This is a genomic window from Streptomyces sp. H27-H1 (assembly GCF_026627445.1).
In the GTDB taxonomy this organism is placed as follows: domain Bacteria; phylum Actinomycetota; class Actinomycetes; order Streptomycetales; family Streptomycetaceae; genus Streptomyces.
The window spans coordinates 1-47550 of sequence record NZ_JAPNLJ010000051.1 but is presented as its reverse complement, the minus strand read 5'-3'; the positions used below and the strand labels follow the sequence as shown (position 1 = coordinate 47550).

General features: G+C 72.5%; 34 protein-coding genes, 1 tRNA gene and 1 other RNA gene. 11 read left to right on the top strand and 25 right to left on the bottom strand.

Annotated elements, in window-relative coordinates; all coding sequences use genetic code 11:
* The first annotated feature begins 126 nt into the window (after positions 1-126).
* A tRNA-Cys gene (locus tag OTB20_RS35080) sits at positions 127-198 on the top strand.
* Positions 199-310: 112 nt separating this feature from the next.
* Here the strand turns inward: OTB20_RS35080 and mycP are convergent.
* From mycP to OTB20_RS35035, 9 genes are all read right to left on the bottom strand, one after another.
* Positions 311-1504 (bottom strand): type VII secretion-associated serine protease mycosin, encoded by a 1194-nt coding sequence (mycP, locus tag OTB20_RS35075; RefSeq protein ID WP_267823832.1) that lies wholly within the window; start codon positions 1502-1504, stop codon positions 311-313.
* Positions 1505-1525: 21 nt separating this feature from the next.
* Complete coding sequence (locus OTB20_RS35070; protein WP_267823831.1) at positions 1526-3010, bottom strand: hypothetical protein; 1485 nt, start codon at positions 3008-3010, stop codon at positions 1526-1528.
* Positions 3010-3510: a hypothetical protein gene (locus OTB20_RS35065; RefSeq protein WP_267823830.1), complete on the bottom strand. Its 501-nt coding sequence runs from the start codon at positions 3508-3510 to the stop codon at positions 3010-3012. The genes OTB20_RS35070 and OTB20_RS35065 overlap by 1 nt, the downstream gene beginning before the upstream one ends.
* Positions 3511-3655: 145 nt before the next feature.
* Positions 3656-5989 (bottom strand): xanthine dehydrogenase family protein molybdopterin-binding subunit, encoded by a 2334-nt coding sequence (locus tag OTB20_RS35060; protein ID WP_420716547.1) that lies wholly within the window; start codon positions 5987-5989, stop codon positions 3656-3658.
* Positions 5986-8010, bottom strand: a complete 2025-nt coding sequence (locus tag OTB20_RS35055; protein ID WP_267823828.1) for a 2Fe-2S iron-sulfur cluster-binding protein — start codon at positions 8008-8010, stop codon at positions 5986-5988. Before OTB20_RS35055 ends, OTB20_RS35060 begins: the two co-directional genes overlap by 4 nt.
* Positions 8007-8939 (bottom strand): FAD binding domain-containing protein, encoded by a 933-nt coding sequence (locus OTB20_RS35050; RefSeq protein ID WP_420716546.1) that lies wholly within the window; start codon positions 8937-8939, stop codon positions 8007-8009. The genes OTB20_RS35055 and OTB20_RS35050 overlap by 4 nt, the downstream gene beginning before the upstream one ends.
* 237 nt (positions 8940-9176) lie before the next feature.
* Positions 9177-10826 (bottom strand): beta-N-acetylhexosaminidase, encoded by a 1650-nt coding sequence (locus tag OTB20_RS35045; protein ID WP_267823826.1) that lies wholly within the window; start codon positions 10824-10826, stop codon positions 9177-9179.
* A 151-nt stretch (positions 10827-10977) separates the two neighbouring features.
* Positions 10978-11262 carry a DUF3039 domain-containing protein gene (locus tag OTB20_RS35040; protein WP_267758818.1) on the bottom strand — a complete coding sequence of 95 codons (285 nt, stop codon included), beginning with the start codon at positions 11260-11262 and terminating at the stop codon, positions 10978-10980.
* A 60-nt stretch (positions 11263-11322) separates the two neighbouring features.
* Positions 11323-11883 carry a YqgE/AlgH family protein gene (locus OTB20_RS35035; RefSeq protein WP_267823825.1) on the bottom strand — a complete coding sequence of 187 codons (561 nt, stop codon included), beginning with the start codon at positions 11881-11883 and terminating at the stop codon, positions 11323-11325.
* Positions 11884-12156: 273 nt separating this feature from the next.
* On the opposite strand from OTB20_RS35035, the gene murA reads away from it, so the two are divergent.
* Positions 12157-13500, top strand: a complete 1344-nt coding sequence (gene murA / locus OTB20_RS35030; RefSeq protein WP_267758820.1) for a UDP-N-acetylglucosamine 1-carboxyvinyltransferase — start codon at positions 12157-12159, stop codon at positions 13498-13500.
* A 221-nt stretch (positions 13501-13721) separates the two neighbouring features.
* Here murA and OTB20_RS35025 read toward each other — a convergent pair whose 3' ends face one another.
* The 8 genes from OTB20_RS35025 to OTB20_RS34990 form a co-directional block, all read right to left on the bottom strand.
* Complete coding sequence (locus OTB20_RS35025; protein WP_007264399.1) at positions 13722-14003, bottom strand: HU family DNA-binding protein; 282 nt, start codon at positions 14001-14003, stop codon at positions 13722-13724.
* 320 nt (positions 14004-14323) lie between these two features.
* Positions 14324-15748: an NAD-dependent malic enzyme gene (locus OTB20_RS35020; RefSeq protein WP_267758821.1), complete on the bottom strand. Its 1425-nt coding sequence runs from the start codon at positions 15746-15748 to the stop codon at positions 14324-14326.
* A gap of 483 nt (positions 15749-16231) precedes the next feature.
* Positions 16232-18553 carry a HelD family protein gene (locus tag OTB20_RS35015; RefSeq protein ID WP_267823823.1) on the bottom strand — a complete coding sequence of 774 codons (2322 nt, stop codon included), beginning with the start codon at positions 18551-18553 and terminating at the stop codon, positions 16232-16234.
* A 128-nt stretch (positions 18554-18681) separates the two neighbouring features.
* A complete protein-coding gene (locus OTB20_RS35010; RefSeq protein WP_267823836.1) occupies positions 18682-19251 on the bottom strand; it encodes a CGNR zinc finger domain-containing protein in 570 nt (189 codons plus the stop codon).
* Positions 19252-19311: 60 nt separating this feature from the next.
* Positions 19312-19854, bottom strand: a complete 543-nt coding sequence (locus tag OTB20_RS35005; protein ID WP_267823821.1) for a GNAT family N-acetyltransferase — start codon at positions 19852-19854, stop codon at positions 19312-19314.
* Between the two features lie 83 nt (positions 19855-19937).
* Complete coding sequence (locus OTB20_RS35000; protein WP_267823819.1) at positions 19938-21080, bottom strand: uroporphyrinogen-III synthase; 1143 nt, start codon at positions 21078-21080, stop codon at positions 19938-19940.
* 167 nt (positions 21081-21247) lie between these two features.
* On the bottom strand, positions 21248-22618 hold the full coding sequence (locus OTB20_RS34995) for an MFS transporter (protein ID WP_267823817.1): 1371 nt from the start codon (positions 22616-22618) through the stop codon (positions 21248-21250).
* 162 nt (positions 22619-22780) lie between these two features.
* Positions 22781-23743 carry a LysR family transcriptional regulator gene (locus tag OTB20_RS34990; RefSeq protein WP_267823815.1) on the bottom strand — a complete coding sequence of 321 codons (963 nt, stop codon included), beginning with the start codon at positions 23741-23743 and terminating at the stop codon, positions 22781-22783.
* 74 nt (positions 23744-23817) lie between these two features.
* Between OTB20_RS34990 and OTB20_RS42940 the strand changes: the two genes are divergently transcribed.
* Together OTB20_RS42940 and OTB20_RS34975 are read left to right on the top strand one after the other, a co-directional pair.
* Positions 23818-24890 (top strand): IS630 family transposase gene (locus OTB20_RS42940; protein ID WP_420716545.1). Its coding sequence is split into 2 segments (ribosomal slippage): positions 23818-24328 and positions 24328-24890, totalling 1074 coding nucleotides; the frame shifts between segments, so codons are not numbered across the junction.
* Between the two features lie 83 nt (positions 24891-24973).
* Positions 24974-26320 (top strand): MFS transporter, encoded by a 1347-nt coding sequence (locus tag OTB20_RS34975; RefSeq protein WP_267823811.1) that lies wholly within the window; start codon positions 24974-24976, stop codon positions 26318-26320.
* A 139-nt stretch (positions 26321-26459) separates the two neighbouring features.
* Here the strand turns inward: OTB20_RS34975 and ssrA are convergent.
* From ssrA to ftsE, 5 genes are all read right to left on the bottom strand, one after another.
* Positions 26460-26848, bottom strand: a transfer-messenger RNA (tmRNA) gene (ssrA, locus tag OTB20_RS34970).
* 150 nt (positions 26849-26998) lie between these two features.
* Positions 26999-27484, bottom strand: coding sequence for an SsrA-binding protein SmpB (smpB, locus tag OTB20_RS34965; protein WP_267758828.1), 486 nt, complete (start codon positions 27482-27484; stop codon positions 26999-27001).
* Between the two features lie 18 nt (positions 27485-27502).
* Positions 27503-28714 carry a S41 family peptidase gene (locus OTB20_RS34960; RefSeq protein ID WP_267823809.1) on the bottom strand — a complete coding sequence of 404 codons (1212 nt, stop codon included), beginning with the start codon at positions 28712-28714 and terminating at the stop codon, positions 27503-27505.
* Positions 28715-28781: 67 nt separating this feature from the next.
* Complete coding sequence (gene ftsX / locus OTB20_RS34955; RefSeq protein WP_267823807.1) at positions 28782-29705, bottom strand: permease-like cell division protein FtsX; 924 nt, start codon at positions 29703-29705, stop codon at positions 28782-28784.
* A gap of 17 nt (positions 29706-29722) precedes the next feature.
* Entirely contained in the window at positions 29723-30412 is a 690-nt protein-coding gene (ftsE, locus tag OTB20_RS34950; RefSeq protein ID WP_267758831.1) for a cell division ATP-binding protein FtsE, read from the bottom strand.
* A 223-nt stretch (positions 30413-30635) separates the two neighbouring features.
* Between ftsE and OTB20_RS34945 the strand changes: the two genes are divergently transcribed.
* On the top strand, positions 30636-30830 hold the full coding sequence (locus OTB20_RS34945) for a hypothetical protein (protein WP_267758832.1): 195 nt from the start codon (positions 30636-30638) through the stop codon (positions 30828-30830).
* A 149-nt stretch (positions 30831-30979) separates the two neighbouring features.
* Here the strand turns inward: OTB20_RS34945 and prfB are convergent, their stop codons facing one another.
* Positions 30980-32089 carry a peptide chain release factor 2 gene (gene prfB / locus OTB20_RS34940; protein WP_267758833.1) on the bottom strand — a complete coding sequence of 370 codons (1110 nt, stop codon included), beginning with the start codon at positions 32087-32089 and terminating at the stop codon, positions 30980-30982.
* Between the two features lie 313 nt (positions 32090-32402).
* Here prfB and OTB20_RS34935 point away from each other — a divergent pair, with 313 nt between their 5' ends.
* Positions 32403-33500, top strand: a complete 1098-nt coding sequence (locus OTB20_RS34935; RefSeq protein ID WP_267823805.1) for an isopenicillin N synthase family dioxygenase — start codon at positions 32403-32405, stop codon at positions 33498-33500.
* Positions 33501-33760: 260 nt separating this feature from the next.
* On the opposite strand, the gene OTB20_RS34930 is transcribed toward OTB20_RS34935, so the two are convergent.
* Together OTB20_RS34930 and OTB20_RS34925 are read right to left on the bottom strand one after the other, a co-directional pair.
* Positions 33761-35008 carry a serine/threonine-protein kinase gene (locus OTB20_RS34930; RefSeq protein WP_267823803.1) on the bottom strand — a complete coding sequence of 416 codons (1248 nt, stop codon included), beginning with the start codon at positions 35006-35008 and terminating at the stop codon, positions 33761-33763.
* 194 nt (positions 35009-35202) lie between these two features.
* A complete protein-coding gene (locus OTB20_RS34925) occupies positions 35203-36975 on the bottom strand; it encodes a serine/threonine-protein kinase (protein WP_267823801.1) in 1773 nt (590 codons plus the stop codon).
* 484 nt (positions 36976-37459) lie between these two features.
* Here OTB20_RS34925 and OTB20_RS34920 point away from each other — a divergent pair, with 484 nt between their 5' ends.
* The 5 genes from OTB20_RS34920 to OTB20_RS34900 form a co-directional block, all read left to right on the top strand.
* Entirely contained in the window at positions 37460-41371 is a 3912-nt protein-coding gene (locus OTB20_RS34920) for an FHA domain-containing protein (protein ID WP_267823799.1), read from the top strand.
* Between the two features lie 115 nt (positions 41372-41486).
* Positions 41487-42866, top strand: coding sequence for an ABC transporter substrate-binding protein (locus tag OTB20_RS34915; protein WP_267823797.1), 1380 nt, complete (start codon positions 41487-41489; stop codon positions 42864-42866).
* Positions 42867-42870: 4 nt separating this feature from the next.
* On the top strand, positions 42871-44277 hold the full coding sequence (locus tag OTB20_RS34910) for a carbohydrate ABC transporter permease (RefSeq protein ID WP_420716544.1): 1407 nt from the start codon (positions 42871-42873) through the stop codon (positions 44275-44277).
* Positions 44274-45197 carry a carbohydrate ABC transporter permease gene (locus tag OTB20_RS34905; protein WP_267823796.1) on the top strand — a complete coding sequence of 308 codons (924 nt, stop codon included), beginning with the start codon at positions 44274-44276 and terminating at the stop codon, positions 45195-45197. The genes OTB20_RS34910 and OTB20_RS34905 overlap by 4 nt, the downstream gene beginning before the upstream one ends.
* Before the next feature lie 129 nt (positions 45198-45326).
* Positions 45327-47550 (top strand): bifunctional glycosyltransferase/CDP-glycerol:glycerophosphate glycerophosphotransferase (locus tag OTB20_RS34900; protein ID WP_267823794.1); only part of this gene is annotated, 2224 nt, incomplete at its 3' end.

The window sequence follows — 47550 nt, the reverse complement described above, 5'->3', positions numbered from 1 at the left end:
CCCACCCCCTGCTCCCCCCTCCCGCACCCCCTCTGTGAACGCGGCATGGCAGTCACATTGCACGCCCCACGCACCCCTTCCGCGCCCGCTCCCACCCTCGTACGGTCATACACATCACCACCACCCAGCCGTGTGCCCGAGTGGTTTAGGGACTCGCCTGCAAAGCGAGTTACGCCGGTTCGATTCCGGTCACGGCTTCTGGATGCCTGAACAGGCAGAACGAATGGGCGGCACCCCACGGGGTGCCGCCCATTCGTCGTCCGTCTCAGTCCCGTCCCACTCGGCCGACAGCTCTACGGCCCTACGCGGCTCAGCGGCTCCTACGCCGGACGGCGACCGCGGTGACGGCTCCGCCGATGACCACACAGGCACCGAGCCCGAGGGCGAGCCAGGGGAGGACACTGCCGTCGCCCTTCTTCGCGTCGGCCTGGGGAGCGGGAGTGGCGGCGCCGCCGGACTGGGGAGTCTTGCCGTCCACGGAGGGCGCGGGCGAACCCTTGGGCCCGGTACCGCCGCCGGCTGCCGCCAGGTCGGGGAGCGGGTAGGCGTCCGCGGGGCCGGGGTCGCCGGGGGTTGCCACGGCGATGCGGGGCCTGACGATTCCGTACCCGATGAAGTCACTCCGCGCGGCGCCGTCTGTGGGCTTGCCGGCTGTGTTCATGAGGACCCGGAGCACCTGATTGTTGGTCCAGTCGGGATGGGCGGACCAGATCAGTGCGGCTGAGGCGGAGGCGAGGGCGGTGGCGTCACTTGTGCCGTGGCTCGTGCATAGCCCCGTGTCGCCTGTCGAGCAGGCTGTGACAATCTCCATGCCGGGAGCTACCAGATCAACCTGGGAGCCATGCTGTGACTCTGCGGTCACCTTGCCGTCCCGGTCTACAGCACCGACCCCTACTACTCCAGGTGTCGCCGCCGGGTACATGACCTCGTTGGTCGAATCGCCATCATTGCCAACGCCAGCAAAAATCAGCTTGCCCTTGGAAAGGGCGTACTTCACCGCATCAAGCCGTGCGGGATCTTCAACTGATGTGGCCATCGAAATGTTGATGATCTTCGCATCTGAATCCGCGGCATACCGAATCGCCTGGGTCCAGGTGGGGTCGAACGCGCTTTCACCCTGAGGCGTACGGATGGGAAGAATTTTGGCGCCAGGCGCGAGTCCGAACGCCCCGTCGCCACGGGGGTTTTTCCCGGTCCCTGCGATGATCGCCGCGATGCTGGAGCCGTGCGGCATCCAGTCCGTCCGCTCGTCCCCCTTGTAGGTGGAAGGGGCGTAGTCCCTTCCTGGGAGAACTTGCCCTTCCAGCTCTGGGAGATGGTCTACGCCACTATCGATGACGGCAATTGTGACGCCCTTGCCCGTGCTGGTCTTCCAGATATCTTCGGCCTTCATCGAGGTCAGATGCCACTGCTGAGACCGAATGGTCTCAGCATGAGCCGGCGTCGCGGCGACCCCGGCCAGCAGGAAGCCCGCCAAGGCCGCGGTCGCCTTACGCATACGCATCCCGTGCAACGTCCGCTCCACTCAGTCGATCACCGGCGGAACGACATTACGGTCGCCCTGCCACGTCTCTTCGTCCTCGGCCAGGTAGTCGGCGCGTTCACCCGTCTGACCGTTGCCCCGCCGACCCGGAGGCTGGGCACCCGCACCGCCGCGGCCCATCGGGCCAGCCATGGGGCCGGTGCCCGATCCACCACGGACCAGCCCCGAACCGCCCTGGGTGAACGGCTGACCACCAGCGATCGAGCGACCACCAGTACCCGCCTGACGCCCTCCGACGACTCCGCCAGCTTCGGTGGCAAGACGGCGGCCGGCCATGGAACCGCCGACACCGCCGTGCGGACCGCCGCCCCCCATGCCGCCGCCCATACCCATACCGCGGCCGGCTGTCTGGGCGCCCTCGCCTCCGATGACCGTGCCCCGCGGAATACTCGCGCCCGGACCGCTCGGCGTGACCGGACGACCACCTACGATCCCGCTGTCGCGCGGAGGCAGACCGGCAATTCCCCCGGCCTTTCCACCGATACCGCCAGGACCGCTCGTGCCAGGACCCGTTCCTCTGGGAACGAAGCCGCCAGGACCGATACCGCCGCCCGGCTTCGGAACACCGCCGACAGGCGGAAGGGTCAGGGGAGGGGGAAATCCTCCGGGACCGACACCTGGACCGCCACCGCCCGGCCCTACCGGACTGGGGCCTCCGGGCCCTCCCGTGATCGGGGGAAGAGTCGTGCTCGGGGTGGGGCCGACGGTATCGAGACCGGTGCCCACGTTGCGGTCCGGGGGCGCCGGCGCGGGGCCCGGTGCCGGATCCGGTGTCACGGGCACTCCGCCGCCCGAACCGCCCGTTGATCCACCGTCATACGACGAACCAGTGGGACCCACTGTCACAGGTGACACAGACGATGCCCCGCCCGTTCCAGTACTCCCTGTTGAACCACCTTCAGAGACGGGCCGCGCCATTTCGGTGGAAACGTTCTTCGGAACGAACATCCCCGGCAACTTCGGAAATGTCGGAACCTCCGCCACCTCCATCCCAGTAGCCGAAGCCTCATACCCCTGCGCCAGCTTCGTCATCTGCTGGACTGCCAGCTGGTGGTCCCCGGACAGCTTCGAGTTGGCCTGCTGGCCGATCTGCTGCGAATCCGGGTCGTTGTGGAACTCCCGGGCCGCCTTCAGGTTGGCGGCCGCCGACGAGTCGTACGTCGGCATGTTGGCCTTGACTTCGATGACGACCTGGCTGGCCTGCGTCATCTGCTTGCCGCCCGCGGCGCTGTAATCGCTCAGGCGGAGCGTCGCGTTGCCCGTGCGGCTGACCCAGTCCTGGAAGGCCCTGGCCGACTCGCCCTCCCAGCCGGTGACCCGGTGGTCCTTGAGGCTTTCGCCGATCTCCTTGATGATCGCCGCGGCGTCCGTCAGTTGATCGCCGCGCGCCTTGAGGGTCTCCGCATTGGCCGAGTGGAGCATGGCCAGGAGCTGCTGGTGCGTGTGGCTCTCGAAGTTCGTCGCCATCAGAAGCCACCACCCTGCGTAGCACCCGGTGCAGTTCCCTGCGAAGCCGAACTGTGCGGGGGCGGCGGCGCCAACGGGTCCCGTTCCGGGACGTAGTCCGCCTTCGCCTGTTCACTGATCGCCAGCATCCGACGCTTCGTGTCCTCGTCCACGTCCCCGAACCCCCGGCCCGCCGTCTGGATCGCGATGCCCAGTCCCTCGATCTGGTCGGCCAGCCCCTTCGACAGTGCGAGCAACTGCGTGTGCACGTTCGAGTAGGCCGTGAACAGTCGCTGGGCCTCCGCGAAGCCTTCGCCCAGGGAGTTCTCCGGGAGGGTGCCGTCCGCCAGCTTCTTGTCGCTCGCCGGGGAACCGTCCAGCTTCGACAGCAGGCCGTCGACCCGCTTCTTGTAGTCCGTCAGCGATTCGTATTCGACCTGGAGCGCGCCCAGAGCCGCCGGCGAGGCAACGCCCACGCCGTAGTCCAGCCCGAACACGCCCGGCCCATAGTCCACTGCCACGATGGCCTCCCCGACTCCCCGTCGTCCCCGTTCACACCCGTTCGCGCGTATTCGCACACGCACGTCGCCAGTGTCCCCAAACAGTCTATCGACAGAGTCCGACAGGCCCAAGTTCTGGGTTGCAGGTGCAATCAGGGTCACAAGGTTACGAGTTGGGCGCCGCCACCGCCGCCGATGGCCGGATCGGGAGCCTGTTGACCGGGCGGCCCGTGGCCGCGCGGACCGCGGAGGCCACCGCCGCCGGGGCCGTGACCACGGGGACGGCGCTGGCCGGCTTGGCGCCGAAGGGCGCCACCACGTCGCGTTCCTCTACGAGTTTGACGATGCGGACCGTCGGGGCGTCCAGCGAGGTCGGGAGTGCGTAGCCCGTCAGGTCGGGGTGGCGGATCAGGCCGGAGGCCGTGCGGAGGTTTTCCGTCAGGGCCGCGCCCACGCCCTGGATGACGCCCGCTTCGATACGGGCTTCCAGCTGGCGGGGGTTGAGGACGCGGCCGACGTCCTGGGCGACCGCGAGTTCGACGACGCGCACCGAGCCGAGCTCGATGTCCACGTCCACCACCGCGCGGATCGCGCAGAACGCGAGGCCGACGAAGGCGTCGCCCTGGCCGTCCCCGTCCAGCGGTTCCGTCGGATGCGGGCGGCACTGGGCCGTCGCCCAGAGTTCCTTGCCCTCCATCGCCTCGGCGACCGTCGTAGAGAAGGCACCGTCGTACGACGTGATTCGGCCATCCGCGATCTGGAGGAGTTCGGTGGACATACCGAGTTTGTGGGCCATCGGCTGGAGGAGCTGCGTACGGACCATCTTCGCCGCGCGCTCCACCGCGCCGCCCGAGACCCAGGTGTGCCGGCCGTGCGCCGACGGGCCCGCCGGCGGCTGGTCGGTGTCGACCGGGGCCGTGACGACCTCGTCCACGCCCAGGGTCTCCTGGACGATCTGGCGGGCGAGCGTGGAGAACCCCTGGCCGGTGTCGACCGCCGCGCAGATGACCGTCGCCGAACCGCCGACGATCTTCACCGTGGCCGTGGACACCTCGTCGGTGCCCTCCGCGCCGAGCATGTGGACCATGCCGACCCCGTACCCGACCCCGCGCCGTACCGCGCCGGGCTCGCCCGCGCCCTCCAGGCCGCCCGGGAGCAGCCAGTCCTCCTCCGGGGTGTCCTTGGGGAGGGCGGGCAGTTCGTGGTCGCGGACCGCGCGCAGGAGTTCCGCCACGGGGGCGGGGCAGGTGACGGTCTGGCCGGTGGGGAGCAGGTCACCGGTGGCCAGGACGTTGCGCAGGCGTAGCTCCGCGCCGTCCATGCCGAGGGCGGCCGCCAGCTTGTCCATCTGGCCCTCGTAGGCCGCGCAGACCTGCATGGCGCCTTCGCCGCGCACGTGGCCGGAGGGCGGGTTGTTGGTGCGGACCGCCCAGCCTTCGACGAAGGCGTGCGGGACCACGTACGGGCCGCATGCGAAGGCCACGGCCGCGGCCAGGGATTCCGAGGAGGCGTCGGCGTAGGCGCCGGCGTCCATGAGGATCTGGGCCTCGACCTTGACCAGCCGGCCGTCCGTGTCCGCGTGGTGGCGGTAGCGCAGCAGTGTCGGGTGGCGGTGGGGGTGGCCGAGGAAGGACTCCTCGCGGGTGGCGGCCAGTTTGACCGGGCAGCCGGTGCGCAGGGCGAGGAGGCCGAGCGGGAGCTGGAACGCCGCGTCCTCGCGGTCGGCCATGGCGCCCGGGACTCCGGTGACGACGACGCGGACCCGGTCGGGTTCGAGGCCGAAGCAGGCGGCGGCCAGGTCGCGGTCGGTGTGCGGATCGGTGGAGGCGGTGTAGATCTCCACGCCGCCGTCGGGCCGCGGCACGGCCAGGCCGGCCTCGGCGCCGATGGGGGCGGGGTCCTGGCGGCCGATGCGGTAGAGGCCCTCGACGACGATGTCGCCGGTGGCTTCGGGGTCGCCGTAGCGCAGCGGGATGTGCCGGATCAGGTTGCCGTCGGGGTGCAGGTCGGGGGCGCCGAAGGCCTGTTCGGGGTCGGTGACCGGGTCGAGGAGCTCGTACTCGACGGCGATCGCGGCGGCCGCGAGGCGTGCGGTGTCCGGGTGGTCGGCGGCGACCGCGGCGATGGGCTCGCCGTGGTGGCGGACCACGTCGTGCGCGAAGACGGGCCGGTCGGCGATGCGGCGGCCGTGCGTGGTGGCGCCGGGGACGTCGGCGTGGGTGACGACGGCCCGCACGCCGGGCATTTCGGCGGCGGCGGAGGTGTCGATGGAGAGGATGCGGGCGTGGGCGTGCGGGGAGCGCAGCACGGCGGCCCAGAGGAGGCCCTCGGCCCACAGGTCGGCGGCGTAGGGGAAGGTGCCCTCGGTCTTGGCGCGGGTGTCGGCGTGCGGGACGGACGCGCCGATGCCGCGGGGGACCGCCGACTCCGACGGCTCCGCGCCCTCGGGGGCCGGTGCGGAGACCGCTGCCGGGACCGTCGCCGCGTCGTGGGCGCTCACGCGGTGCCTCCCTGGTGGTTGCCCTCGTTGCCTGTGTGGCCGTCGTTGCCCGTGTTGCCGTCGTTGCCCGTGTTGCCGTCGTTGCCCGTGTTGCCGTCGTTGCCCGTGTGGCCGTCGTTGCCCGTGTGGCCGTCGTTGCCCTGGCTGCCCAGGTTCCCCTGAGCCCCTTGAGTCCCCTGCATCCCGTGGCTCCCCTGCATCCCGTGGATGCCGCCCTCGCCGGGCAGCGCCTGGTGCGGGATCCGTGCCTCGGCGGAGGCCACGGCGGCTGCTTCCGCAGCCGAGCCGCGCTCGGCCACGACCTCGCGCACGGCCTCGATGACGCCCGAGTAGCCCGAGCAGCGGCAGAGGTTGCCGCACAGTGCCCGGCGGGTCTCCAGCTCGCTGGGGGCGTGGTTGCCTTCCAGCAGGTCGTGGATGGTCATGGCCATGCCGGGTACGCAGAACCCGCACTGCACCGCACCCGACCTGCACAACGCCTCTTGCACGTCCGACAGTTCCCCGTCGGTGGCGAGACCTTCCACGGTCCGGACCTCGCTGCCCGCCGCGGTCGCCGCCGGGACGAGGCAGGAGGCGACGAGCCGGCCGTCGACCTGTACGGCGCACGCGCCGCATTCGCCCTGCGAGCAGCCGTCCTTGGCGCCGGCGAGGCCGAGGCGCTCGCGCAGCACGTAGAGGAGGGACTCGCCGATCCACGCGCCGGTGACGGGGCGGTCGGCCCCGTTGACGCGCAGGACGTAGGACGCGGACGGGTGCTCGTGATGGGTGACGGCCGCGGCGTCCGCCCCGTCGGCGGCTTCTTCCTCGTACGTCTCCCCCTCGCCCGGAACCCCTTCGGCCGTCCCCGCCGAAGCGGTCGCGACAGCCAGGCCGGTGTCCTCGGTACCCGGCGCGGGCGCGGCCCCGGCTTCGCCGGCGGCCGGTACGGCTCCGTCGCCGCCCTGCTCCGCCTCCGCGACCCCGGCTCCGGCCCGGTCCCCGGCTTCGGCCCCGGCTTCGGCCCCGGCTTCGCCGTCGTTCCCCGGATGCGGCCGCTCCCCCGAGTCCGGCACCGGCGCCGGGCCGTGGGCGGCTTCGATGTCGTGCGGGGCCGGGTAGCCCGGCTCTCCGTCCAGCGGGGTACCGACCCCCGGGCCGCCCAGGACGCGCGGTCCGCGCCCCAGGGCCGAGCCGAAGAATGCGCCGCCCGCGGCGGAAGCCCCGGGAAGCACCCCGGATCCGAGCGGGTCGGATCCGAGCGGGTCGGAGTCGAGCCCCGCGGACCCCAGCGGGTCGGAGCCGAGCGCGCCCGGCCCGTCCTCACCCCCGCCGTCCCCGCCGCCCGGCTGCTGCGCCACGTACCCGCGCACACTCTCGAAGTCCGGATGCGTCGCCCACGGAGCCGCGGCCCCGCCCGGCAGCGTCGCGGGGGCCTGGCTCCAGTCGGCCGAGGCCGCGAAATGCCCGTAGCTGCCCGTGTCGCCCGTACCGCCCGGGGTCCACACGTCGCTCGCCGCCGCCTCGGGGAAGCGCCACTCGGCGGTCTCCGACGATTCGTGCGCGGCGACCGGAATCCCCGCGAAGGGTTCCGCGAAGGGCTCGGCGAACGGCTCCTCGTAGGACTCCGCGACAGGTTCGGCGTAGGGCTCGGCCACGGGCTCCGCCGCCTGCTCCGCGAACGCCGCGGCCACCGACGCCGGGATCGGTACCGACGCCGGGATCGGCGCCCGCGCCTGGGCCCCCGGGGCCGGGGCACCCGAGTCCGCGGGGACCGCTCCACCCGCTTCCGGCCACTGCACCGGGATCGTCCACGTTCCCGTGGCCGCCGGATCCGTACTGGCCGTGCCCAGCGGCACGATCATCGGCGGCGGCACGTAGCCGTGCCCGGGGGCCGCGAGGGGCTCTCCGGTGCCGAGCGCGTCCAGCATGTCCTGCGGCAGTTTCACGAAGGCCGTCGCGTCGGAGTCGTACTCGCCGCCGTGCGGCACCGGCTCCCAGCCCCAGGCGGGACCCGCGGGACCCGTGTTCTCGTTCTCACTCATGAGCTCAGCGCCCTCCCCAGGGCCCTCCGTGCCAGCACGGCCACCGTCCGCCGCAAATGCAGTACTCCGGGGGCCACGGGCTCCCCCTGGTCGGGCACGCAGGCCGCCGCGACGTACTCGCCGAAGGCTTCCAGCGCCTCGGGGGCCAGACTGCGGTCCCCGTCCCAGTCGATCAGCGATGCGACCCACTGCTCGGCTTCCAGCGGCCGCAGCGGCATCGGGGCGACCGCGCCGATCGCGCAGCGCACACCTCGGCGCGCGGGGTCCAGTACGAGCCCCACGGACGCCACCGCGCGCCCGGGTCCCGTACGGCCCGTGGCCTTGAGGAACACCTGGGGCGCGTGCAGCAACGGCACCCGCACGAAGCCGATCAGCTCTCCTGGGCGGAGCATTTCACGCCCGGCCAGCAGGTGCGAGACCGGGATCTCGCGACGCGAACCGCCGGGCCCGACGATGACGAGTACGGCTTCCAGCGCGGCCAGCACGGGGAGCGCGTCACCCGTCGGCGCGGCCGTGGCGATGTTGCCGCCCAGCGTGCCGGCGTTGCGGATCTGCGGCGGCCCGGCGGCGCGCGCGGCGGCGGCCAGGGCCGGGATGAGGGCGGCGAAGTCCGGCCGCCCCATGCGCGCGTGCGTGAGGCCGGCGCCGAGCAGCGCGTGGCCGTCCTGGTACTGCCAGCCGCGGATCTCGTTGATCCGGCCGAGGCCCACCAGGGCGGCGGGGCGAAGGAGTCCCGCGTTGACGGCGGCCATGAGGTCGGTGCCGCCGGCCACGGGGACGGCGGCGGGCATGGCCGCGAGCGCCGCCACGGCCTCTTCGAGCGAGGCCGGCAGCGTCACGGACTGCGTCGCGTTCCCCGCCCGCGGGTCGCTGCGGGGCCCCTGGGACGAATCCCGTGCCTGCGGTGCGTGCGGTGCGTGCGTGGTCAACCCAGCTGCCCCTTCCCGATGTCCCGGTCCCGGCGCTCACGCCTGTCCGCCGTACGGTACGTGCTCACCGCCGGGAGGTGGCAACTCTGGCACATCTTCCGGAGCACCGGACGCGAGGGTCCGCCGCCCGCGCACCACCGGCACACGCCCCCGGTACGGACCCCCTTGGAGACCCGCCCGCGGCTCCCCCCGCGGCCCGCGTTCGCCCGCCGCTCCGGCTCATCCGCGCGGGGGCTCTCACACGTTCGGGGGCGCTCCCTCGATCGGGCGTCCGAGCACTCCGGGCCTGCGCTGCCGGGGCAACGGGCCGCCGGGCGGCCGGTAGTCGACCCCGAGGGCGTCCAGGCGCCGGTAGTGCGCCGTCATCCGCGCCTCGAAGGCCTGGTAGTCCCGGTCCTCGGGCAGCGGCAGCCGGGACCACACCACCTCGGCGAAGGCCGCGAGGCGCGGGAACACCTGGTAGTCGACGCGGCTCCGGTTCTCCATCACCTCGGTCCACGCGTTGGCCTGCGCGCCCAGCACATGGGCGGCAGCCTCTTCGGACAACTTCGGTGGTACCGGCTCGAACCGGTACACATCCTCCATTGTCCGTACGTACCCGACCGGCATCGGCTCGTCCTCACCGTCCGCCTGACGGTGGTCCAGGTACACCTGCTGCTCGGGGCACATCACCACGTCGTGGCCGGCCTCGGCGGCGGCGATGCCGCCCGCGTAGCCGCGCCAGGAGGAGACGGCCGCTCCGGGGGCCAGTCCGCCCTCCAGGATCTCGTCCCACCCGATGAGCCGGCGGCCGCGCTCCGCGAGCCAGCCGTCGAAGTGCCGGATGAACCAGGACTGCAGGCCGTCCTCGCCGTCGACGCCCAGCTCCCGGATCCTGTCCTGGGCCACCGCCGACGCCCGCCACTGCGCCTTCGGGCACTCGTCGCCGCCCACGTGCACGAAGGGCGAGACCTCTGCCGGGAAGAGCTCCAGCAGTTCCTCGAAGACCCCCTCGTAGAACCGCAGGACGGCCTCGGTGGGGGCGAGCACGTTCTCGTTGATGCCCCAGTCGTCCCACACCTGGAGCGCGGCCGTGTCCACCACGTCCGTGTTACCGAGCTCCGGGTAGGCGGCGATCGCGGCCTGCGAGTGCCCCGGTACGTCGATCTCCGGCACCACCCGTACGTGCCGCTCCGCCGCGTACGCGACGATCTCGCGGAGGTCGTCCTGGGTGTAGTAGCCGCCGTGCGGGGTCTCGTTCCACAGCGGTGAGGCCCGGTGGCCCCACCGGCTGCGGGCCCGCCACCCGCCGACCTCGGTGAGCCGCGGATAGCGCTTGATCTCCACCCGCCAGCCCTGGTCGTCCGTCAGGTGCAGGTGCAGCACGTTGAGCTTGTGGGCGGCGAGCAGGTCGACGTAGCGCAGCACCCCGTCCTTGGGCATGAAGTGCCGGGCCACGTCGAGCATCATCCCGCGCCAGCCGAAGCGCGGCCCGTCCTCGATGTCCCCGTACGGCAGCCGCCACACCGCCCCGGGCAGCGGCGCCCGCCGGCAGGCGTCGGGCCCGAGCAGCTGACGCAGCGTCTGGGCGGCGTAGAAGAGGCCCGCCGGGTCGGCGCCTTCCAGCAGGACGGAGCCGGGCGCGACGTGCAGTTCGTAGGACTCGGCCCCGGTCTCCCGCGCGATCCCGGGGCGCAGCGCGAGCCGGATCACCGGGCGCTCGCCGTACGGCTCCCCGCGGACCGGGGCCGGCAGCGCCCAGCCGGTGGCGGCGCCGAGCTCGCGGCGCAGCCAGCCGGCCGTCTCCTCGGTGCCGGGTCCGGCGTCGAGCAGCGGGTCGGCGAGCTCACAAGTGCCGCCGTCGGGCAGGAATCGTGCGTACCGCGGCTCCGGAATCAACTCGGGCATGGCCTCGACTCCTCCACCGTTGCATCATGTGCAACGTACGTTTCACAGGGCGCTGACGCGGCGACCCTAACCGGCCCTCCGCGAACGGAAAAGGCCCCCGGACGCGCACGCGCGCACCGAGGGCCTTCGCCCTGCTTCGGGAGGGGCCGGACTACTCGCCCTTGCCGCCCTTGTCCTTGTCCCCACCGGGGCCCATGGACTCGTAGATCTCCTTGCACATGGGGCAGACCGGGTACTTCTTCGGGTCCCGGCCCGGCACCCAGACCTTGCCGCAGAGCGCGACGACGGGGGTGCCCCCGAGCGCGCTCTCCATGATCTTGTCCTTCTGGACGTAGTGGGCGAAGCGCTCGTGGTCGCCGTCACCGTGGGACACCTGCGGCGTCGGCTCTACGAGGGTCCCCGTACCAGTCCCGCGATCGGGTTCAAGAGTGCTCATGACTGCCAGGGTACCGATCCTCGCGCGCGGGGGTTGAGCGGCGTCGGCCCGGGCGGCGGCTCAGTTCAGCGACGGGTCGTCCGGGTACGTGGCCACCATGGCCAGGTCGCTGCGCTGGCGCCGCAGCACGGCGCGCCACAGCCGCTCGGGATCCGGGAAGGAGACGTCGCCGGGCTCGGAGTCGACGACGTACCAGGCGCCCACGCCCAGTTCCTCCTCCAGCTGCCCCGGGCCCCAGCCCGAGTACCCGGCGAAGATGCGCAGCCCGCCCAGGGCCGCCGCCAGGAGTTCGGGCGGGGCCTCCAGGTCCACCAGGCCGATCGCCCCGTGCACCCGGCGCCAGCCGAGCGGCCCCTCCTCGCCCGGGATGACCGCCAGCCCCAGCGCGGAGTCCATCGCCACCGGGCCGCCCTGGAAGACCACTCCGGGGGTTCCGGCCAGCGGGGCCCAGGGCAGCAGCACGTCACCGACACCCACCGGGGTGGGGCGGTTGAGGACGACGCCGAGCGAGCCCTGCTCGTCGTGGTCGAGCAGCAGAACGACCGCGCGGTCGAAATTCGGGTCCGCGAGGGCTGGGGTGGCCACGAGCAACCGCCCTGTGAGGGAGGACACCTCGGTCATGGCGACATGGTCTCGCACATTCGCCCGCGAGGGGGAGTGGACGGCGCATCCGGACCGTACGCAGCTCAGGGCGCACCGCGGCGGTGCGGGGCGCGCACGGGCGACCGGCCGGACCCCGTGCGGAAGGAGACGCTCCGCCACCTGGCGGGCACCCAGGGTGTTGTACCGAATTCATGACAGTCCTACGGCCCCGTCACCCTTACGAACAGGGGGGTCATGCCCCTTACCCTTTTCACTGGCCCCCTGCCCACCCCTCTCCGGAACGCGAGATTCATGACCGGCATCAGTGACGATGTACTGCTTGTCCACGGCGGAACTCCGCTCGAGGGCGAGATCCGTGTCCGCGGCGCGAAGAACCTCGTACCCAAGGCGATGGTCGCGGCCTTGCTCGGCAGCGGGCCGAGCCGGCTGCGCAACGTTCCCGACATCCGGGACGTCCGGGTCGTGCGCGGGCTGCTCCAGCTGCACGGGGTGACCGTCCGCCCCGGTGACGAACCGGGCGAGCTGGTGCTCGACCCCACGCACGTCGAGAGCGCCAACGTCGCCGACATCGACGCCCACGCGGGCTCTTCGCGCATCCCGATCCTGTTCTGCGGCCCGCTGCTGCACCGGCTCGGCCACGCCTTCATCCCCGGCCTCGGCGGCTGCGACATCGGCGGCCGGCCGATCGACTTCCACTTCGACGTGCTGCGCCAGTTCGGTGCCACCATCGAGAAGCGCGAGGGCGGCCAGTACCTGGAGGCCCCGCAGCGGCTGCGCGGCTGCAAGATCCGCCTGCCCTACCCGTCGGTCGGCTCGACCGAGCAGGTGCTGCTGACGGCCGTCCTGGCCGAGGGCGTCACCGAGCTCGGCAACGCCGCCGTCGAACCGGAGATCGAAGACCTCATCTGCGTACTGCAGAAGATGGGCGCGATCATCTCCGTCGACACAGACCGGACCATCCGGATCACCGGTGTGGACAGCCTCGGCGGCTACAACCACAAGGCGCTCCCGGACCGGCTGGAGGCCGCCTCCTGGGCGTCCGCGGCGCTGGCGACCGGCGGCAACATCTACGTGCGCGGCGCGCAGCAGCGTTCGATGATGACCTTCCTGAACACCTTCCGCCGGGTCGGCGGCGCGTTCGAGATCGACGACGACGGCATCCGCTTCTGGCACCCGGGCGGCCCCCTCAACGCCATCGCGCTGGAGACGGACGTCCACCCCGGCTTCCAGACCGACTGGCAGCAGCCGCTGGTCGTGGCGCTGACCCAGGCCACCGGCCTCTCGATCGTCCACGAGACGGTCTACGAGTCCCGTCTCGGCTTCACCTCCGCGCTCAACCAGATGGGCGCACACATCCAGCTCTACCGGGAGTGCCTGGGCGGCAGCGCCTGCCGCTTCGGCCAGCGCAACTTCCTGCATTCGGCCGTGGTCTCGGGCCCGACCAAGCTCCAGGGCGCCGATCTGGTCATCCCCGACCTGCGCGGCGGGTTCTCGTACCTGATCGCGGCGCTGGCCGCCGAGGGCACCTCGCGGGTGCACGGCATCGACCTGATCAACCGCGGCTACGAGAACTTCATGGAGAAGCTCGTGGAGCTCGGCGCCAAGGTCGAGCTCCCGGGCGGCGACCTCGTCTGACCGGCCCGGCCGGTACGGCGTACGCCGTAGATGCGCACAGACCGACCCAGAACGCCCCCACAGGCCCTGTACGGGGCCTGTGGGGGCGTTCTGGGTCCCGGGGGCCACCCGGCATGCCGGGAGCGCCGAGAGGCGGCCACCCGGGGCGGGGTGGCCGCCTCTCGCGTACTACGTATCACTACCGTCCCGGGGGCCGGTGCGGCCCTCGGCACAAGGGCGGACTACTTGCCCTTGGCGGCTTCCTTGAGCTTGGAGCCCGCGGAGACCTTCACGCTGTAGCCGGCCGGGATCTGGATGGGGTCGCCGGTCTGCGGGTTGCGCGCGGTGCGAGCGGCACGGTGGGTGCGCTCGAAGGTCAGGAAGCCGGGGATGGTGACCTTCTCGTCGCCCTTGGCGACAATCTCACCGACGGTCTCGGCGAGCGCGGCCAGAACGGCGTCGGCGTCCTTGCGGGTCACCTCGGCGCGCTCGGACAGAGCGGCCACCAGCTCACTGCGGTTCATGTTGTACTCCCGTGTTCAACGTGCCTTAGAGGCGTGAGATCGAAGCCGATGCTGCCAGGGCCCTAGGACAGTCCCCGGACCCGGGTCTGACGTCAGACCCTCTCGCCCGGTTACGCATCCTGCCCCCACCACCGGCGGGAAAGCCAATCCGGCACCCGCCGGGGTCACACGAAAAGCGCCACAGTCACGCCGCGGTGACACTCCGTCCGCACCGGAAAGGGTCCCGGATGGCGTCCGGGGACGCGGACCGCGGACCACGCGGGCATCCCCGCAACCCTAGAGGCGGCCCGGGGGGCCCGCATCCCGCGACGCGCCGGGGATCAGACGGAGGTGGGGGGCGTCACAGCCGTGGAGGCGGCCTTGCGGACCGCTCCGGCTACCGCGCCCGCGACCTTGTCGTTGAAGACCGACGGGATGATGTAGTTCGCGTTCAGCTCGTCCTCGCCGACCACGTCGGCCAGGGCGCTCGCGGCGGCCAGCATCATCTCGGTGTTCACGGTCCGCGACTGGGCGTCCAGCAGGCCGCGGAAGACACCCGGGAAGACCAGCACGTTGTTGATCTGGTTCGGGAAGTCGGAGCGGCCGGTGGCCACGACGGCGGCGGTCTGGCGGGCGATCGCCGGATCCACCTCGGGGTCCGGGTTCGCGAGCGCGAACACGATCGCGCCTTCCGCCATGGCGGCCACGTCCTCGCCGCTGAGGACGTTGGGGGCCGAGACGCCGATGAAGACGTCGGCGCCGACCACGGCCTCCTTCAGGGTGCCCGTGTAGCCCTCGGGGTTGGTGTTGTCGGCGATCCAGCGCAGCGGGGAGTCCGGGGCCGCGTCGACGAGGTCGGGGCGGTCGCAGTGCACGACACCGTGGATGTCGGCGCTGACGGCGTTCTTGACGCCCGCCGCGAGGAGCAGCTTCAGGATCGCGGTACCGGCGGCCCCGGCGCCCGACATGACCACCTTGACGTCGCCAACGGCCTTGCCCACCACGCGCAGTGCGTTGGTGAGGGCGGCGAGGACCACGATGGCCGTGCCGTGCTGGTCGTCGTGGAAGACGGGAATGTCGAGGGCCTCGCGCAGCCGGGCCTCGATCTCGAAGCAGCGCGGCGCGGAGATGTCCTCCAGGTTGATGCCCGCGAAGCCCGGGGCGATCGCCTTGACGACGGCGACGATCTCGTCCGGGTCCTGGGTGTCCAGGCAGATCGGCCAGGCGTCGATGCCGGCGAAGCGCTTGAAGAGGGCCGCCTTGCCCTCCATGACGGGCAGCGCGGCCATCGGGCCGATGTTGCCGAGGCCCAGTACGGCGCTGCCGTCCGTCACGACTGCGACGGAGTTGCGCTTGATGGTGAGGCGACGAGCGTCCTCGGGGTTCTCGGCGATCGCCATGCACACGCGGGCCACACCCGGGGTGTAGATCATCGAGAGGTCGTCGCGGTTGCGGATGGGGTGCTTGGACGCCATCTCGATCTTGCCGCCGAGGTGCATCAGGAAGGTTCGGTCGGAGACCTTGCCGAGACTGACGCCCTCGATCCCGCGGAGCTTCTCGACGATCTCGTCCGCGTGCGCCGTCGACGTCGCCGCGATGGTCACGTCGATCCGGAGCTTCTCGTGGCCGGATGCGGTCACGTCGAGGCCGGTGACGGAGCCACCGGAGGACTCGACGGCGGTGGTGAGCTGGGAGACCGCGGTTCCGCTCGCGGGCACTTCCAGGCGGACCGTCATCGAGTACGAGACGCTGGGCGCCGTTGCCATGGCCGTGTTCCTCTTCTGTCCCTGGTTCTTCTGTACACAGGGCCCCGCGGCACCGCCCAACGACGGCAGGTATGGCAGGACCTGTTGTCCGATCGTCCCACCTACCAGCCGGTAAAAGGTAACCAGCTACAAACTTCGGAAAGACACTTCCACCATACGAGATTTGCTCATCCCACGGAACCCTTTCCGGCCACGCAAAACAGGCCCGTCCCCTCCGTTTCCGCGAAGGGGACAGACCTGTTCACTGACGTCTATGACACCGACCCGCCATGCTCGCCTCGCGGCAAGTGGTCGCTCTAGGCGACGAAGGTTGGGCCCGGGGGCTTGGATCGAGTCGGTGCCGTAACCCAGGCTAACAAAGGTTCGCCCGAAGTGATCCCCCTGCAGGGGACCGGTTGTGACGACCACGCCCTTGGCCGCCGACCAACCGGCCGTACGGGGCTCGACGAGCCCCGTACCAGGTGCCGCGAGACCGTAGGGGAGCTAAGGCTGGAGCAGCGCCGCGACTCCCCCGGCGTCCGGGGCGTCCCGGACCGTGGAGATCACCGTCAACTGCTGCGTCGCACGGGTCAGGGCCACGTAGAGCACCCGCAGGCCCGCCGGGGACTCGTCCGCGATCTCCGCCGGGGAGACCACCACCGTGGCGTCGTACTCCAGGCCCTTCGCCTCCAGGCTGCCCAGGGCGACCGCCCGCTCCCCCAGGTCCGCCAGCCAGCCCGCGGCCTCCACCCGCCGGTCCATCGCCACGACCACGCCTACCGTGCCGTCCACCTGCTCCAGCAGCCGCCGGGTCTCCTCCCGGACAGTGGTGCGCAGATCGTCGGCCACCGCCGTGAAACGCGGCTCGAGGCCCGTGGAGCGCACCGCCGTCGGCGGCTCCATGCCCGGCGCCGCCAGCTTCAGCACCCGGGAGGCGATCTCCGCGACCTCGGCCGGGTTGCGGTAGTTCACCGTCAGGGTGAACCGGCGCCGCGGGCGTGACCCCAGTGCCTCGTCCCGCGCGGCCGCCGCCTCCTCCGGGTCCGTCCACGAGGACTGCGCCGGGTCTCCGACCACCGTCCAGGTGCCCATCCGGCCCCTGCGGCCGACCATCCGCCACTGCATCGGCGTCAGGTCCTGCGCCTCGTCGACGATGACGTGCGCGTACTCGGTGCGCTCCGCCGCGAGCCGCTCGGCCCGCTCCCACTGGGTCTCCTCGCGGGTCGGCATCAGCTCCTCCAGCCCGCTCAGCTGGTCCAGCGGGTTCATCTCCCGCTTGCGCTTGGGCCGCGCGGGCGCGCCCACCAGCTGGTGGAGCTCGTCCAGCAGCGCCACGTCGTGCACCGACAGGGCGCCCTTGCCGTCCGGGCCGACCCGGCGCAGGGAGCGCGCGAGCTGGCGGGTCTCGCGCGGGTTCAGGTCCCGGCGCGACCAGCGCGACAGGCGCCGCTCGTCCGCCATGGTGGCCAGCACCCCGCGCGGGGTCAGTTCGGGCCACCAGGCGTTCAGGAACTCGATGAACGCGTCCTCCGTCGAGACGTCCTCGTCGAAGGCGGAGCGCAGCTCGGCGGCGAGCTGCGGGTCGCTGTGCCGGCCGGCCCCGCCGGACTTCGAGTACAGCGCGTCCAGCAGGAGCTTGCGGGCGCGCGGGCGCAGCATGTTGACCGGGGTGGTGCCGGACAGGACGTTCTGCCGGATCCGGTCGAGATCGCCGGCCTCCAGCTCCTGGCGGCGCCCGAAGGCCACCACGCGCAGCCGGTCGGGGGCCTGCGCCCCGCCGGGGCCGCCGAACTCGAGGGCGCCCCGTACGGCCTTGCGCAGCACCTTCAGCATCCGGGACGAGCCCTTGATGCGGGCCGTGGACGGATCGTCGTAGGTGGTCGCCTCGGCTCCGTCGACGAGCGAGCCGAGCGCCCGGATGGCGACCTGGCCCTCCTCGCCGAGGGAGGGCAGGACGCCCTCGGTGTAGGCGACGAGCAGCGGGGTCGGGGAGACGATGAGGATGCCGCCGGAGTAGCGCCGCCGGTCCTGGTAGAGCAGGTAGGCGGCGCGGTGCAGGGCGACGGCGGTCTTGCCGGTGCCGGGTCCGCCCGCGACTTCGGCGACCGAGGCGGCGGGCGCCCGGATGACGAGGTCCTGCTCGGCCTGGATGGAGGAGACGATGTCGCGCATCGAGTGGGTACGGGCCCGCCCGAGGGCGGCCATCAGTGCGCCGTCGCCGATGACGGGCAGCTCGCGCCCGTCGAGGAAGGCGGTCACCTCGGGGCGCATCAGGTCGTCCTCGACGCCGAGCACCTTGCGGCCCTTGGAGCGGATGACGCGCCGGCGCACGACGCGGCCGGGCTCCTTGGGCGTGGAACGGTAGAACGGCGCGGCCGCCGGGGCGCGCCAGTCGATGACGAGCGGCGAGTAGTCGGAGTCGAGGACCCCGATGCGGCCGATGTGGAGCGTCTCGGCGATATCGGCCGTGAGGTCGGTACGGATCGCGTCCTCGGCGGGCTCGACGGAGGTGAAGGCGCCGTCCGGGCCCCGCTCCCCGTCCTTGCCGAGGATCAGGTCGACGCGGCCGAACAGGAAGTCCTCGAACTCGTTGTTGAGACGGTTGAGATGGATTCCGGCCCGGAAGACCTGTGCGTCCCGCTCTGCGAGGGCTCCGGGTGTGCCGACCTGGCCACGCTTGGCGGCGTCGTTCATCAGGAACTCCGCCTCGTGGATCTTCTCTTCAAGGCGTCGGTACACGTGATCGAGATGCGTCTGCTCGACCGCGATCTCCCGATCGCGGACGGAATCCGCCGTGCTGTCGACAGCGGCATTCTGCGCGGCCACCAAGGCCCCTTTCTGACGTGCATGGGCGACCGTCAACCGTACGCGAAGGGGCCCGTGCGCGCACGCCCGTTCCGGAACGGCTCGCGGATCAAGACGAAGATCACGTCCGGCGGGCGTCGCGAACCGGGTCAACCGGGGCGGGATTCGAGTACGCGGCGCCGGTGGCGGGCCACGCGCTCGCGGTTGCCGCAGAGCTCGCTGGAGCACCAGCGGCGCCGGTGTCCGCGCGAGGTGTCGAGGTAGACCCGGGCGCAGCCGTCGCCCTCGCAGGCCCGCAGCAGCGCCCGTTCACCGGGATCGGTGAGCAGTTCGACGGCGTCCCGGGCCACGGCGGCGAGCAGCCCGGCGCATTCGACACCGCCGCACAACTCCCGCACGAGGTGACCTTCTTGGTCCTGTACGGCACAAAGTCCCGGGGGAGGACCGGCGGCCGCCGCGTTGACCCGGGCCAGTGCGGCCCCGGGGGGCGCGGCGCCGGCCAGCTCGGCCCGTACGAGGCTCTCGGCGTCGGCGCGCAGCACCCTGAAGGCCCGCACCCAGTCGTCCCCCACCCGGCCGAGCGGTGTCCGGTCGGGCACCAGCCCGGCTCCGGTGAGCCACAGCCGCAGGCCGTCTCCGTCCCGGATGCCCTCGGTGTTCGTGTGGGGCGCGAAGGTCGCCACCAGGTCCAGGCAGACCCGCCCGGAGTCGAACCACATACCCGTCACCGCCTCACTCTCGGGGCGTGCCCCCAGAGTGCCCGTCTCCGGGCCGGGGGGCTAGAGGGCGGGCGGGTCGTCGTGCAGCAGCCGCTGGAAGAGGCGGTGGTCGTGCCACTCCCCGCCGACGTGCAGGTAGCGGGGCGCGAGCCCGTACTGCTCGAAGCCGGCCTTCGCCAGCACCCGCTGCGAGGCCAGGTTGTCGACCCGTGTCCCGGCCTCGACCCGGTGCAGTCCGGCCTCGTCACGGGCGATCCGGCAGAGCTCCTCCAGCGCGGCGGTGGCCACCCCCTGGCCGGTCCATGCCTCGGCCACCCAGTAGCCGATGCTGGCGCTGCACAGCGGGCCGAGCACGATGGAGTTCAGGGTGATCGTCCCGATGGGCGACGCGTCGGCGACGAGCACGTACGGGCGCGCCCGGCCGCCGTCGCGGTCTGCGAGCAGCGCCTCGATCCGCGCCCGTTGCCCGGCCTCGGTGTAGAACCCCGGTTGCCGCAGGGGCTCGTAGGGGGCCATGTACGACCGGTTGCGGTCCAGCACCTCGGCGAGCCCGGCGGCGTCGGCCGTCCGGATGTCCCGCATCTCCACCCCGTCAATGATCATCCGGGCACGCTAACGGACGGCGCGGAGCCGGGCCAGCTCTCCGGCCACCTGTCCCGCGACTCGGGCGCCGGTCCGCGGCCGCGTCAGTCGGCGCAGGAGCCCGCGTCCAGGGACAGCCGGTAGCCCCGCTTGACGACGGTCTGGATGAGGTTCGGCGCGCCCAGGGCCACGCGCAGGCGGGCCATCGCCGTTTCCACCGCGTGCTCGTCGCGGCCCGCGCCCGGGAGGGCGCGCAGGAGCTCGGAGCGGGCCACCACCCAGCCCGGGCGGCGGGACAGGGCCCGCAGCAGGGCCATGCCGGCCGGCGGGACGGGGCGCAGCTCGGCGTCGACGAGGACCGCGTGGCCGCGCAGTTCGAGGCGGTGTCCGGCCACCGGGAGGACCTGTGCCCGGCCCGGGAGTTCCTGGCACAGGAGCTGCACGAGGGGTCCGAGCCGGAAGCGTTCGGGCTGCACCGTGGGCACGCCTTCCGCCTGCAGGGTCAGGGCCGTCACCGGCCCCACGCACGCCGCCAGCACCGATCCGCCGGTCAGTGCCTCGAGCACGGGTTCCCGTACGCCCCGCTCCGCGGCCCGGGACAGCAGCGAGGCCGCGGCCGGCGCGGAGGTGAAGCTCACCGCGTCCACCGCTCCGGCTGCCACCGCGTCGAGCAGCCGGTCCAGCGGCCCGAGGTCCTCCGGCGCCATCCACCGGTACACGGGTACGCCGACCACCTCGGCCCCGCCCGCCCGCAGGGCCTCGATGAACCCGGGCAGCGGCTCCCCGTGCAGCTGGAGTGCGATGCGCCGGCCGGCCACCCCGGCCGTCAGCAGCCGGTCCAGTACCTCGGCGAGCGATTCCGACTGCGGGGACCAGGTCTCCACGAGCCCGGCGGCCCGGATCGTGCCCTTCACCTTCGGGCCGCGCGCCAGCAGCTCGGTCTCCCGCAGCCGCCCGAGCAGCTCCTCGCCGAGTCCCCACCCGTCGGCGGCCTCGATCCAGCCGCGGAAGCCGATGGCGGTGGTCGCCACCACCACGTCGGGCGCGCAGCTGATCAGTTCCTTGGTGGCGGACAGGAGCTCGGTGTCGTCGGCGAGCGGCACGATCCGCAGGGCGGGTGCGTGCAGCACGGTGGCCCCACGGCGGCGGAGCAGGGCGATGAGGTCGTCGGCCCGCCGGGCGGCGGTGACCCCGACGGTGAATCCGGCGAGCGGGCCGGCCGGCGGACCGGTGTGGGTGTCGTGCATGGTGACCTGCCTCGCGCAGTGGTCGGGTCCGGTGTCGGTCCGGTGTCGCGTTCACACGCAGTCGGGTGGGGTGACGTGTGACGTTCGCGTGAACCGAGCCTGCCCTGGGGGCGTATCAGGCTCGGTTCACGCGTATTTCGGTGCCGTTAACCGACGTGTGCTCCCCGTTACACCGAGGTGAGCTGCGGCTTCGTCTCCGAACCGGCCGTGGGGATCATCATCTGGGCGGGCCGGCGAAGGTATACCGCCCAGGTGACCCCGCAGCACAGCGCGTAGAAGCCGAGGAAGGTCACGAAGGCCGCCGTGCCGGAGCCGGAGCTCAGGAACGCCTCCCGGAAGACCAGGTTGATGCCGAGTCCGCCGAGCGCGCCGACCGCGCCGATGAGGCCCATGGAGGCGCCGGACAGCCGGCGCCCGTACGTGGCCGCGTCCTCGCCGCTCATCCCGCGGGCCAGTGCCTTCGCCTGGAAGATGCCGGGGATCATCTTGTAGGTGGAGCCGTTGCCGAGCCCGCTGAGGACGAACAGCGCCACGAAGCCGACCAGGAACACCGGCAGGGATTCCTGTACGGAGGCCAGGATCACCACTCCGGTCGCCCCCGCCATCGCCACGAAGGTGCCCAGCGTGATCCACGCGCCGCCGAACCGGTCCGCGAGGGCCCCGCCGACCGGCCTGATCAGCGAGCCGAGCAGCGGTCCGATGAAGGTGAGCGAGGCCGCCTGGAGCGGGGTGCGGCCGAACTGCGTCTGGAGCACCAGCCCGAAGGCGAAGCTGTAGCCGATGAAGGAGCCGAAGGTGCCGACGTACAGGAACGCCATGATCCAGGTGTGGGCGTCGCGGACGGCTTCCCGTACCGCCCCGGTGTCGTTGCGCACGGGCGCCAGGTTGTCCATCCGCAGGGCGGCGAGCGCCGCCGCGACCACGATGAGCGGGATGTAGGCGCCGAGCAGCAGCCGCGGGTGGCCTGCCCCGGCCGTACCGATGACCAGCAGGGCGACGAGCTGGACGACGGGGACGCCGATGTTCCCGCCGCCCGCGTTGAGGCCGAGCGCCCAGCCCTTCTTGCGCAGCGGGAAGAAGGCGTTGATGTTCGTCATCGACGAGGCGAAGTTCCCGCCGCCGACCCCGGTCAGCGCCGCCACCAACAGGAACGTGTTGTAGGAGGTTCCGGGCTCCATCACCAGCCAGGCGGCGACCGTCGGCGCGAGCAGCAGCAGGGCGCTGAAGACCGTCCAGTTGCGGCCGCCGAAGCGGGCCACGGCGAAGGTGTAGGGGACCCGGACCAGGGCGCCGACGCAGGTGGCGGTGGCGATGAGCGAGAACTTCCCGGCGGGGTCGATGCCGTACTGCGGGCCCATGAAGAGCACCATCACCGACCACAGGGACCAGATCGAGAAGCCGATGTGCTCGGAGAGCACGGAGTAGATCAGGTTGCGGCGGGCGGTCTTCTCACCCGTCTCCCGCCAGAAGGTCTCGTCCTCGGGGTCCCACCGCTCGATCCAGCGGCCACCCTTGCGCGGTGCGGTCGTACTGGTCATCACACGCCTCCACAGCCTGCTGCGATCACGTCGCGCCCGTCGCGCCCGCCGCGCGTCGCCGCGTCTGGTCGCTTCTCGTCGCGTCTCGTCCGTGGTGACGACCGTAGGAACAGCTCGTTTCGGCCCCGGTCCCCGCCGGATGACCGCCGGGAAACCTTGCTCTCACCCGCCGTCCGGGGCCGGTGTGAGCGCGGGCAGCCAGCTGTCCGGAGGAACGTCCAGCCAGCCGCGCCCGGCCCCGAGCTCCGCGGCGGCGCGGTGCAGCGCGTCGAGCCCGGGATGGCTCAGTCCCTTCCGCCACACCATCGCGAGCGGCGACAGCGGTACGGGGGCGGTCAGCGGCCGTTTGACGCAGCCGGGCATGTCCACGAAGTCCACCGTGGCGAGGACCGGATTGCCCGTCTTGACCATGACCCGGCGGAACTCTTCCTTGCCCATCGCCACCGGCGCGGGCGGCGCGGGTTCGATGCCCCGCCCGGCGAACAGCTCGCGCGCCAGCCCGGTCCACTCCACGGTCCGCGGGTTCCCGGCCCCGGCGTACACCGTCTGGCCGCGCAGCGCGGCCAGCGGTACGGCGTCCAGCGCGGCCAGCGCGTGCTCCTCGGGCAGCAGCACCGCGAGCGGCTCGTACCGTACCGGCGTCCGCGCGAGGCGGGCCCGCAGCGCCGGGTCGAGGCCGTCGGCGTACCCGAAGGAGACGTCGAGGCGGCCCGCGGCGATCTCGGCGGCGGCGTGGGTGAGCCCGGACTCGAAGCGGGCCATCAGCTCGCAGTCGGGGGCCAGTTCGCGAGCCCGGTCCAGCACCGCGCGGGCGGTGCCGGGGCCGTCGGTGTTGAGGTCGACGAGCAGCGGGCGGGGCGCCGCGAACGCCGCGGCCAGCTCCTCCTGCGCCCGCAGCACACCGCGGGCCAGGGGCAGCAGCCGCTCCCCGTCCGGCGTCAGCTCGACGGCGCGGGTGGTGCGTACGAAGAGGGGCGCGCCCAAGGTCTGTTCGAGTCGACGCACGTCCCGGCTGAGGGCCTGCTGGGCCACGTACAGCCGGGCGGCGGCACGGGTGAAGTGCAGCTCCTCGGCGACGGCAAGGAAGGCTCGCAGCAGGCGGGGTTCCACGTCTCGGGCTGTCACCTGCGGAGACTACTGAGGATTTCGGGTTGCCGTCGGGTGGTGACGGGTCATGATCCCTGCGGTATGCCGGTGGTATGCGTTATCCGGAGGGTGGGGGCCTGACCGCTGAGCGTCGGGCGTTTCGTGAGGGAATCCGGCGTGAGGCCGGCGAGAGGTTCGCGGCGGGTGAGAAGACCGCGGTGATCGCGAAGGATCTGCGGGTGAGTGTGCGGTCGGTGGAACGCTGGCGCCGTGCCTGGCGCGAGGGCGGCATGGACGCCCTTCGCTCGAGTGGCCCGGCAAACTCCCCGACCGTCACCGATGCCCAGTTCGCCGTACTCGAGGACGAACTCGGCAAGGGCCCGTCAGCACACGGTTTCGAGGATCAGCGGTGGACCCTGGCCCGCGTCCAGACGGTGATCCGCCGCCGCCTGCGCTTGACGCTGTCGGTGGCGACGGTCTGGCGGCTGCTGAAACGGCACGGCTGGTCCTGGCAGGCGCCCGCCCGCAGAGCCCTTGAACGCGACGAGCAGGCCGTCGAGCTGTGGAAGAAGGAGGTGTGGCCGCGGGTAAAAGCCTCGCGGCGGCGTGTGGGGGCTGGATCGTCTTCGAGGACGAGGCCGGATTCTCCATGACGCCGCCCCGCGCCCGCACCTGGGGCCGGCGCGGACACACCCCCGTCATCCGGGTCAGAGGCAGGTCCCGCCGCAGGACCTCCGTCGCCACACTCTGCTGCTACAAACCCGGCGAGCCTAGCCGTCTCATCTACCGGCCCCGCACCCATCTCCTCCTCAAGGGCGCCCGCAAGAGCTTCTCTTGGAAGGACTACCGCGACCTGCTGGTCCGGGCACACATTCAGCTCGGAGGACCGATCGTGGTGGTCTGGGACAACCTCAACACCCACCTGGCCGCCGGGCTGAAACGCTATGAAGCCGAACACGACTGGCTCACCACCGTCCGGCTCCCTGCGTACGCGCCCGACCTGAACCCCGTCGAGGCCGTCTGGTCACTCGTGCGCAGAGCGATGGCCAACACCGCCTTCGAGACACCCGACGACCTCGACCGCATACTCCGCCGCGAGTTACGCAGGATCCAGCTCCAGCCCCGCCTGATTGACGGCTGCCTCACCGCCACCGGCCTGACCCTCTCACCACCGACTCCACCCTGAAAACCTCAGTAACAACGCGGAGCGGTGAATCGGCCCCGAACAGGTGTTGGACCGCCGGCGGCTCCCGGCCGGAGCCTTGACCCATGCCCACCGCCACCCCACTGCCCGCGTCCACTGCCCCTTCCGCCACCCGGGGCGCCTCCGGAGCCCGGCCCGCCCCGCTGATGGCCGTCACCGGCACCACCCTGGTGATCGCCTCCGCCCCGGCCCGCCCGGAGCACCGCTCCCCCACGGCCCGCCCGCCGCGGCCGGCCCGCGCACCGGGCCCGTACCGGCGGCTGTTCGCCCTCCCCGGCACCCGCGGGTTCACCACCGGGAACCTCATCGCCCGGCTCCCCATGGGCATGTTCGGCGTCAGCGCCGTCATGATGATCGCCGGGCAGCGCGGCTCGTACGCCCTCGCCGGCGCGGTCGTGGCCGTCGGCCTGGCCGCCACCGCACTCGTGGCGCCCTGGACGGCCCGGCTGGTCGACCGGCACGGGCAGGCCCGGGTCGCCCTGCCCGCCACCCTGATCGCGGTCCTCGGCTCGCTCTCCCTCGTCGCGTGCGTCCGTACCGGGGCCCCCGCGTGGACCCTCTTCGCCTCCTACGCCGCCACCGCGACCACCCCCAACATCGGCGGCATGTCCCGCGCCCGCTGGACCGGCCTGCTCAAGGGTGATCCCGCCGCGCACCACACCGCGATGTCCTTCGAACAGGCCGCGGACGAGCTGGCGTTCATGCTCGGGCCGGTGGCCGCCGCGTTCCTCTGCACCGCCGTCTTCCCGGAGGCGGGCACGCTCGCCGGGGCCGCGCTGCTCCTCACCGGGATGCTGGTCTTCACGGCCCACCGGGCCACCGAGCCCCCGCCGGTGGCGGCGGTCCGCGGCCCGTCCCCGCTGCGGAGCCTGGGACGGCTGCTGCCGCTCTTCTTCGTCCTCGGCACGATGTTCGGCTCCCTGGAGATCACCTCCGTCGCCCACCTCGGCGGCCAGGGCCTCGGCGCCCTGTCGGGCCCGGTCCTGGGCCTCCAGGCGGCCGGCTCCTGCGCGGCCGGCCTGCTCTACGGAACCCTGCGCCCCCGGCCCCTCCCGACCTGCCTGGCAGCCCTGGCGGCGGCGATGGTCCTCCCCTGGGCGGCGGCGGCCACCGGCTCGGTCCTCCCGCTGGCCCTGGCGCTCCTGGCGGCCGGCATGGCCACGGCCCCGGTCATGGTGACCGCGATGTCCCGGATCCACACGGCGATCCCGGCGGGCCGCCTCAACGAGGGCATGACGCTCGCCGTCACCGCCATCTTCGCGGGCATCGCGGCCGGCTCCGCGACCGCCGGCGCCGCGATCGACCACCTCGGCACGACCGCCCCGTACGCCCTTCCGGCCGCGGCGGCGCTGGTGGCCCTGGGGCTCGGAAGCACCGCGTTCAGGGCGGTGAACCACCCGGCTGCCGGGTGACGGAGGACGAGGCGTGCGACGAGGCGTGCACGGGCCGGCCGGGCCACGCTCGTGGCGACGAACCAACACCCGCCCCCGCCCAAACAAAAAGCCCCCGACCCGCGAGAACACTCGCAAGCCGGGGGCTTTTCACATGGGGTTGTGGAGATGGCGGGAATCGAACCCGCGTCCAACGGTGCAGAAGTAGGGCTTCTCCGAGCGCATTCCGCTGCGCTTTTCTCGGCCCCGGAGATCACACGGACAAGTCTCCGACGGGCTCAGTCACTGTTTGATTTCCCTCTATCCCCCGTGACCGGAGTTAGAGGTTTAGATCCCTAGTTGACGCCAGGATCCGGACCGGGACCACTTCCGGGCTGACGCTCCTCACAGAGGCTTCAGCTCACTGTTATTAGGCAGCGAGGGTGAAGCGGGAGTTATCGCTCTTGGAATTGGCGATTATTGTTTGCGACATATGGTTAACGAGATCATTGCCGCTTCCTCGGCTCGCTTCCCCTACATCGACATCCGCTGTCGAAACCGATCATCCCCATGTTTCACGCTATTCAGTTAGATCCAGCCGGAACCTCAAGAGCTCCAGGAGCTCTGCCGGTCCTGCTGGCCCTGCTCGCACAGCCACCACCCGCAAGCGCGTGGTGCTGACGCCATCGTACGCGAAGTGGACCACGCTGTGCCAGAAGATTAAAGCTGGCCGCGCTCCTTGCGCTTCACGGCCGAGATCACCCGGTTCGTCTCGCGCGTGTCCTGCTTCTCGCGCAGCGACTGCCGCTTGTCGTACTCCTTCTTGCCCTTCGCCAGCGCGATCTCGATCTTCGCCCGGCCGTCCTTGAAGTACAGGACGAGCGGCACGATCGTGTTGCCCGTCTCCCCCGTCTTCGACTCCAGCTTGTCGATCTCCTCCCGGTGCAGGAGGAGCTTGCGCTTGCGCCGCGCGCTGTGGTTGGTCCACGTGCCCTGGCTGTACTCCGGCACGTGCACGTTGTAGAGCCAGGCCTCGCCGCTCTCCACCGACACGAAGCCGTCCACCAGCGAGGCGCGGCCCTGACGCAGGGACTTGACCTCGGTACCCGTGAGCACGAGGCCGCACTCGTAGGTGTCGATGATCGTGTAGTCGTGCCGCGCCTTCTTGTTCTGGGCGATCAGCTTGCGCCCTGTTTCCTTAGCCATAGTGCGGTCATTTTCGCACTACGGACCCACCCCGATGCCACTCAATACCGTGCGGGCCCGTTCCTCGACCCGGTCCGCGGCCGCCAGGTCCGGCGTAATGCCCCCGCCGTCCAGGCTGCGGCCCGCCGGAGTGCGGTACGTACCCACCGTCAGTTCCGCCACCGATCCGTCCGGCAGCTCCGTCGGCATCTGCACCGAGCCCTTGCCGAAGGTGCGGGTACCGACCGCCACCGCGCGGCCGCGGTCCTGGAGGGCGCCGGTGACCAGCTCGGCCGCGCTCATCGTGCCGCCGTCGATCAGCGCCACCAGCGGCCGGGCCGTATCGCCGCCCGGGCTCGCGTAAAGGGCGCGCTGGGCGCCCCGTACGTCGTACGTGGCCACCAGCCCGCCGTCCAGGAAGGCGGAGGCGGCTGTCACCGCCTCGGTGACCAGGCCGCCCGTGTTGCCGCGCAGGTCCAGCATGACCCCGGCGCCGGGCGGGGCGGCGCGGACCGCGGAGCGGACCCGGTCGCCGGAGCCCCGGGTGAAGGAGGCGACCTTGATGACCGTGATCCCGCCGGGCAGTTCCCGGACCGTCACGGGATCGCTGCGCAGCTCCTCGCGCCGCACGGTCTCCGTGAGGTCGCCCCCGCCGCGGGTCAGTTTCAGCATCACGGGGGTGCCGGCCCTGCCGCGGAGCAGGGTCACCACCTCGGCCACCCGCAGTCCGGTCACGCCCTGCCCGTCGATGCTCAGCAGCCGGTCCCCTGCGCGCATCCCGGCCCGCGCCGCGGGGCCGCCGGGCTGGACCCGGTCGATCTCGATGCGGCCGTCGCGCAGCCGCCCGGCCCACAGGCCGACGCCCGTCCAGTGACCGTCCAGGTCGTCGGCGAAGGCCTCGTACTCGCCCTGGTCGTACACCGCGCCCCAGCGGTCCCCGCTGCGGCTGACCACTTCCTGGGCCGCCGACTTGGCGGACTTGCCCTCGGCGACGGCTTCGGCGACCGCGCGGGCCACCGCGTCCCGGTCGGCGGTGCCCGCCACCCGGGGCGCCTGCGCCGACGCCCCCGGCCCGGTCCCGGCAGGCTCCGTACGCACGACCAGGCCGGCGCCGCCCGCGGCCCGGCCGGAGCCGAAGTCCCAGCTCCCGGTGCACGCGCCGACCCCTACGGCAGCGAGGAAGAGCAACGTCAAAACGGCCCCGCGACGCTGGTCGCGGGGCCGGAGACAGAAGGCGGGCAGAGCCGGCATGGCGCCGAGTCTAGGACAAGCCCCGCGCCGTTACGGGTGGTTGGCCGTACCGCTCACGGGGCGCTCGTCACACCTTCAGGTACTTGCGCAACGCGACGAAGGCGGCCAGTGAGGGCATCAGCAGACCGATGACCAGCACCAGCGGCAGCTTGGTCAGGACCGAGTCCCAGCCGATGAAGTTGATGAGCTCCATCTTGTCGCGCAGCGCGGCGCCGTGGTCGATCACGAAGTACTGGCCGGCGCCGAGCATCCCGCAGGCGAGCAGCGCGCCGATCAGGCCGGCGAAGGCCGCCTCCATGATGAACGGCACCTGGATGTAGAAGCTGGATGCGCCCACCAAGCGCATGATCCCGGTTTCGCGCCGACGGCTGAAGGCCGAGACGCGCACCGTGTTGACGATCAGCAGCAGCGCCACGACCAGCATGATCAGCATGATGCCGAGAGCGGCGATGTTGAGGTAGCCGAGGAGTCTGAAGAGGTTGTCCAGCACGGTGCGCTGGTCCTCGACCGACTGGACTCCGTCGCGTCCGGAGAAGGAGGTCGTGATGACCTTGTACTTCTCCGGCTGCTTGAGCTTCACCCGGAAGGACTCGGGCATCTGGTCTGGGGTGATGGAGGCGGCCAGGGCGGTGTGCCCGAACTGCTCCTTGTAGTGCTTGAAGGCCTCGTCGGAGGACTCGTACGTGACGTTCTCGACGAGGTCCATGCCCTTGAGCTCGGCCTCCAGGGCCTTCTTCTGCTCCGGGGTCACCGCCCCCTTGGAGCAGGAGGCCCCGTTGGTCGCCTCGGCGTCGCTCTTGTTGCAGAGGTAGATCGAGACGTTGACCTTGTCGTACCAGTACCCCTTCATCTTGCTCACCTGGTCGCGCATGAGCAGGGAGCCGCCGAAGAGGGCCAGCGACAGGGATACGGAGATGATGACCGCGAAGGTCATGGTCAGATTGCGGCGGAGACCGACCCCGATCTCCGACATGACGAACTGGGCGCGCATCGCGTCTCAGGAGCCTTTCAGTGCTGGTAGCCGTAGACGCCGCGCGACTGGTCGCGGACGAGACGGCCCAGCTCGAGTTCGATGACGCGCTTGCGCATCTGGTCGACGATCTGCTGGTCGTGGGTCGCCATGATCACGGTGGTGCCGGTCCGGTTGATCCGGTCCAGCAGCTTCATGATCCCGACGGAGGTCTGGGGGTCCAGGTTGCCGGTGGGCTCGTCCGCGATCAGCAGCGCCGGCCGGTTGACGAAGGCACGGGCGATGGCCACGCGCTGCTGCTCACCGCCGGAGAGCTCGCCGGGCATCCGGTCCTCTTTGCCGCCGAGGCCGACGAGCTCCAGAACCTGGGGGACGGCCTTCTTGATCTCGCCGCGCGGTCTGCCGATGACTTCTTGGGCGAAGGCCACGTTGTCGGCCACCGACTTGTTGGGCAGGAGCCGGAAGTCCTGGAAGACGGTCCCCAGCTGGCGCCGCATCTGCGGAACCTTCCAGTTGGAGAGCTTGGCGAGGTCCTTGCCCAGGACGTGCACCTGGCCGTGGCTCGCCCGCTCCTCGCGCAGGATGAGCCGCATGAAGGTGGACTTGCCGGAGCCGGAGGAGCCGACCAGGAAGACGAACTCGCCCTTCGCGATGTCCAGGGAGACATCTCTGAGTGCGGGGCGGCTCTGCTTCGGGTAGGACTTGGAGACGTTGTCGAATCGGATCACGGGTGCACCACGGTCGCCGGGAGTAGGTGTGCGTGACCATACGCGAACAGGCGCGGGGTGTGGACCCGGCGTCCGGAGTTGTCCGATATATCCCGTGGTCCCCGGCGTGCACGACCGCGATTGTCCGGACGGGCCGCGCCTAATGTCCCCGGAGCTGGCACAGTGGTAGGGAACGGAGTCGTGCCCGCTGCCGTTGTACCCGAGGGGACGGAAGGAGGAGCGCATGACATATGACCGGCTCGTGTGCGCGAACTGCGCCGGACCCGTGAACCAGGGCCGCTGCCCGGTATGCCGGGCGAACCGCCAGCGCCTCCAGCAGGAGGGCCCCTTTTCAGGCGGCCTGAACCCGGTGGCGCTCATCGCGCTGCTCGTGATCCTGGTGGCCGCGTTGGCACTGGTGGCTCAGCAGACGGCGTAGCTCCTCAGCCGCCACGTCCCGATCACAAGCGCGTCCAGATCAGGCCCACGGCCCGATCGCGAGCACAGCGGAAGGGCCCGGACACCTGCGAGGTGTCCGGGCCCTTCCCATGCTCTGTTCCGTACTCTGCCGCGTGCTCGCGCCGCTGCCTACGCGGTCTGCTCCTGCTGCTTGCGCCAGCGGATCCCGGCCTCCAGGAAGCCGTCGATCTCGCCGTCGAGCACCGCCTGCGGGTTGCCGACCTCGAACTCCGTCCGGAGGTCCTTGACCATCTGGTACGGGTGCAGGACGTAGGACCGCATCTGGTTGCCCCAGGAGCTTCCGCCGTCCTTGAGGGCGTCCATCCTGTCCTTCTCCTCCTGGCGGCGCCGCTCGAGCAGCTTGGCCTGGAGGACGTTCATCGCGCTGGCCTTGTTCTGGATCTGCGAGCGCTCGTTCTGGCAGGAGACCACGATGCCGGTCGGCAGGTGCGTGATGCGCACCGCGGAGTCGGTGGTGTTGACGCCCTGGCCGCCGGGGCCGGAAGCGCGGTACACGTCGATGCGCAGTTCGCCCTCGTCGATCTCGACGTGGTCGCTGGACTCGACGACCGGCAGCACCTCGACGCCCGCGAAGGAGGTCTGGCGGCGGCCCTGGTTGTCGAAGGGCGAGATCCGGACGAGCCGGTGGGTGCCCTGCTCGACGGAGAGGGTGCCGTAGGCGTACGGGGCCTTGACCACGAAGGTGGTCGACTTGATGCCGGCCTCTTCCGCGTACGAGGTCTCGTAGATCTCGGTCGGGTAGCCGTGGCGCTCGGCCCAGCGCAGGTACATGCGCTGCAGGCGCTCGGCGAAGTCGGAGGCGTCCACGCCGCCGGCCTCGGCACGGATGTTGACCAGCGCCTCGCGCTCGGCGTACTCGCCGGAGAGCAGGGTGCGGACCTCCATCTCGTCCAGCGCCTTGCGTACGGAGACCAGCTCGGTCTCCGCCTCGGCGAGGGTGTCCGCGTCGTCCATCTCCTGGGCGAGCTCGAACAGCACCGAGAGGTCGTCGATGCGCCCGCGCAGGTGCTCGGTCTTGCGAACCTCGGCCTGGAGGTGCGAAAGCTTGCTCGTGATCTTCTGGGCGGCGTCCGGGTCGTCCCACAGGGACGGCGCGGCTGCCTGCTCCTCGAGCACGGCGATATCGGCCCTCAGCTTGTCGAGGTCCAGGACGGCCTCGATCGACCCCATGGTCGAGGAGAGGGACTTCAGCTCTTCGGAAACATCGACGACTGCCACGGGTCCAGCGTAGCCGGTCCCCGGGGGACGCTCTCCGGCCAGGCCGAATCACCCGTACTGAGGTCGGGTCGCACGGGCGTACGCTCACGATATGACCGTCTTCCTCGTCAAGCGCCGCCATGTGGACCACATGCGTGTCACGACGACGAGCTGTCTGCCGCCGGACCATCCCCAAGCCTGATCCACCCCGATCCGACTTGGTCCTGTACGCGGCCTCGCGGTCCCGGCGCCAACCCTGCCGGCGGCCCTCCCCCAGCCGCGGCCCCCGCCACCCCTGGGGACAGGACCCCGTGACATCCGAAACGGAGCCGTCATGCCGTCCGCGCACCCCTCTCCTTCCGCTTCCACCACTGCCACGCCCCCTCCAGCCCCTTCCTCTCCTCCTGCTCCTGCGCCTTCCCCGGCCCCTTCTCCCGCGGCCCCCTCCCTCCCGGTCCTGGACCTCTCCCAGGCCGACGACCCGGCGCTGCGCGACTCCTTCCGCAAGGAACTGCACGCGGCCGCCCGGGACAGCGGATTCCTGCACCTCACCGGGCACGGGATCACGGCGGCCGAGACCTCCCGCATCCTGGAACTGACCAGGGCGTTCTTCGCCCTCCCGGAAGCGGACCGGCTGGCCGTGAGCAATCTGAGCTCACCGCACTTCCGGGGCTACACCCGCATCGGGCACGAGCTGACCGGCGGCGCCTCCGACTGGCGCGACCAGCTCGACGTGGGCGCGGAGCGGCCGGCGCCGGCGGTCGGGCCGGACGACCCGGCGTACCTGTGGCTGGAGGGCCCGAACCAGTGGCCCGCGGCGCTGCCGGAACTGCGGGACGTGGTGCTGGAGTGGCAGTCCCGGCTGGCGGCGGTGGCCCACCGCCTGCTCCAGGAGCTGCTCACCTCGATCGGCGCCCCGGCGGACTTCTTCGACGCGGCCTTCGCGGACCGGCCCCACCTGCACACGAAGCTGATCCGCTACCCGGGAGCCGCCCCGACGGGCGCCGACCAGGGGGTCGGGGCCCACAAGGACTACGGCTTCCTCACCCTGCTCCTCCAGGACGCGGTGGGCGGTCTCCAAGTGGTCCGGGACGGGGCCTTCCTGGACGTCCCCCCGCTGCCGGGAGCCTTCGTGGTCAACCTGGGCGAACTGCTGGAGATCGCGACCGAGGGGTACCTGACGGCGACGGACCACCGCGTGGTGAGCCCGGCGGGGGGTGTGGAGCGGTTCTCGGTGCCGTTCTTCTACAACCCGCGCCTCGACGCCGTCATAGAGACGGTTCCGGGCGGCTACCTGGACTCGGCGCCGGGCCTCGCACACGACGCGTCGAACCCGCTGCACGCGGAGTACGGCCGCAACGAACTGAAGGGCTGGGTCCGCGCCCACCCCGCGGTGGCGCGGCGCTGGCATCCGGAACTGACGGGCGCGTAGCCCCCGGCGGGCCATTGACAGCCCCGCCGGTGTTTGAGGGGCGGCTCGTTTCAGCCCGTCCGGCGTCCGAGGCGCGGGCTCTGGGGTGGGGCTGTTCAGCCCGTCCGGCGTTTGAGGACCGGGGTCGGGGGCGGAGCCCCGGGGTCGTTTCAGCCCGTCCGGCGTTTGAGGACCGGGGTCGGGCAGCGCCCGGGGAACGGTCGAAGGGAGGGTAGGGGACAGCCCCGGAGGGCGGACCGGGGTCGGCGCGGGCGCGGGGGCTACGGGGCCGTCGACCCCGACTGCTTGCTGTCCTGGGGCGGCGGCGCCGAGTCGGAGGAGACGGCCAGCCACCCCCCGACACCCACCGCGGCGGCCAGCGCAACGGCGGCGGCCGACAACGCCAGCCTCCGCTTGCGCACGGTCTCCGCCCGGTGCCGCGCGGACCCCGGCCGATGCCCACCCGCAGGGCGCGGAACCCGGGCGGTCCCGAGCGCGCCCCCCGCGAGCTCGTCCGGCCCCGGCACCCGCATCGAGGTGTGGGTGTCCCGGTTGGAGTCCGTGGAGGACCCCGGCACCAGCGGAACCACACCCCGCCGCCGCACCGGATCCGCGACCGTCTCCGGTTCCACGAACTCCGCCGGCTCCGGCTCGTCCGGCTCGTCCACGTCCAGCGGCGGCATGCCCACCAGCAGCGGCAGCAGGTCCCGCAGCCGCAGGGAGAGCTCCGAGGCCCGCAGCCGCGAAGCGGGGGCCTTCGCCAGGCACTGGACCATCAGCTGCCACAGCTCGTCGGGGATGCCGGGCAGCGGGACGACGGTTTCCGTCACGTGCCGCCGCAGCACCGCACCGGGGTGCCCGCCGCCGAACGGCGTGAAACCGGCGAGGAGTTCGTACAGCACGGTGGCCAGCGCGTAGATGTCCACCGCCGCGCGCGGGGGCAGCCCCTCCACGATCTCCGGCGCCAGATAGTCGGGCGTTCCGATGATCCGGGTGGTGGGGGCCGAGGCCCGTCCGCCGGTGGCCCGCCGCGGCGAGTCGATGAGCTTGGCCACGCCGAAGTCGGTGAGCAGCGCCGGATGGGCGCCGCCCGGGCCGAGTGGGCCCTGCATGTCGAGGAGGACGTTCTCCGGCTTCACGTCCCGGTGTACGACCCCGGCCGCGTGCGCGGCGGCGAGCGCGTCGGCGACGTCCGCGACGATGGCGACGGCCGCCTCGGGGGCGAGCCGCCGCTCGCGGTCGAGGCGCGTACGCAGGTCCGTACCGCGGACCAGGTCCATGACGAGGGCGAGGTCGTTGCCGTCCACGACGAGGTCGCGGACGCAGACGACGTGCGGGTGCTCCAGGCCCAGCAGCGCGCTGCGCTCCTGGACGAACCGTCCGACGAGTTCCTGGTCGGACGCGAGGTCCTCGCGCAGCAGTTTGACGGCGACGGGGCCGTCAGGCCCCTCGCCCAGCCATACCGTGCCCGCGCTGCCGCGCCCCAGGATCTGATGCGCGGTGTACCGGCTGCCGATCTTCCGTGCCACAACTGCTCCCTCAGCGGCTGGCGTAAGCACCAAAGCTACGCGGCCGGGTGGGGGTTGGGGTCCACGGATCGCGGCGACCTTCACTTCTGCGGGCGAAATCACGCCCTGGAAGTCGACAAATCCACGAAGTCACCGGTACGAGGCCCGGTTCGGGCGGATTGCGCCGGTACAGCGCGCTCGGGGACGGGGAGGGCTCAGGAGCCCGTCCCGCCCGTGCTGTCGCCGATCGCGCCGACCCAGTCCACGACGTCCGTGCCCCAGGTCCACACCTGGTCCCACCAGCCCCGGCCGGTGCCGACCCACTCCTGGAGCGGGGTCAGTTCCCAGACCAGCCAGCCCGCGACGAAGAACACGAGGATCATCACGAGACAGCCCTTGAGGCAGCCCAGACCCGGGATCTTCACCGGGTTCGCGCTGCGGCGCGGCTCGCGGGGCTCCCGCCGTTCCGGTTGCTGACGCGGCGGCGGCCCCTGAGGGGGCTGCTGCTGGGGCTGGCGGTACTGGGGCTGCCCCTGCGGCTGCTGGTACTGCTGGGGGTGCTGCTGCTGCGGCTGATAGTGCTGCGGCGGGGGCTGCGGCGCGTACTGCTGCTGCGGGTACTGCTGAGGCTGCTGGTACTGCTGCGGCGGCGGGGCCTGCCGGTACGGCTGCTGCTGCTGCGGAGGCTGCTGGGGTCGCTGCGGCTGCCGCTGGGGCCGCTGCGGCTGCTGGTGCTGCTGCTGGGGCGGCGGTCCCTGGCGCTGCGGCCGGCGGCGCAGCGGATCCTCGCTCGGGTCCAGGTACTGCATCTGCGTCTGCTCGTTGCGGTCGCGGGCCGCCCGCATCTGCGACTGCCACGGGTGCGGCTGGTCCGGCCGCTGCACGGGCGGCATCACGGAGGTCGGATCGGCCCCGGGGGCCCCCGTGCTCGGCAGCACGGACGTGGCGTCGGCCGCGCCGACCGGCGGCATCACGCTGGTCATGGCGCTGGGGTCGTAAGCCCCCAGCGGGGAGGCACTGCCGGACAGCATCTGCGTCGCGTCCGCGGCGCCCGGGGTCTCGGGCACCGGCGCGGGCGAGGGGTCGGGCGCGAGGAGCGCACCGACTCCGAGGGCGGCCTCGACCTGGGCGCCCGTGGAGTGCACGCCGATGCCGGAGGCGACGACGCGCAGGCCGCGCGCCAGGCTCTCCGCGCTCGGACGCTCGCCCGGCTCCTTGCGCATGCAGCGCTCGATGACCGTCCACAGCGGCTCGGGCACGTTCGGCGGGCGCTGCGGCTCCTCGCTGAGGTGGCGGTGCAGGACTTCCAGCGCGCTGCCGCCGGCGAAGGGCGGCCGTCCGGTGAGGAGCTCGTAGAGCAGGATGCCGGCGCCGTAGATGTCGACGGCGGAGGTCTGCGGGCGGCCCTCGGCGGACTCGGGGGCGACGTAGGCCGGGGTGCCGACGAACTCGTGCGTGCGCGTCAGGCCCGGGGAGTCGGCCAGGCGCGCGATGCCGAAGTCGGTGAGCATCGGCTTCATCTGGCCGTCGCGCTCGTCGAGAAGGACATTGGCGGGCTTCAGGTCCCGGTGGACCACGCCGTCGGCGTGGCTGGCGGCGAGCGCGTCCGCGATCTGAGCGGTCAGCAGGCTCGCGGCGACCGGGGTGAAGGGGCCGTTCGCGCGGAGGTACTTGTGCAGGTCGGGACCGTCGATGAGGTCCATGACGAGCGCGAGCAGATCGCCCTCGACGACGAGGTCGCGGGTGCGGACGATGTTGGGGTGGGTCAGGCGCAACAGGACGGAGCGCTCGCGCAGGAAGCGCATGACGATGTCCGCGTCCTGGGCCAGCTCCTCCTTGAGGACCTTGATGGCCACGGTCTCGCCGGGGTGGCCGGCGACTGCCGCCTCCGCACCGGCGGCCTCCCGCTGGCGAGCGCGCCAGACGGTGCCCGTGGCGCCGCGCCCGAGCGGCTCCTCGAGCAGGTACTTGCTGCCGACTGGCCGCACGTCGCGCGCTCCCTGCTGTCGTCGATTTCGGCGAGTGATCCGCGCTCGATATGCGCTTGGATCCGCGAAATGGTTTTCCGGCCCACTCTAGGGCTTGTCCCGAGGGAAGACGCTGAGTGCGGGAGGTTGGTTGCCGCACATATGCACGAAGAGTGATGTTTCGGGTCTATGCCGGGGGCGATTTTCCCGGCCTTCCTGTCGATATCCGATCGGCCCGCTTGCAGGTCCGGTACCGGTCCGCGACCGATCAAGATCACTTACCGGTGGGTGGCGGGCGTGTTGAGGACGACAGGTGCGAGGATGCACCCGTACGGAACGGCCGGGACGGGAGCCCCGCCTTCCGGGCAGACCTGACCGGACGACGCGTCCGTGCCGGGTGGGGGCGGGCGGACGGGCACCACATGCGGACGCATGGGCGACCGGTCCCGCGGGTCCCTGCCGGGCGCACTCACCGCGCACCGCGCAGAAGGGACCGCTGACGGCGATGCAGATCCGGCTGACCGTCCTTGGGTCGGGGTCGCGCAGCGGCCACCAGACCGCCACCGCGACCGCCTCCGGCGGGAGTGCCGGCGGGGGAGGCGCGCCGGCGAGCTGTGACGTACTCGTCACGGCGCCCGCCGGCACCGCCCTGTCCGCGGTGGCCTCCGGGCTCGCGGCGACCGTGGGCGGACCCGACACCGGGGGCACGGTCGTGCTCTACGCCGGTACAGAGCGTCTGGACCCCTCGCGGTGCGCGCTCGGCGAGCCGCCGCTCGTGGACGGGGCGGTGCTGTCGCTGAACGTGCCCGGCCCCGACGTACGGACGGACGCGGCCGGCGCCGGGATCGGGGACGGGCCGCAGCTGCACGTCGTGGGCGGGCCGGACGCCGGCGGGGTGCACCTGCTGCACCCGGGAGCGATCCGGATCGGGCGCTCCGCCGACGCGGACGTCCCGCTGGACGATCCGGACGTGTCCCGCCTGCACTGCACCGTGACGGTGCTCCCGGACGGGCGCGTGGCGGTGGCCGACCTCGGGTCGACGAACGGTACGACGCTCGACGGCACGGTGGTCGGCGCGGAGCGGGTGGCGCTCGCGCCGGGCGCACTGCTGCGGGTCGGCGAATCCACCCTCCGGCTGGCCGTGGGCCCGACCCCCGCCCCCCTCTCCCTCACCCCGGACCTGGAGGGGCACCTCTGCGTCCCGCTCCCGGGGGCCCAACCCGGCGCGGAGCCCGGACCGTCCGGGGCGTACCCCGGCAAAGCCCGGACCGGCGCTACGCCCGCCTCCGCGGCGGGGGCGCACCCCGCGGGCGGTAAAGCCCGGACCGACCCGACACCCGCCGCCGGGGCGTACGCGGAGGCAGGGGCCCGGACCGGCCCCGCACCCCGTACCGGCGCCGGAGCGTACGCCGAGCCCGGCGGGCACGGCGGGCACGGCGGGCACGGCGGAGCCTGGGCCGACCCGGCGCCCGCCGCCGCCACCGGGGCCCACGCCGAGGCCCGCGGGCACGGCGGGGCCCCGGCCCGGACCGTGCCCGCGGCGCGCCCCGGCGCGGGCCCTGGGCCCCGGGGCGGCCACGCGGCCGAAGCCCCGGGCTCCGTGCCCGGCACGAGGCCCGGGGAGCACCCCGGCGGCGCCTGGGCCGGCTCCGTCCCCGGCGCCCCGAGCGGGGCGTACCCCCACGCGGGCGGGCGGGCACCGCAGGGCCGGGTCCCGCACCCCTCCCCTTCCCCGGACGGCGGCTCCGCCCCGGGCACCGGCACCGGCACCGGACCCGGACCCGCCTCCGGCTCGCCCGAGGCGCACCGGAACGGCAACGCCGGACCGGCCCCCGCCGCCCCAGGCTCCGAGCAGTACACCGGCGGCGGCTGGAGCACGCCCGGCTCCGCCTCCTCGGACGACTGGCCCTACCCCGGGCCCGACCGTGACGGCACCGCCGGCCCCGCCCGCGCCGGCCGGATCGCCAGGCCCGGGCCCAGCACCCCGGGGGCCGGCTACCGCTCCGCCCCCGACCCGGCCGCCCCCGACCGCGCCGCCGCCGGATCCGGGGCCGCCGAATCCGGAGCCTCCGGGTTCGGAGCCTCCGCGCCGGGGCTCGAGCCGTACGGCGGGCCCGGCCGGGCCGCGTCCGGAGTCCGGCCGCACGGCGGATCGGCGCCCGGAGCCAGGGCCGCCGGTCAGTACGGCGACGCCGGACCGGGTGCGCAGCACCGGACCGGGGTCGAGCACCACGGCGAAGGCGGCTGGGGGCAGCCCACCGCGGAGCCCGCCCCCGACCGCTCGCCCGCCCCCGAGATCGAGTCCCGCCGCGGATCGCGCCGCGGCATCGGGGCCTGGGCCCGCAAGTGGGTGCGCGGGCCGGAGGCCGCCGAGGTCGAGGTGGTCACCGAGACCGCGGCCGCCGTCGTCGCCCGGCCCGGATCGGACGATCCCGCGGCCCTTCTCCTCACCGCCCTCGGGCCGGCCCCGCGGCTGTGGGCCGGGCCCGCCGGGCTCGATGTCGCGCTCGGCGCGGGCAGCGAGGTCGCGCTCCGCGAGACCGGTGCGCTCGGCATCGCCGGACCGCGGGCCCGGCTGACCGGTGTGGCCCGCTCCGTCATCGCCCGGCTCGCCGCCCTGCACGCCCCGGGCCAGCGCCTGGAGATCGTGCTGATCTGCGCCGACCGGGCCCGCCCCCTCGCCGAACGCCGCCGTGACTGGGGCTGGCTCGGCTGGCTGCCCCACGTACGCCCGGCGCACGGGCAGGACTGCCGGCTGCTGCTCGCCTACGACCGCGATCAGGCGGCCGCCCGCGCCGGGGAGCTGACCCGGCGGCTCGACGACGGCCCGCTCGGCACGCACTGGGCCGCCGCCGGCCCGGACGCGGTCCGCGAGGCCTCGTACGGCTACCGGGGCCCCTACACCCTGCTCGTCCTCGACGGGGACCCCGGCCCCGGGGCGCTCAGGGACATCACCAGCCGGCTGGCCTCGCACGGCCCGGCCGCCGGGATCCACGTGCTGGCCCTCGCGGAGGCGCCGGCCGCGACACCCGCCTCGCCCGTCGCCGAGACCTACGAGGCGGCCTGCGCGGCCACCCCCGCCTTCCGGGACTGCGGGGCCGCCGCCCTGCTCAGCGGCGATGTGGCCACGACCGTACGGACCTTCGCGGTCTCGGGCGGCAGACCGGCCGCGTCCGGTGGGACGGCCACGGCGGACGCCGTATCAGCGGCCTGGGCGGAGCGGTTCGCCCGCGCCCTGGCTCCCCTCAAGCCCGACTCCCCCGCCACCGAGGGCGGTTACCGGCCGGCCGCCGCCAGCCTGCCCCAGACCTCCAGACTGCTCGACGAGTTGGGGCTGGCCCGGGCCACCCCGGCTTCACTGATGGCCCGTTGGGCGGCTGCCACCGACCAGGGACAGCACCTCGGCGGCCTCGCGGAGATCGTGCTGGGCAACGGCCGGCGCGGGCCGGTGGGCGCCGAACTGGTCACCGACGGGCCGCACATGCTGATCGAGGGGCCCGCCGGCAGCGGCCGTACGGAACTGCTCCGTTCCGTCGCGGCCTCCCTGTCGGCCGCCGCCCGGCCCGACCGGCTCGGCCTGGTCCTGCTCGACGGGGCCGGCGGCGAACGCGGCGACGGCCTGCTGCCCTGCACGGAGCTGCCGCACGTCTCTGCGCACCTGGTGGCCTCGGACCCGCTGCGGATGCGGGAGTTCGCGCAGGCTCTGGGCGCCGAGCTCAAGCGGCGGGCCGAGTTCCTGGACGGCGCGGCGTTCTCCGAGTGGCACGCGCTGCACGAGGTCTCCGACCGGATGGTCTCGCCCCGTCAGCCCACCCCCGGCGAGCTGCGCGGCGACCTCGAACCCCAGCGTTCCGGCACCCTGCGGCTGCGCTCCTCGGCCACCCGTACCGACCCGGCGGCCGGGCCCAGCCCGCTGCCCCGGCTGGTCGTGCTGGTGGACGACTTCGACGCACTGGTCGCACCGGGTCTGGGCAGCACGGGCCGGCCCGCCGCCGGTTCGGTGGTCCGCGCACTGGAGGCGGTGGCCCGCGAAGGGGCCCGGCTCGGTGTGCACCTGGTGGCCACCAGCGCCCGCCCGGAACGGACGGCCGACACCGAGCTGGCCCGGCTCACGACCCTGCGCGTAGAACTCGACGCCCCCGACCAGCCGGGCCCCGGCCGGGGGGTGCTCCGGTACGCCGACGGGCGCACGGTCGCCTTCCAGGGCGGCCGGGTCACCGGCCGGATCCCCCGGACGGCGACCTTGAGGCCGACTGTCATCCCGGTGGAGTGGGAGCGGATGGGCGATCCGCCGGCCCGGCGCCCGGTCCGTGAGCTGGGCAACGGCCCGACGGACCTGGCGCTGCTGGCCAGCGCCCTGGACCGGGCCTCGCACCTGGTCTCGGCCGTACCGGTGCTCTTTCCACCTGCCCCCTGAGCGGTCTTCCGCGCACCCCCGGACACCGCGAGGCGGTATTGCGGGGGTGCGCGGGGCGGCGTAGACCTTGTGGCACGGGACACACCATCGCCAGCGAGGCACCGGGGGCAGCGCCATGCGCACGTACGGATCGAGCCACACGACATTCCTTAAACCGCACCGCACTTGGGCCGCTCTGGCCGTCGTCGGCGCGCTCGCGCTCAGTGCGTGCGGCAGCGACGGCGAGAAGTCCCCGAGTGGCACGGACGGCCCCGACGCCTCGGCGGGGCCCGCCGTCGCATTGCCCCGACTCGACGGGGAGAAGCTGGAAGTCGCCGCCGTCTGGACGGGCGCGGAGCAGGAGAACTTCGTCAAGGTCCTGAAGGAGTTCGAGCGGCGGACGGGCGCCACGGTCACCTTCGTGCCGGCGCAGGACCCGATCGTCACCTTCCTCGGCTCGAAGATCGCGGGCGGCGCCCCGCCGGACGTGGCGCTGCTCCCTCAGGTCGGGGCGCTGGTCTCGGCGGTCAAGAACAAGTGGGCTCAGCCGGTCGGCGCCGACGCGCAGGCCCAGCTCGACAAGAACTACTCGAACGGCTGGAAGACACTGGGCGCGGTCGACGGCACCCAGTACGGCGTGTATTACAAGGCCGCCAACAAGTCGCTGATCTGGTACAACGCGAAGGCCTTCGAGGCGGCGGGCGTACGACCCCCGGCGACCTGGAAGGAACTGATCACGGCGGCAGACACCCTGTCCGCGTCGGGTACCCCCGCGGTTTCGGTGGCCGGGGCCGACGGCTGGACCCTGACCGACTGGTTCGAGAACGTCTACCTCTCGCAGGCGGGCCCGGAGAAGTACGACCAGTTGGCCAAGCACCAGATCAAGTGGACGGACGACAGCGTGAAGCAGGCGCTGACCTCGCTGGCCGAGCTGTTCGGCCGCAAGGACTTCCTGGCGGGCGGCCAGAGCGGGGCGCTGGCGACCGAGTTCCCGAAGTCGGTGACGCAGACCTTCACCGGCGGGGACCGGCCGGCGGCCGCGATGGTCTACGAGGGCGACTTCGTGGCGGTGAACATCGCGCAGACCCAGGCGAAGGTGGGCACGGACGCGCTGGTCTTCCCCTTCCCGGCGGTCGGCGCCAAGGCCCCGGTGGTCTCGGGCGGGGACGTGGCGGTGGCGCTGAAGGCTTCCAAGGGCGCACAGGCGCTGCTGACGTTCCTGGCCTCGGCCGACTCGGCGCGGATCCAGGCCAAGGAGGGCGGTTTCCTCTCCCCGAACAAGTCGGTCGAGCCGGCCGCGTACCCGAACGACATCCAGCGAGGCATCGCCCAGGCCCTGATCGCGGCGGGCGACGACTTCCGCTTCGACATGTCGGACCAGGCTCCGGCGGCCTTCGGCGGAACCCCGGGCGCGGGCGAATGGAAGGCGCTCCAGGACTTCCTGGCGAACCCGTCGGACGTGGCGGGGACCCAGGCGAGGCTGGAGGCGGACGCGGCCAAGGCCTACGGGAACTGATCCCGTGGCCCGCGCCGATCGCGAGAGCGTCTCCACCTCCACCTCCACCTCCGCTCCCTCTCCCGCTCCCTCTCCCGCTGCCAGGCCGGCCGGCGGTCGCCTCCGCGCCCGCACGGCCAGGCCGGCCGGGGCCGGGCGCCGCCGGCTGACCGCCGCGGCGTTCCTGCTCCCCGCCCTCGTCCTGCTCGGGGCGCTCGTCGTGCATCCCATCGGCTACTCGCTCTACCGCAGCTTCTTCGACCGCACCGGCGAGGAGTTCGTGGGCGCCGGGAACTACCGGGAGATCCTGAACGACGACACGATCCGCACCGCCCTGGGAAACACCGCGCTCTGGGTGGTGCTGGCCCCGGTCACCGCCACCGCACTCGGCCTGCTCTTCGCCGTGCTGACCGAACGGGTGCGCTGGGGAACGGCGTTCAAATTGATCGTCTTCATGCCGATGGCCATCTCGATGCTCGCCGCGGGCATCATCTTCCGGCTCGTCTACGACGCCGACCCCGACCGGGGCGTGGCCAACGCCGTCTGGGTCGGCGTCCACGACACCTTCGCCGAGTCCTCCGCCTTCCCCAAGGCCCGCCCGGGCCGGGACTCCCCGCTGGTCCCGGCGGACGGGGGCGCGTACCTGACCCGCGATCCGGTACGGGCGGGCGTGCCCGCGCAGCTGCCGCTGGTCGGTATCGCCCCGGAGGCCCTGCCCGCGGGGACGCGTACGGCGCAGGCCGCGGGCGCCGAGCCCGGGAAGGTCACCGGCACCGCCTGGCAGGACTTCACCCGGGGCGGGGGCGGTACGACGAACACGGTCGACGCCACCGAGTCCGCGCTCGCCGGGCTGCGGGTCGAGGCGGTCAAGGACGGCCGGGTGGTCGACTCGGCGAAAACCCGTGCCGACGGCACCTTCACCCTGTCCGCCGCGGCCGACGGCGCAATGCTGCGGCTGCCCGCCTCGAACTTCCGGGAGGCGTACTCGGGGGTGGAGTGGCTCGGCCCGACGCTGGTGACCCCGGCGGTGATCGGGGCCTACGTCTGGATGTGGGCCGGGTTCGCGATGGTGCTGATCGGGGCCGGGCTGGCCGCCGTACCGCGCGAGCTGCTGGAGGCGGCGCGGGTGGACGGGGCGAGCGAGTGGCAGGTGCTGCGGCGGATCACGGTGCCGCTGCTGGCGCCCGTGCTGGCCGTCGTCCTGGTCACCCTCGTCATCAACGTCATGAAGGTCTTCGACCTCGTCTACGTGATCGCGCCGGGCGCGGTGCAGGACGACGCCAACGTGCTGGCGCTCCAGCTGTACCGGACCTCCTTCGGCACGGACGCCGATCCGGGTCTGGGCAGCGCCATCGCGGTGCTGCTGCTGGTGCTGGTCGTTCCCGTCATGGCCTACAACATCCGCCGGATGCGCCGGGAGGCCCGCCGATGAGCCCACTGCCGCGTACCCCGTCCGCCACCCGCTCCGATACCCGTACCGGTTCCGGGACGCCGTCCCGTACGGCGCCGACCGCCCGGTCCCTCGCCTCACGGGCGGCCGGCGGGGCGCTGCGCGTCTTCCTGGTCCTGGCGGGCCTGTTCTGGCTGCTGCCCACGCTCGGGCTGCTGATCTCCTCGTTCCTGTCCCCCACCGCGCTGAACGAGGGCGGCTGGTGGCGGGCGCTGACGGAGCCATCCCGGCTGACGGCCGCCAACTACGAGCGGCTGCTGGCCAACGAGACCGTTACGGGCTCGCTGATCGACACGGCGGCCATCGCCGTCCCGGCGACCCTGCTCGTCCTCGCGCTGGGGGCGTTCGCCGGATACGCCTTCGCCTGGCTGGAGTTCCCCGGCCGGGACTGGCTGTTCCTGATCGTGGTCGGGCTGCTCGTCGTACCCGTCCAGGTGGCACTCATCCCGGTCTCCGAACTCTTCGGCTCCATCGGCCTGTTCGAGACCACGGCGGGCGTGGTCCTCTTCCACACCGCCTTCGGGCTGCCGTTCGCCGTGTTCCTGCTGCGCAACTTCTTCGCGGAGATCCCGCGCGAGCTGCTGGAGGCGGCCCGCCTCGACGGGGCGGGCGAACTGCGGCTGTTCACCCGGGTGGTGCTGCCGCTGGGCGGTCCGGCGATCGCCTCGCTCGGCATCTTCCAGTTCCTGTGGGTGTGGAACGACATGCTGGTCGCACTGGTCTTCGCGGACTCGGCGCACCCGCCCGTCACGGTCGCACTCCAGCAGCAGGTACGGCAGTTCGGGAACAACATCGACGTGCTGGCGCCCGGCGCCTTCCTGTCGATGGTGGTGCCGCTCGTCGTGTTCTTCGCCTTCCAGCGGCAGTTCGTCTCGGGGGTGATGGCGGGAGCGATCAAGTAATCCGCTTCTGATCATGCTGTTGACGTGCCGGGTTGACGCTGCGTAACCCGAATGCCGCACCCCGCGTAACCCGATCACCACGCCGGGGGTTCCTGGGCAATATTGCCCGCGCCGACCCCTGGATGTGCCGTGCCCCGGTTCAGCGTCATCGTGCCCGCGTACAAGGTCCAGGCCTACCTCCAGGAGAGTCTGGACTCGGTCCTGACCCAGTCGTACCCGGACCTCGAACTGATCGTGGTCGACGACGCCTCCCCGGACGCCTGCGGTTCGATCATCGACGACTACGCCGCCCGCGACCCCCGGGTCACCGCCGTGCACCTGGCGCACAACCTCGGCCTGGGGCCGGCCCGCAACGCGGGCCTGTCCCGGGCGACCGGCGACTATCTGATCTTCCTCGACGGCGACGACACCCTCGCCCCGGGCGCCCTGCAGGCCGTCACCGACCGGCTGAAGGCCACCGGCTCCCCGGACGTCCTCGTCTACGACTACGCGCGCACCTACTGGACCGGCGAGCTGGTCCGCAACAGCCTCTCCCACCGCCTCTGCGAAGAGGGCCCGGCCAGCTTCCGCCTCGCCGACCGGCCCGCCCTCCTCGGCATGCTGATGGTGGTGTGGAACAAGGCCTACCGCCGCGAATACGTGGAGCGCGAGGGCCTCGCCTTCCCGCCCGGCTTCTACGAGGACACCCCCTGGACCTACCCCGCCCTGCTGGCGGCGGAGTCCGTGGCCGTCCTGGACCGGGTCTGCGTGCACTACCGCCAGCGCCGCACGGGCTCGATCCTGACCACGTCCACCCGCCGCCACCTCGACATCTTCGACCAGTACGACCGCGTCTTCGGCTACCTCGCCACCCGCCCCGAGCTGGAGCGCTGGCGGCCCGCCGTGCACCGGCGGATGGCCGAGCACTTCTGCGCCCTGTACGCGGACCCGCGCCGGCTCCCGCGCGCCGCCCGGGCCGAGTTCTTCACCCGGGCCTCGGCCCTGCTGCGCCGCTACCGGGTGCCGGGACTCCGGCCGCTGTCCCTGAGCCGGACGGACCGGACCCGCCACCTCCTGATGCGGCTGGGCACGAGGCGCGCGTACCGCCTGCTGTCCCTGCTCCGCTCGGCCTCGCTCACGGCGGGCCGCGCCGGGGCCGTCCTGGGGCGGGGCCTGCGCGAAACCGCCCTGCGCCTGCACTACCGCACGCAGCGCCTGCTCCCGCTCCGCCCGGAGCTGGCGGTCTTCTCCGCGTACTGGCACGGCGGTTACTCCTGCAACCCGGCGGCGATCGAGGCCAAGCTGCGCGAACTCGCCCCGCGCATGCGGACGGCATGGATCTGCGACCCGGCGCACGCCTCGACCCTGCCCCGCGAAACCACCGCGCTCCGGCCGGGTTCGGCGGCGTACTGGACGGCCCTGGCCCGCGCCACCTACCTCGTCACCAACGTCAACTTCGACCGTGCCCTGGTCAAGCGCCCCGGCCAGATCCTCGTCCAGACGCAGCACGGCACCCCGCTCAAGCGGGTCGGCCTCGACCTCCAGGACCGCCCGGCGGCCACCCCCACGGCGGACTTCGCCGGCCTTCTGCGAGGCGCGGACCAGTGGGACTACCTGCTCTCCTCGAACCGCCACTCCACCCTCGTCTGGGAGAAGGCGGTCCCCTCCTCGTACACCACGCTCGAATACGGCTACCCGCGCAACGACGTGTTCCACCGGGCCACCCAGGCCGACGTCCTGGAGCTGCGCGAACGCCTCGGCATCCCGCCGGGCTCCACGGCGATCCTGTACGCGCCGACCCACCGCGACTACCGGCGCAGCCGTCCCGCGCACCTGGACTTCGACCGGATCCTGCGCGACCTGGGCCCGCGCTACACGATCCTGACCCGCACCCACCTCACCTACGCGGGCTCCCCCTCCCCCGAACCGCACCCCCGCCTGCTGGACGTCTCCGCCCACCCCTCGGTGGAGGAACTCTGCCTGGCCTCGGACGCGTTGGTGACGGACTACTCGTCCCTCATGTTCGACTACGCGTCCCTGGACCGCCCGATCGTGATCCACGCGGACGACTGGGAGGCGTACGAGGCCTCCCGCGGCACGTACTTCGACCTCCGCGGCTTCCCCCCGGGGGCGATCGCCCGCACCGAGGACGAGCTGGTGGACATCTTCGCCACGGGCCACTGGCAGGGCTCGCGTTCGGCGCAGCTCCGCGCGTCCTTCCGGACCCGCTTCTGCACCCACGACGACGGCCAGGCGGCGGAACGCGTGGTCCGCCGCGTCTTCCTGAGCCAGCCGACCACCCCCGTAATCCCCCCGGAAGACCGCCGCCCCACCCCACCCGCCCCCTCGGCCACCCCAGAACCCACCCACCACC

Bases quoted from the DNA above. Each gene is read 5' to 3' on its own strand.
- mycP (WP_267823832.1), bottom strand. From the start codon at position 1,504: ATGCGTATGCGTAAGGCGACCGCGGCCTTGGCGGGCTTCCTGCTGGCC.
- OTB20_RS34915 (WP_267823797.1), top strand. From the start codon at position 41,487: ATGCGCACGTACGGATCGAGCCACACGACATTCCTTAAACCGCACCGC.
- OTB20_RS35010 (WP_267823836.1), bottom strand. From the start codon at position 19,251: ATGTGGTTCGACTCCGGGCGGGTCTGCCTGGACCTGGTGGCGACCTTC.
- OTB20_RS34945 (WP_267758832.1), top strand. From the start codon at position 30,636: ATGACATATGACCGGCTCGTGTGCGCGAACTGCGCCGGACCCGTGAAC.
- OTB20_RS35000 (WP_267823819.1), bottom strand. From the start codon at position 21,080: ATGCACGACACCCACACCGGTCCGCCGGCCGGCCCGCTCGCCGGATTC.
- OTB20_RS34935 (WP_267823805.1), top strand. From the start codon at position 32,403: ATGCCGTCCGCGCACCCCTCTCCTTCCGCTTCCACCACTGCCACGCCC.
- smpB (WP_267758828.1), bottom strand. From the start codon at position 27,484: ATGGCTAAGGAAACAGGGCGCAAGCTGATCGCCCAGAACAAGAAGGCG.
- OTB20_RS34920 (WP_267823799.1), top strand. From the start codon at position 37,460: ATGCAGATCCGGCTGACCGTCCTTGGGTCGGGGTCGCGCAGCGGCCAC.
- OTB20_RS35070 (WP_267823831.1), bottom strand. From the start codon at position 3,010: ATGGCGACGAACTTCGAGAGCCACACGCACCAGCAGCTCCTGGCCATG.
- OTB20_RS35025 (WP_007264399.1), bottom strand. From the start codon at position 14,003: ATGAACCGCAGTGAGCTGGTGGCCGCTCTGTCCGAGCGCGCCGAGGTG.
- ftsX (WP_267823807.1), bottom strand. From the start codon at position 29,705: ATGCGCGCCCAGTTCGTCATGTCGGAGATCGGGGTCGGTCTCCGCCGC.
- OTB20_RS34995 (WP_267823817.1), bottom strand. From the start codon at position 22,618: ATGACCAGTACGACCGCACCGCGCAAGGGTGGCCGCTGGATCGAGCGG.
- OTB20_RS35040 (WP_267758818.1), bottom strand. From the start codon at position 11,262: ATGAGCACTCTTGAACCCGATCGCGGGACTGGTACGGGGACCCTCGTA.
- OTB20_RS34905 (WP_267823796.1), top strand. From the start codon at position 44,274: ATGAGCCCACTGCCGCGTACCCCGTCCGCCACCCGCTCCGATACCCGT.
- OTB20_RS35035 (WP_267823825.1), bottom strand. From the start codon at position 11,883: ATGACCGAGGTGTCCTCCCTCACAGGGCGGTTGCTCGTGGCCACCCCA.
- OTB20_RS35045 (WP_267823826.1), bottom strand. From the start codon at position 10,826: ATGCCCGAGTTGATTCCGGAGCCGCGGTACGCACGATTCCTGCCCGAC.
- OTB20_RS35005 (WP_267823821.1), bottom strand. From the start codon at position 19,854: ATGATCATTGACGGGGTGGAGATGCGGGACATCCGGACGGCCGACGCC.
- OTB20_RS35055 (WP_267823828.1), bottom strand. From the start codon at position 8,010: ATGAGTGAGAACGAGAACACGGGTCCCGCGGGTCCCGCCTGGGGCTGG.
- murA (WP_267758820.1), top strand. From the start codon at position 12,157: ATGACCGGCATCAGTGACGATGTACTGCTTGTCCACGGCGGAACTCCG.
- OTB20_RS34975 (WP_267823811.1), top strand. From the start codon at position 24,974: ATGCCCACCGCCACCCCACTGCCCGCGTCCACTGCCCCTTCCGCCACC.
- OTB20_RS35020 (WP_267758821.1), bottom strand. From the start codon at position 15,748: ATGGCAACGGCGCCCAGCGTCTCGTACTCGATGACGGTCCGCCTGGAA.
- OTB20_RS34960 (WP_267823809.1), bottom strand. From the start codon at position 28,714: ATGCCGGCTCTGCCCGCCTTCTGTCTCCGGCCCCGCGACCAGCGTCGC.